The sequence below is a fragment of the Christiangramia fulva genome (genome assembly GCF_003024155.1).
Lineage (GTDB): Bacteria > Bacteroidota > Bacteroidia > Flavobacteriales > Flavobacteriaceae > Christiangramia > Christiangramia fulva.
The window spans coordinates 4,264,653-4,321,577 of sequence record NZ_CP028136.1 but is presented as its reverse complement, the minus strand read 5'-3'; the positions used below and the strand labels follow the sequence as shown (position 1 = coordinate 4,321,577).

Annotated in this window: 61 protein-coding genes (1 of these 61 cut by a window edge); 37 read left to right on the top strand and 24 right to left on the bottom strand. The window is 39.2% G+C overall.

Translation table 11 applies throughout. From position 1 onward, the window contains the following. Both C7S20_RS19190 and C7S20_RS19185 read left to right on the top strand, forming a co-directional pair. Positions 1-584, top strand: the 3' portion of a protein-coding gene (locus C7S20_RS19190) for a RagB/SusD family nutrient uptake outer membrane protein (protein WP_107013966.1). The gene continues 823 nt to the left of window position 1, outside the view; the window shows 584 of its 1,407 coding nt (coding positions 824-1,407); the start codon falls outside the window, past its left edge; its stop codon occupies positions 582-584. Between the two features lie 11 nt (positions 585-595). Continuing rightward, positions 596-3,400: a M16 family metallopeptidase gene (locus C7S20_RS19185; RefSeq protein ID WP_107013965.1), complete on the top strand. Its 2,805-nt coding sequence runs from the start codon at positions 596-598 to the stop codon at positions 3,398-3,400. A gap of 49 nt (positions 3,401-3,449) precedes the next feature. Here the strand turns inward: C7S20_RS19185 and C7S20_RS19180 are convergent, their stop codons facing one another. The 4 genes from C7S20_RS19180 to C7S20_RS19165 all read right to left on the bottom strand — a co-directional run bounded on the left by C7S20_RS19180 (position 3,450) and on the right by C7S20_RS19165 (position 5,619). Beyond that, positions 3,450-3,722: a DUF6520 family protein gene (locus C7S20_RS19180; RefSeq protein ID WP_107013964.1), complete on the bottom strand. Its 273-nt coding sequence runs from the start codon at positions 3,720-3,722 to the stop codon at positions 3,450-3,452. A 77-nt stretch (positions 3,723-3,799) separates the two neighbouring features. Beyond that, positions 3,800-4,231, bottom strand: a complete 432-nt coding sequence (locus C7S20_RS19930) for a MauE/DoxX family redox-associated membrane protein (protein ID WP_107014335.1) — start codon at positions 4,229-4,231, stop codon at positions 3,800-3,802. Between the two features lie 104 nt (positions 4,232-4,335). Next, a complete protein-coding gene (locus C7S20_RS19170) occupies positions 4,336-5,223 on the bottom strand; it encodes a helix-turn-helix domain-containing protein (RefSeq protein WP_107013963.1) in 888 nt (295 codons plus the stop codon). A 6-nt stretch (positions 5,224-5,229) separates the two neighbouring features. After that, on the bottom strand, positions 5,230-5,619 hold the full coding sequence (locus C7S20_RS19165) for a DUF7793 family protein (protein ID WP_107013962.1): 390 nt from the start codon (positions 5,617-5,619) through the stop codon (positions 5,230-5,232). Between the two features lie 192 nt (positions 5,620-5,811). Here C7S20_RS19165 and C7S20_RS19160 point away from each other — a divergent pair, with 192 nt between their 5' ends. From C7S20_RS19160 to C7S20_RS19130, 7 genes are all read left to right on the top strand, one after another. Then, positions 5,812-8,235 (top strand): bifunctional aminotransferase class I/II-fold pyridoxal phosphate-dependent enzyme/GNAT family N-acetyltransferase, encoded by a 2,424-nt coding sequence (locus C7S20_RS19160; protein ID WP_107013961.1) that lies wholly within the window; start codon positions 5,812-5,814, stop codon positions 8,233-8,235. Between the two features lie 31 nt (positions 8,236-8,266). Continuing rightward, a complete protein-coding gene (locus C7S20_RS19155) occupies positions 8,267-9,148 on the top strand; it encodes an RteC domain-containing protein (RefSeq protein ID WP_341476511.1) in 882 nt (293 codons plus the stop codon). 262 nt (positions 9,149-9,410) lie between these two features. After that, positions 9,411-9,689 carry a helix-turn-helix domain-containing protein gene (locus C7S20_RS19150; RefSeq protein ID WP_107013959.1) on the top strand — a complete coding sequence of 93 codons (279 nt, stop codon included), beginning with the start codon at positions 9,411-9,413 and terminating at the stop codon, positions 9,687-9,689. A gap of 5 nt (positions 9,690-9,694) precedes the next feature. Beyond that, the gene (locus C7S20_RS19145; protein ID WP_107013958.1) at positions 9,695-10,339 is read left to right on the top strand and encodes a hypothetical protein; all 645 of its coding nucleotides are present in this window, start codon (positions 9,695-9,697) and stop codon (positions 10,337-10,339) included. Then, positions 10,323-10,979, top strand: a complete 657-nt coding sequence (locus tag C7S20_RS19845; protein ID WP_107013957.1) for a P-loop NTPase family protein — start codon at positions 10,323-10,325, stop codon at positions 10,977-10,979. The genes C7S20_RS19145 and C7S20_RS19845 overlap by 17 nt, the downstream gene beginning before the upstream one ends. Before the next feature lies 1 nt (position 10,980). Then, the gene (locus C7S20_RS19135; protein ID WP_107013956.1) at positions 10,981-12,099 is read left to right on the top strand and encodes a hypothetical protein; all 1,119 of its coding nucleotides are present in this window, start codon (positions 10,981-10,983) and stop codon (positions 12,097-12,099) included. Between the two features lie 454 nt (positions 12,100-12,553). Next, a complete protein-coding gene (locus tag C7S20_RS19130) occupies positions 12,554-12,841 on the top strand; it encodes a hypothetical protein (protein WP_107013955.1) in 288 nt (95 codons plus the stop codon). A gap of 7 nt (positions 12,842-12,848) precedes the next feature. On the opposite strand, the gene C7S20_RS19905 is transcribed toward C7S20_RS19130, so the two are convergent. Further along, entirely contained in the window at positions 12,849-12,983 is a 135-nt protein-coding gene (locus tag C7S20_RS19905) for a hypothetical protein (RefSeq protein ID WP_257791343.1), read from the bottom strand. Positions 12,984-13,108: 125 nt separating this feature from the next. On the opposite strand from C7S20_RS19905, the gene C7S20_RS19120 reads away from it, so the two are divergent. From C7S20_RS19120 to C7S20_RS19095, 6 genes are read left to right on the top strand one after another with little or no spacing between them, the layout of a single operon-like run. Beyond that, complete coding sequence (locus tag C7S20_RS19120; protein ID WP_107013953.1) at positions 13,109-15,511, top strand: TraG family conjugative transposon ATPase; 2,403 nt, start codon at positions 13,109-13,111, stop codon at positions 15,509-15,511. Further along, on the top strand, positions 15,508-16,077 hold the full coding sequence (locus C7S20_RS19115) for a conjugal transfer protein (protein ID WP_107013952.1): 570 nt from the start codon (positions 15,508-15,510) through the stop codon (positions 16,075-16,077). The genes C7S20_RS19120 and C7S20_RS19115 overlap by 4 nt, the downstream gene beginning before the upstream one ends. 5 nt (positions 16,078-16,082) lie before the next feature. Further along, a complete protein-coding gene (locus C7S20_RS19110) occupies positions 16,083-16,907 on the top strand; it encodes a hypothetical protein (RefSeq protein WP_107013951.1) in 825 nt (274 codons plus the stop codon). A gap of 10 nt (positions 16,908-16,917) precedes the next feature. Then, entirely contained in the window at positions 16,918-17,535 is a 618-nt protein-coding gene (locus C7S20_RS19105; protein ID WP_107013950.1) for a conjugal transfer protein TraK, read from the top strand. Beyond that, the gene (gene traM, locus C7S20_RS19100; protein ID WP_107013949.1) at positions 17,522-18,421 is read left to right on the top strand and encodes a conjugative transposon protein TraM; all 900 of its coding nucleotides are present in this window, start codon (positions 17,522-17,524) and stop codon (positions 18,419-18,421) included. The genes C7S20_RS19105 and traM overlap by 14 nt, the downstream gene beginning before the upstream one ends. After that, entirely contained in the window at positions 18,418-19,254 is an 837-nt protein-coding gene (locus C7S20_RS19095) for a DUF4138 domain-containing protein (protein WP_107013948.1), read from the top strand. The genes traM and C7S20_RS19095 overlap by 4 nt, the downstream gene beginning before the upstream one ends. A 4-nt stretch (positions 19,255-19,258) precedes the next feature. Here the strand turns inward: C7S20_RS19095 and C7S20_RS19090 are convergent, their stop codons facing one another. The 7 genes from C7S20_RS19090 to C7S20_RS19060 form a co-directional block, all read right to left on the bottom strand. Beyond that, positions 19,259-20,830, bottom strand: a complete 1,572-nt coding sequence (locus tag C7S20_RS19090; protein ID WP_107013947.1) for a type IV secretory system conjugative DNA transfer family protein — start codon at positions 20,828-20,830, stop codon at positions 19,259-19,261. An 11-nt stretch (positions 20,831-20,841) separates the two neighbouring features. Continuing rightward, positions 20,842-21,861, bottom strand: coding sequence for a MobB family relaxase (mobB, locus tag C7S20_RS19085; RefSeq protein WP_107013946.1), 1,020 nt, complete (start codon positions 21,859-21,861; stop codon positions 20,842-20,844). Then, positions 21,845-22,378 (bottom strand): BfmA/BtgA family mobilization protein, encoded by a 534-nt coding sequence (locus C7S20_RS19080; RefSeq protein ID WP_107013945.1) that lies wholly within the window; start codon positions 22,376-22,378, stop codon positions 21,845-21,847. Before C7S20_RS19080 ends, mobB begins: the two co-directional genes overlap by 17 nt. Positions 22,379-22,735: 357 nt before the next feature. Further along, positions 22,736-23,185 (bottom strand): JAB domain-containing protein, encoded by a 450-nt coding sequence (locus C7S20_RS19075; RefSeq protein WP_107013944.1) that lies wholly within the window; start codon positions 23,183-23,185, stop codon positions 22,736-22,738. 68 nt (positions 23,186-23,253) lie between these two features. Beyond that, positions 23,254-23,601: a single-stranded DNA-binding protein gene (locus C7S20_RS19070; RefSeq protein ID WP_083642963.1), complete on the bottom strand. Its 348-nt coding sequence runs from the start codon at positions 23,599-23,601 to the stop codon at positions 23,254-23,256. Between the two features lie 476 nt (positions 23,602-24,077). Beyond that, a complete protein-coding gene (locus C7S20_RS19065; protein ID WP_107013943.1) occupies positions 24,078-25,013 on the bottom strand; it encodes a ketopantoate reductase family protein in 936 nt (311 codons plus the stop codon). Between the two features lie 50 nt (positions 25,014-25,063). Then, positions 25,064-25,423, bottom strand: coding sequence for a DUF488 domain-containing protein (locus tag C7S20_RS19060; RefSeq protein WP_107013942.1), 360 nt, complete (start codon positions 25,421-25,423; stop codon positions 25,064-25,066). Positions 25,424-25,618: 195 nt separating this feature from the next. Between C7S20_RS19060 and C7S20_RS19055 the strand changes: the two genes are divergently transcribed. From C7S20_RS19055 to C7S20_RS19015, 9 genes are all read left to right on the top strand, one after another. Beyond that, on the top strand, positions 25,619-26,890 hold the full coding sequence (locus tag C7S20_RS19055; RefSeq protein ID WP_107013941.1) for a chloride channel protein: 1,272 nt from the start codon (positions 25,619-25,621) through the stop codon (positions 26,888-26,890). A gap of 118 nt (positions 26,891-27,008) precedes the next feature. Further along, the gene (locus C7S20_RS19050; protein ID WP_107013940.1) at positions 27,009-27,581 is read left to right on the top strand and encodes a Crp/Fnr family transcriptional regulator; all 573 of its coding nucleotides are present in this window, start codon (positions 27,009-27,011) and stop codon (positions 27,579-27,581) included. A 153-nt stretch (positions 27,582-27,734) separates the two neighbouring features. Continuing rightward, positions 27,735-28,262 (top strand): YceI family protein, encoded by a 528-nt coding sequence (locus C7S20_RS19045; protein ID WP_107013939.1) that lies wholly within the window; start codon positions 27,735-27,737, stop codon positions 28,260-28,262. 66 nt (positions 28,263-28,328) lie between these two features. Beyond that, complete coding sequence (locus C7S20_RS19040) at positions 28,329-28,805, top strand: hypothetical protein (protein ID WP_107013938.1); 477 nt, start codon at positions 28,329-28,331, stop codon at positions 28,803-28,805. 6 nt (positions 28,806-28,811) lie between these two features. After that, complete coding sequence (locus C7S20_RS19035) at positions 28,812-29,504, top strand: DsbA family oxidoreductase (RefSeq protein WP_083642949.1); 693 nt, start codon at positions 28,812-28,814, stop codon at positions 29,502-29,504. A gap of 12 nt (positions 29,505-29,516) precedes the next feature. Next, positions 29,517-30,170 (top strand): NAD(P)-dependent oxidoreductase, encoded by a 654-nt coding sequence (locus C7S20_RS19030; RefSeq protein ID WP_107013937.1) that lies wholly within the window; start codon positions 29,517-29,519, stop codon positions 30,168-30,170. A gap of 32 nt (positions 30,171-30,202) precedes the next feature. Beyond that, complete coding sequence (locus C7S20_RS19025; RefSeq protein ID WP_107013936.1) at positions 30,203-30,775, top strand: YceI family protein; 573 nt, start codon at positions 30,203-30,205, stop codon at positions 30,773-30,775. Positions 30,776-30,859: 84 nt separating this feature from the next. Beyond that, positions 30,860-31,690 (top strand): 4,5-DOPA-extradiol-dioxygenase, encoded by an 831-nt coding sequence (ygiD, locus tag C7S20_RS19020; protein ID WP_227009060.1) that lies wholly within the window; start codon positions 30,860-30,862, stop codon positions 31,688-31,690. A gap of 12 nt (positions 31,691-31,702) precedes the next feature. Then, positions 31,703-32,116 carry a DoxX family protein gene (locus C7S20_RS19015; RefSeq protein ID WP_107013934.1) on the top strand — a complete coding sequence of 138 codons (414 nt, stop codon included), beginning with the start codon at positions 31,703-31,705 and terminating at the stop codon, positions 32,114-32,116. Between the two features lie 331 nt (positions 32,117-32,447). Here the strand turns inward: C7S20_RS19015 and C7S20_RS19010 are convergent, their stop codons facing one another. From C7S20_RS19010 to C7S20_RS18995, 4 genes are all read right to left on the bottom strand, one after another. Continuing rightward, positions 32,448-34,688 carry a nitric-oxide reductase large subunit gene (locus C7S20_RS19010; RefSeq protein WP_107013933.1) on the bottom strand — a complete coding sequence of 747 codons (2,241 nt, stop codon included), beginning with the start codon at positions 34,686-34,688 and terminating at the stop codon, positions 32,448-32,450. Between the two features lie 409 nt (positions 34,689-35,097). Then, on the bottom strand, positions 35,098-35,823 hold the full coding sequence (ric, locus tag C7S20_RS19005) for an iron-sulfur cluster repair di-iron protein (RefSeq protein WP_083642941.1): 726 nt from the start codon (positions 35,821-35,823) through the stop codon (positions 35,098-35,100). A 12-nt stretch (positions 35,824-35,835) separates the two neighbouring features. Then, entirely contained in the window at positions 35,836-36,069 is a 234-nt protein-coding gene (locus C7S20_RS19000) for a hypothetical protein (protein WP_227009059.1), read from the bottom strand. A 271-nt stretch (positions 36,070-36,340) separates the two neighbouring features. After that, complete coding sequence (locus C7S20_RS18995; RefSeq protein ID WP_107014334.1) at positions 36,341-36,937, bottom strand: Crp/Fnr family transcriptional regulator; 597 nt, start codon at positions 36,935-36,937, stop codon at positions 36,341-36,343. 314 nt (positions 36,938-37,251) lie between these two features. Here C7S20_RS18995 and C7S20_RS18990 point away from each other — a divergent pair, with 314 nt between their 5' ends. Further along, positions 37,252-39,198, top strand: coding sequence for an FTR1 family protein (locus tag C7S20_RS18990; protein ID WP_107013932.1), 1,947 nt, complete (start codon positions 37,252-37,254; stop codon positions 39,196-39,198). 201 nt (positions 39,199-39,399) lie between these two features. Here the strand turns inward: C7S20_RS18990 and C7S20_RS18985 are convergent, their stop codons facing one another. The 8 genes from C7S20_RS18985 to C7S20_RS18950 all read right to left on the bottom strand — a co-directional run bounded on the left by C7S20_RS18985 (position 39,400) and on the right by C7S20_RS18950 (position 45,417). Continuing rightward, positions 39,400-40,026, bottom strand: coding sequence for an SCO family protein (locus C7S20_RS18985; protein WP_107013931.1), 627 nt, complete (start codon positions 40,024-40,026; stop codon positions 39,400-39,402). Then, the gene (locus C7S20_RS18980) at positions 40,026-40,829 is read right to left on the bottom strand and encodes a formylglycine-generating enzyme family protein (protein WP_107013930.1); all 804 of its coding nucleotides are present in this window, start codon (positions 40,827-40,829) and stop codon (positions 40,026-40,028) included. The genes C7S20_RS18985 and C7S20_RS18980 overlap by 1 nt, the downstream gene beginning before the upstream one ends. 7 nt (positions 40,830-40,836) lie before the next feature. Then, positions 40,837-42,300 (bottom strand): copper-containing nitrite reductase, encoded by a 1,464-nt coding sequence (gene nirK / locus C7S20_RS18975; RefSeq protein WP_107013929.1) that lies wholly within the window; start codon positions 42,298-42,300, stop codon positions 40,837-40,839. 491 nt (positions 42,301-42,791) lie between these two features. Then, positions 42,792-43,139 (bottom strand): cupin domain-containing protein, encoded by a 348-nt coding sequence (locus C7S20_RS18970; protein ID WP_107013928.1) that lies wholly within the window; start codon positions 43,137-43,139, stop codon positions 42,792-42,794. A gap of 84 nt (positions 43,140-43,223) precedes the next feature. Then, complete coding sequence (locus tag C7S20_RS18965; RefSeq protein ID WP_159039994.1) at positions 43,224-43,661, bottom strand: hypothetical protein; 438 nt, start codon at positions 43,659-43,661, stop codon at positions 43,224-43,226. 17 nt (positions 43,662-43,678) lie between these two features. After that, positions 43,679-44,143, bottom strand: coding sequence for a hemerythrin domain-containing protein (locus C7S20_RS18960; RefSeq protein ID WP_107014333.1), 465 nt, complete (start codon positions 44,141-44,143; stop codon positions 43,679-43,681). A gap of 81 nt (positions 44,144-44,224) precedes the next feature. Then, positions 44,225-44,704, bottom strand: coding sequence for an azurin (gene azu, locus C7S20_RS18955; RefSeq protein ID WP_107013926.1), 480 nt, complete (start codon positions 44,702-44,704; stop codon positions 44,225-44,227). Between the two features lie 278 nt (positions 44,705-44,982). Continuing rightward, the gene (locus tag C7S20_RS18950; RefSeq protein ID WP_107013925.1) at positions 44,983-45,417 is read right to left on the bottom strand and encodes an RrF2 family transcriptional regulator; all 435 of its coding nucleotides are present in this window, start codon (positions 45,415-45,417) and stop codon (positions 44,983-44,985) included. Positions 45,418-46,101: 684 nt separating this feature from the next. On the opposite strand from C7S20_RS18950, the gene C7S20_RS18945 reads away from it, so the two are divergent. The 12 genes from C7S20_RS18945 (at position 46,102) to C7S20_RS18890 (ending at position 56,745) form a co-directional block, all read left to right on the top strand. After that, positions 46,102-47,919, top strand: a complete 1,818-nt coding sequence (locus C7S20_RS18945) for a cbb3-type cytochrome c oxidase subunit I (protein ID WP_107014332.1) — start codon at positions 46,102-46,104, stop codon at positions 47,917-47,919. A gap of 10 nt (positions 47,920-47,929) precedes the next feature. Further along, on the top strand, positions 47,930-48,955 hold the full coding sequence (locus C7S20_RS18940; protein ID WP_107013924.1) for a cbb3-type cytochrome c oxidase subunit II: 1,026 nt from the start codon (positions 47,930-47,932) through the stop codon (positions 48,953-48,955). After that, complete coding sequence (locus C7S20_RS18935; RefSeq protein ID WP_107013923.1) at positions 48,952-49,209, top strand: hypothetical protein; 258 nt, start codon at positions 48,952-48,954, stop codon at positions 49,207-49,209. Before C7S20_RS18940 ends, C7S20_RS18935 begins: the two co-directional genes overlap by 4 nt. Further along, entirely contained in the window at positions 49,196-49,636 is a 441-nt protein-coding gene (locus C7S20_RS18930) for a cytochrome C (protein WP_107013922.1), read from the top strand. The genes C7S20_RS18935 and C7S20_RS18930 overlap by 14 nt, the downstream gene beginning before the upstream one ends. 2 nt (positions 49,637-49,638) lie before the next feature. Continuing rightward, positions 49,639-50,022 (top strand): group III truncated hemoglobin, encoded by a 384-nt coding sequence (locus tag C7S20_RS18925; RefSeq protein ID WP_107013921.1) that lies wholly within the window; start codon positions 49,639-49,641, stop codon positions 50,020-50,022. Continuing rightward, positions 50,019-50,450, top strand: a complete 432-nt coding sequence (locus C7S20_RS18920; RefSeq protein WP_107013920.1) for a hypothetical protein — start codon at positions 50,019-50,021, stop codon at positions 50,448-50,450. The genes C7S20_RS18925 and C7S20_RS18920 overlap by 4 nt, the downstream gene beginning before the upstream one ends. A gap of 280 nt (positions 50,451-50,730) precedes the next feature. Then, positions 50,731-53,523, top strand: coding sequence for an aconitate hydratase AcnA (gene acnA / locus C7S20_RS18915; protein WP_107013919.1), 2,793 nt, complete (start codon positions 50,731-50,733; stop codon positions 53,521-53,523). A 37-nt stretch (positions 53,524-53,560) separates the two neighbouring features. Then, positions 53,561-53,902: a cupin domain-containing protein gene (locus tag C7S20_RS18910; RefSeq protein WP_107013918.1), complete on the top strand. Its 342-nt coding sequence runs from the start codon at positions 53,561-53,563 to the stop codon at positions 53,900-53,902. A 105-nt stretch (positions 53,903-54,007) separates the two neighbouring features. Then, entirely contained in the window at positions 54,008-54,364 is a 357-nt protein-coding gene (locus tag C7S20_RS18905) for a carboxymuconolactone decarboxylase family protein (RefSeq protein WP_227009058.1), read from the top strand. A gap of 125 nt (positions 54,365-54,489) precedes the next feature. Continuing rightward, positions 54,490-55,200 (top strand): SDR family oxidoreductase, encoded by a 711-nt coding sequence (locus C7S20_RS18900; protein ID WP_107013917.1) that lies wholly within the window; start codon positions 54,490-54,492, stop codon positions 55,198-55,200. A gap of 25 nt (positions 55,201-55,225) precedes the next feature. Further along, positions 55,226-55,537 (top strand): hypothetical protein, encoded by a 312-nt coding sequence (locus C7S20_RS18895; RefSeq protein WP_107013916.1) that lies wholly within the window; start codon positions 55,226-55,228, stop codon positions 55,535-55,537. Positions 55,538-55,947: 410 nt separating this feature from the next. Then, on the top strand, positions 55,948-56,745 hold the full coding sequence (locus C7S20_RS18890; RefSeq protein ID WP_107013915.1) for a universal stress protein: 798 nt from the start codon (positions 55,948-55,950) through the stop codon (positions 56,743-56,745). Positions 56,746-56,925 lie beyond the last annotated feature (180 nt).

Here is a 56,925-nt window from a genome sequence, read left to right as displayed (position 1 = left end):
GATATAGTTTTACCCATACCCGGGATGGGAATTTACTGGCTAAGACAACAACATCATACAATCCCGTCGTGCTATCAGGGGACTTATTGAATGCCTTTACAGAGAATGATAAGCGATATGAAAACTGGATAAGTCCTTTTGTAACTTCAAATGACACCCTTTACTATCCTTACAAATATAAAATCCAATACGATGCTTCCGGAGGTACTATAAAAGAATATTCAATGGTACTTCGGCTTGCAGAGCAGTATTTAATTCGTGCAGAAGCCCGGACAAGGCAAGGAGATATTTCCGGTGCTATAGAAGATTTGAATAAAATTAAAAATAGGGCAGGTATCGCCCTCATAGACATATCCCAGGGAAGTCCTTCTGAAGATGTGATATTGGATGAAATTTTGCTGGAAAGAAGACGAGAATTTTTTAGTGAATGGGGTCACCGTTGGTTTGATTTAAGACGGTTTAATAAAACGGATGTTTTAAAAAACAAAGTAAATTCCAACTGGACTCCTGCATCGAATTTATTCCCTATCCCAAACAGTGAAAGGATGAAAGATCCAAATCTCACTCAAAACCCGGGTTATTAATTCTACCATCTATGAGACAAACACTAAAAATATTTGTGTTAGTACTATTGACACAAGTACTTTGGGCACAAAACAGTGATAAGAATGAGAGGGATGGCTTTTCAGATCCGACATTAAAATCAGGCCGGTTAGAAAATGGTTTTCGATATTTTGTAAAAAAAATTGACGGAGTTCAACAAATCTATACTTCATTAATTGTAAATGCGGGATCTTCTCAGGAAGAAAAAGACCAAAATAATTTGGCTCATCTTCTGGAACATATGGCTTCAAATGGTACAAAGAATTTCCCGAATTTAAGAGGCGATCCAAATTTTCTTTCCCGAATGAAGATGAAGCCAATGGACATGTTAGCCTTTATAGGAGGTAACAAGACAACATATAGTTTTAGATTTCCCAAAGAGGTTTCTTTTGCACTTGATACTTCTTTAGCCTACTACCATGATATTGCTTCGGGAAAGGTACTATTTGATGATGAAGCAGTGATGGGGGAACGTAAAACGTTATATCAAGAGCATATATTGGGAGGCAATCCCGCTTGGCTTTATTCGAAATTGAAAATCGAGAATTCCTTAACCGGTCGCACGAATGGCCCAGAGCCCAAAGATTTAGAAAATACCATAATGAATTCGTCTACCAAGGATTTAAAACGTTTTTACAAGGATTGGTATCGCCCGGACCTCCTTGTTCTAACTGTGATAGGTGATATCAAAAATACGGACGAGGTAGTCAACAAAATCAGGGAAAAGTTTAAAGATTTAAAGATGCCGGACACCCTGAGAACAAAGAGGAATTACTATAAAAATTACCTCGAAAGTTCAAATAGTTTTATGGTATTAGAAAACCCCGGGCCTTTAAACGAAAAGTTAACACCTGAAACAGCTCTTCAATTTTATTACCGCAATCCTGATATCTATTTTGAGAAATTTTCTGATAAAGAAAATAAAATTTTGTGGGAGCTATTATCCTCAATGATTCATAACAGATTAAAAAGTGAAGAGTTGAATTATGGAACTAAATTTAGCTCAACTATTTATCCAAGTGAAGAGCTACCAGTCATAGAATTGGATGTAAAAACCACGGGAGAAGTTGAAAACACTATAAAAAAGGTCTTTAATATGCTCGCAGCCATTTCTTCATATGGTTTCAGAAATGAGGAATGGGAAACTGTTAAAAGAAAAAAAATCGAATATCTACAAAACCGGAATTATAATTCGATAGATGTATGGGCTGATGCGATTGAAAATCATATCGTAGAAAAAACGCCCTTGCCAGATAAAAATGACCAAAGCGATCTCACATTTCTAAAAAACTTAGACATTGGAAAAATTAATAACCTTGCAAACGAGCTCCGGTGGTTACCAAATGACATTGCCATAATACGCCCCAATGGATCAAAAAAAGACAACTTTAGTGAATTATTGATTCGGCAGTGGATCAATGAAGGTATGGCTCATCCAAAAAGATTTAATCCTTTAAAGGCACCGCAACAATTAATGTCTTCTACAGAGATATCCAAACTGGAAAAAGCTACCATAAGTAGCCGAAGTTTCGGAGACTATAATGAAGACATAATTAAACTGAATAATGGTGTGAAAATTATTTTAAAAGATCTTAAGCCAGAAAAGGGCTGGTATAAAGATAAGATTATAATCCATGGATTTAGCCTTTTTGGGGCCTCCTGTTTTGGAGAAAGGGATATGGAAAGCATGTTTTCACCAGTGATTATTCAAAATTCAGGTTTAGGTAATTATAACAAATTTGAAATTCAGAAATTATTATCCAATACCAGCATTCCTTTTGGAATTAGAAATTATATAGAGCAAAATGAAACGGGGGTTATGGCAGAAGTTTCACCCGAGGATGTAGAATTAGCATTACAGCTTATATACCTTTCTTTTACGGAACCGAGATTTGATAATGCTGCATTTGAAGATTGGAAAATGATTGAAGAAAAAAGGTTTAGGAGAACCGGAAATAGCAATAACGATTTCATTGATTTAATTAATCAGGAAAATAATAATTTCAAAATTCCACAAGGTGGAGCGCGGTATTGGCAAAGCTTATTAGTAAATAACAAGGAAGCCTTTAGGAAATATAAAGCGCTACATGCGAGTGCAAGAAACTTCACCTTCATCTTAACCGGTGACTTTAAAAAGAAAACAGTATTGCCTTTGCTTCAAAAATATCTTGGTAGTCTTCCCAATTCTAAACAACCTTTAAGGTGCGAAAAAAGTAAGAATAGCAAATTGACTAATTTTAGTGGAACTAAAAATTTTTATTTATCCGCGCCTGTAGGTGCTAAGTTTTTATCCATACAGTTTAAAAGTGAATCAGAGCAAAATAGTTTTCAGGAAGTAGTAAATCTCGAATTATTGAAAAATGCAATACATCTTATGCTAAAACGACTGCGATACGAGCAAAACCTCGGAGTTTACTCTTATTCAGTATCAGCCCTTGTAGATCGAGAAAACAATTCTAAAACAATACAGGTCTATCTTCAGACGAATGAGAAAGATTTTGCAGAGGTAATAGAATCCTGCAATGATGTTTTTGACGAATTGAGAACAGATATTATTCCTAAGGCTTTATTAAATTCGGTAAAGGATTTATTTCATATCCCAAAATTAGAAGATAATAAAAACAATACAGCAACACAGGCTAGTTTATATGATCACTACCGGTACGGGGTTCCCTTTATTAATCCAGAAGAAGTTCAGAAGTATAGAGACAATTTTAATGAGAAAAAACTACAGCAAATAGCTATAGAATATTTAAATGCCAATCGAAAATTGGTAATAATAGGCAGCTCTAAATAGTTCTTAAAACAAGCCCCGGAAAGGTTCCGGGGCATAAATCTCAGAAACCTTAATTTGAAATAATATAAGGTTCTGTTGAGCCACCAAGTTTTGGTGTTTCAAGATCTGGTCCAGTAAAAACCTGGTAAACTGTATTCAGGTCATTTTCAAACTTTACCTCGCAAGGATCTTGCGTACCTGAATTACAGGGATCATTGTTAAGTTGATGAGGACCATTCTTATCAATCCAACCATTCGACTGCACATTTGCTTTATTAGCAAAGGCAAGTCCTACTGCCATCACAAATGCCATTACCGGCATTAAAAACTTAAAATTTTTCATAATATAAAATTTTAAAGATTAAACAATTTGCCTATTCTCAGTAGAGAGTAGGCGTTCTACTCTAGCATTGCGCAATACTATTTCTTATAAGTCCTGTGCTTTTTAGATTGGAGATATAGTCCAAAAGCACCTAACAGCACAAAACAGCTATTGAATATCAGATGTTGGTTCCAGGTTAAATTGTTTATTACACCACCGCAGGAACAGGGTATTTCTTTGCTGAACAGAAGTATCCCTGCTATGTAGATAGTAAAGAGAAGAATGAGGGCGAAGGCCAAGTATAACCCAATCTTTCTATAGGAGTTGCTTATCAACAGTCCGCCTGTGGTTAGTTCAATTACCGGTACAAGACCGGAAATTAATCGTGCTTGGATTTCCCCATGAAATAGAGGGCTATTTAATAGGCTATCATAAAATTTAGGATATTCGATCAGTTTGAAAATCGCCGCATATAAAAACAGCACAATAAATGCATATCTTATTAGTTCTCGTATGTATTCCTTCCACATTATCATTTGTCGTTACTCTTATTTCTAAAAGTAAAGTTGGGGAATAATACTTAGCAAAAAAGAACAATTTGATACTAAAAATCCTAATATGTTAAAGGGAAGGTTTAGGAACGGAAATATGAGGGGGGATGTCCGTATTTTTTTTTGAAAGCTTCCGAAAATTGGGGATAACTTTTAAAATTAAGATCGGACGCAATAGTATCTAAAGTCTGAAAGGTACTGCTAATTCGTGTTTTAGCTTCTTCAAGCCGTAAGAGATTATAATATCGGAATGGAGTGCAGCCAAATAGTTCTAGAAAACCTCTGTGTAATCGATATTCGTTAAGTTTAAATTTACGAGCCAGTTCTTTATCAGTGGGTTTTGGTTTTCCTATATTTTGCAACAGATAATCATGAACTTCCTGAAGTGAAATGACATCCCATTTGGAAAGTCTTTTTCTATCTTCCGGTTCCTGTCTTATTTCTCCTCGAACCCTATTTTGGAAAAAGCTTATTGACATGTGATAATTAGGTGCACTCGACACAAGAAGATCCACCGAACATTCCTGTGCCATGACCAGTTCCTTTCCTACTTGAAATTCTAACTGGCAATGATAGGATTCGGAAGATCCATTTTTAATTTCTTTATTAACGTGTTTCCAGGTTTCGAAAGATTTTGGGGTAAGAAAATCAGCGAAAGGTTTGTTTAATATTTTTGGTAGTTTCTCTATCATGCGATCCTGCTCAGAGGAATAGGCTACAATCAAGTCTTTATCGTCCAGAATTATTACGGTATTCGTTATGAACCGGTAGGAATGATGCGGATTTACATAGGCCACATGCTTGAAGTTTCCATTTAGTTCCTGTGCCGTCATATTCAATTGTTCATAAATGGCCTCTAAAAGATCTTTATAGTTTCCCCTTGAAATTTTATAACTAAAGTTTCCTCGAGCCATTTCGGTGAGCATCTGGAATATGGGCCACGCATTTTCTCTTGTCAACTTCCGTTCCATAGGGATTTATTTTGAACCTGTGAATTTTTCCAAAAAAGATAAAGCTGCGAAACGTTGAGAAAAAACTTTCGTAGGTATCCTCGGCTTACTGTTGTTCATATAAAATGAAATTATCCGATTAGTTAATGGATCAGAGGCGAGAATTCCTACTGCTTTGACGAGAACAGAGCCTTGTTTTGCTAGGTAGTCCCGTCCTTCTTTATCTGAAGAAACCAGCCCCCTTACGTCGCAAAAGATGGGATACGCTCTATCTTTTTGTACAGCTAGGCGCTGATTTACCGCTGCGGTAGCATTTTTCAAATTCAGAATCGTATTGGGTTTATACACAAAGTGTAAAATTCCGTTATCAATATGAATATCTGCAACCTGATTATTTCCATAGCCCGTTTTACCCATAGAAATTACATTTTTATTATGAGTAGGTAGGGCTACTCAGGTTTAAAATTAAAAGGAGGATAGAAAAACTGAGTTACTAAAAATAAAAAAAGATTTACTAAAAATTTAAATTTTAGCTACAATTTGAGGTTTATTGATAGAATCTGGTTTAATAATATTTAGTTTAAGAGCATCATTTTAAATCAATTAACTATGGCAAAAATTAAACATAATAATTTCATCGACACGGTAGATGAAGTTTTTTCAGATGCTACCAATAGAGGAATACTTCATCTTTACTCCAGGGATATCAAATATTCAGGAAGTACAATAAAAGTAGGAAATAGAGATTTATATCATTTTGGAACCACTGGCTATCTTGGCTTAGAACAGGACAAACGATTAAAAGAAGCTGCGATAAGGGCCATTGAAAATTTTGGTACTCAGTTTCCCCTTTCCAGGACATACATATCTCATCCTCTTTACGAGGAACTGGAAGAAAAACTCAGAGCGATGTACAATACTCCTGTGGTAGTAACAAAAAATAGTACCCTTGGCCATTTAGCCGTGATCCCTACCGCGATAAGGGATGAAGATGCCGTCATACTGGATCATCAGGTTCACTGGAGTGTTCAAAATGCGGTACAATTATTAAAGGTCCGGGGAGTGCCCGTGGAAATGATTAGGCATAGTAATATGGAAATGCTTGAGCAGAAAATAAGAGAATTAAAAGGAAAGGTCTCCAAAATATGGTACATGGTCGATGGGGTATACTCCATGTATGGGGATTTTGCACCTGTAGAGGAATTAATGTCACTAAGTCGAAAATATCCACAATTGCATCTTTATTTTGATGATGTACATGGTATGAGCTGGAAGGGAAAGAACGGTACAGGGTATGCGTTGGAAGCTTTAGGAGGAGAACTTCCTGATAATGTTCTACTTTTTGGAACATTAAGTAAAACTTTTGGAGCAAGTGGTGCTGTCTTGTCCTGCGCTAATAAAGAGCTTCAACGAAAAATTAAAACCTATGGAGGGCCATTAACTTTTTCAGCTCAGTTAGAGCCAGCTTCAGTAGCTGCTGCCAATAGATCTGCCGATATTCATCTATCTCCCGAAATTTATAGGCTTCAGGAAGAATTGTCGGAAAAAATAAGTTATTTTAATAAACTTCTTTCGGGTACTGATCTTCCTTTGGTTGCAAAAAATGAGTCGCCCGTCTTCTATATCGGCACGGGAACTCCCCTTACTGGTTACAATTTTATTAAGCGGTTGACCAAAGAAGGGTTTTTTGTTAATCTGGGATTGTTTCCTGCTGTCCCTATAAAAAATACCGGGATTCGTATTACCATATCGCGGCATAATCAGGAAGAAGAAATGAAAAAATTGGTTGAGGCGATGATCTTCCATTATCCATTAGCCCTAAAAGAAACAGGAACGGATAACACCAGAGTCCGAAGAGCCTTTAGACTGCCTTATTTGGAGGAAGAGAAAAAAGAATCAATCACAGAAAAATACATTATTGATTTTGAGACTACTATCAATAAAATAGAAAAGGATGAATGGAACAGCTATATAGGGGCTAATTGCTTCGACTGGGACGGACAGGCTTTCCTGGAAAAGGCATTGAATGATAACGATCTTCCAGAGGAAAACTGGTCGTTTTATTATTTCATTATTAGGGAGCCTAAATCAAAAAAACCAGTATTAATAACTTATTTCACTTTCAATATTTGGAAGGAAGATATGCTTTCACCCGAATCTGTTTCTCATGCTTTGGAAGAAAAAAGAAAGGAAGATCCATATTATATGACCTCCAATGTTCTAAATATGGGTTCGATATTTACCGAGGGCAATCACCTTTATATTGACAGGGATTATCCTGAATGGAAAGAGGTGCTTGTTATTCTTTTTAGAGAGTTAGAAGCATTAGAGCAGAAATTAAAACCATCGATGATTGTTTTGAGAGACTTCGAAGAGGATAACCACCTTAATTCCATATTCCATGAGCAGGGATTTATGCAGATTAAAATGCCAGAATCCTGCATAATGAATAATCTCTCGTGGAATTCAATAGAAGAGTACCGCACGACTCTCTCTACCCGCTCCCGCCGCCATTTTTCCAAGGAGGTAGAGCCTTTCGAGGATAAATTCGAAATAGTGATAAAGTATAAAACGTCCGAGGGTGAACTGCGCCATCTTTATAGTTTATATCAAAATGTACGAAAAAACAATTATGGTTTAAACACTTTTGCCTATCCTATAAAACTTTTCTTTGAAATGTCTGAAAATCCAAATTGGGAGTTCATTGTTCTTTATTTAAAAGAGGAACATGATGATAGAGAGAAAAGGGAGGCAGTGGGAGTAATGTTTTGTTACAAAAATAAGGCAGGAACTTATGTGCCGAGTTTAGTAGGAATGGACTACAAATTTTCTCGACGTTTCCAGGTTTATAGACAATTATTATTTCAAACAATTAAAAGAGCGAGAGCTTTGGATTTTAAAAGAATTGATTTTGGGATAACGGCTTCTTTTGAAAAAAGAAAATTAGGGGCAACCGTTATACCTAAAGTGGCGTACGTCCAGGCGAAGGATAATTTCTATATGGAATCCCTGGATTGGATCCGAAAGGAATAAAAACAATGCCCCCACTGCATAAAACCCATCATTGAAAAAGGCCCAACAACGTTATTACCTGTTTTCCTTAAATGCTAAAGGGATGTGTGAGGAATTGCTAGATAATTTTACCGAAAAACTTGAGCTGATCAATAAATCGGGGAAGTCCGTTTTAGAGAGAGCAGAGGAAGGGATTGTGCTGTGCAATACTACCCTAACTAAGCTTCAAAATTTTGTGGAGAAAGAGGATTTTGAAGATAAGGCTGCAGAAATTAATTTTTTTAAAAACATCAAGCCTTACCCCATGAGCTACCTCATTTACTTTACCGAGGTAAGAAGCTGTGAACTTGATATCCCTAAAGCCGGCGTAAAGCCAAAAGTACGGTTCCTAGAAAAGGAAATTAAAAAGATCAATAAATTCTTTACCCGCAATAATGACTTTGTACATTATATGGAGCAGGATCACGTATATCTGGATCCCCAGTTTTTTACCCGTAATTTCCGGAATAATTTTCCTTTTACACCCACTATCAATTACTACCAGTATCCTGAATTTTCGACTTCCCATGATATGTTATGGGCAAAGGTACAGGCTATGTACCGGTTTATTCATTATATCCGGGAGCGTTTGCAGGAGATTCAACCCGGGCATGAATCTCTTCAGCTGCAAAAATCCCATAAGCTGCTAATGTGGTCCGGTTCCAAAACTTCCCTGGTAGAATTAATTTACGCACTTTATGCCAGTGGGGATATCAATCATGGCACCGTAGATCTTAGCAGTATCATCTCATCCTTTGAAGATTTTTTTAATATCCGTTTACAGAACTCCTATAAAACCTGGTCTGAGATAAAAGCCCGCAGAGTAGATCGAATAAAATACCTCCCTAAACTCATTCTTCACCTTGAGCAAAAAATGCAACGCGACGACGAATAAATCTTCGTACTACGAAAGATCTGGGCATTAAAATAAAAGGATAATTTCGGGTTCTAGATGACCATTTTAGGTCATTTTTGCTATCAATTGGATCCCTTTTTAGCGTCTTTTTGAAAAATGTTAAATTTTCTCGTACTCCGAACTCCCTTGTGAAAAAAGCTAATCATTGGCCTGCAAATTTGTAGAACGAAAGTCAAATCAACTTCAATCCCATCGTTTAAAATGAATCAGGCGGTGGGATTGTTTTAAAAATCGTTTTACCATGCCAACAAGTATTATTACAACCGATGACCTAAAAGCATTCAAGGAAGAAATGCTTACAGAGATCGAAGCCATGTTCAATAAACAGCATGGCGGATTCACTAAAAAATGGTTAAAGTCAACAGAAGTAATGGAGCTTCTCAAGATCTCACCAGGAACCCTTCAGAATTTCAGGGTTAACGGGACATTACCCTATACCAAAATAGGCGGGATTATTTACTATGAAGCCTCCGATATCCAGGAAGTTTTGACGGCCAATAAGATCCACAATAATTTTTAGTGGTTATGAACTATATTGCTCATCTGAACAAAGTCTTAGCACATTTTGGCCGGGATCCACGGCTTCATCCACCCCATATCAGTCTGTATATGGCTCTTTTCAAAAAATGGAATGAAGAACATTTTCCAAGATGGTTGACGATCAGCAGAAAACTTGTTATGAAGGATGCCTGTATGGGATCAAAATCCAATTATCACCGTTGTATAAAAGATATGCACCGATGGGGATATTTAAAATACAAGCCTTCGCATGCCATGGCAGGATCTCGTGTTCGGCTCCTTTTGGACCTAAAAATAGGTGTTCCGTTAGAGGGACAACCTGATGACCAGGCTTGTCTTCTATTGGGACACCGGTGTCCCCATACGGGACTACTGTCCATATATAATAAACATATAAACATTAAAAGGCTTTGGAAAGAAAAAAAAGAAGCTATTGAAGCTTTTTTTAAAAGAAAAAATCTCGAAAACGCACCTGAAGAATTCCTGAGATGGGTTTCGTTGGATTATCCTGAAAAGGAAACATTTGACAATGTGGAGGATCTTCTTGAAGAATGGTTTCAAGAAATGAAGGTGGAGCATGCTTTGAAATCCTCGACCGATGAAGATTATCTGAAGGTAAAAAAAGTCAAACGCTATGATCAACCCTTGTAAAATATCAGATGGTGGCGTGGAGTATATCCTTGGCACCTTCGATGGAGAAAAAGCAGTTTATGATTTTCCTAAGATCCTGGAGTTTTTCGAAAGGAAAGGCAAGGAATTATTCGGCGGTCATTTCAGGATCTATCCTGAGGATCATGGCATTCTTCATAAGCTAAGTAATTATGCCATTCGCGATCCTGTTAACTGCAGGAAATATGGTTTGGATCCCGATAAAGGGCTGCTATTGAGTGGCCCCGTTGGCTGTGGCAAAACTACGCTTATGAAACTGCTACGACATTTAGTGCCACACCAGCGCAAGTATGAAGTCATTCCCTGCCGGAATATAGTCTTCGGATTCAATCATGTCGGATATAAAACTATTGAAGATTACGGGGGTAATGGTTTTATCTGTTTTGACGATATGGGTGTGGAACCAGTGGGCAGGCACTACGGAAAGGATTGTAATGTAATAGGGGAGATCATGCTTTCCAGGTATGAGCTTTTCCTGAATAGCAAATTAAAAACCCACGCCACCACAAACCTTAATGCAGCCGAACTAGAGGAGCGTTATGGCAGCAGGGTAAGAAGCCGGATGCGGCATCTTTTTAATCTCATCGCTTTTGACAGCGAAACACCTGATAAAAGAAAATAACATGAAAATAGCATTCTACAATATTGAAAACCTGTTTTTCAGGCATCGGGATCTTCTTGAGAAACCGAAGAGCCATAACCTAAGTTCCTGGCGAGAGGAACTTGATACTTTATTGAACACGCGATCCGGTCGCCGCTATGAGCGCATCCGGGAACTTGTTTACCTCCTTGGGTTTGAACATAAAGATCCGTTCCGGTATGGCTATTTGAACCGGAAGGGTATGGTCATGGCTATGAAGCCGCAGCATTATGAGATCTCAACCCGTGCAGGTAATTTGAGCGACTGGCAGGGGTGGATCGAAATTGAGAACCGCCCCCTTTCTGCCACTTCGATACATCATAAAGCCCAGGTTTTAGTGGAAACCAATGCCGATGTTCTTGTATTGCAAGAGGTAGAAGGCAAATCGGCCGTTAAAATATTCCATGAAAATTATATTTCAAAATACCCTATCGAGCCTTACCAGGAACTAGTTTTTTCCCCGGGTAATGATGATCGCAATCTTGGTCAGGCACTTCTCACACGTAAAGGCGTGAAACCGGATTCGGTAGGTATTCTCAACCAGGAGCGGGATAGTTCCGGCGAATTACTTTTTGACAAGGATGTGGCGGCTTTTAGAATTACTGGAAAATCCCAGAGTTTCTGGATCCTCTCCGCTGAGTTTTCCAATGAAGGTTTAGCCAAAGAAGAATTAGAGCAGAAAAGATTCCGGCAAAGCCAGGCCGTGGCCCGGGCCTATCAAAAACTTCGGGCAACGGGGAATGAACACATCCTTGTGATGGGCACTTTTTTTGCAGTCTCTTACTGCTATTCTCTTTCTCCGCTACTCAAGGATACGGATCTAAGATCGATTACCCGGCATTCGCAGTTCCAGGGACCAAGGGATCTTGGGAGAGGTGGAGACTATTATAGCCTCGGGGCTTATGGAAGAGGACTCAATATGAAAGAGGAAGTGTATGTGCTGACCAGCCCGGAGCTGTTTTCAAAGATAGAGCGTTGTGGAATCGATCGTCGGGGAATCTGGCCGGTAAAGGAGAATCAATGGAAAATTTTGACCACTTTAAAACAAAAGGAAGATCAGGCCAGTCATTTCCCGGTTTTATGGGTAAAAGTTGATATTTAAGAGAAAAATAGGAGTTATGGTTAAAGTTGATTTAAACCTTATCAGAAATATCTCAGCCTCTAATTAAGTACATATTTTTACAAAAGAAGGAAAAGGGTTATTGAATAGTCGCAAAGGGGTGCTCCGTCAGGTGCTGAGATTATACCCTTTTACAAAATAGGTAATGCTATTTTGGATCTGCGATAAATCAAAGGGAACATTAAGACATTTAGTGTTCCCTTTGTCTATTTAGTAGCTCTCCAACAACTTTTCTCGTTTCGGTTCTATAAATTCTTCCAAACCACCTTCATTTCTATTAAACCTTCTTTTCCAATTGTATAATTCATGGTTGTTTAAATGCTTTGTTGCAAATCTTCAAAACTAGTCTCTGGAAAACCGTTAAACAATACCCTGGTTTCCAAAAGATTTGAAGTGGAAGAGTAGGTTTGAAGCATTCTTAATCAAACCTTTAGCCATGAAAATCAAACATGCATTTGCACTTTTTTTGTCCCTAATTTCAATTCCGTCGTTCGCTCAGATCGGCGGAATTGAACAATCAGTAGCGGATATTTCCGACACGATCCGAGCTGTTTTTCCAATTATCCTTGGAGTTATCTTCTTGGTTGGATTTCTTTTCAATGCCGGTCATTTTTTCGGGGAAAATGCGGATCTGAAAAAAGGAATTACCCGGGTATTGGTTTTTGTACTGATCGCCGGCGCCGTTGTGGGCATTTTCACTTATCTCATTGGAATTGTAGTCTAATGAAAAGCTACATCATCCATCGCAGTATTCGCAGCCGGGCCACCTTGTACGGGTTATCCATCGAACGGTTTGCCATCTTTATGAGTTCGGTGATCCTATCCCTGCTAATGATCATTTTCTCCTTCGGGTTTGGAATGGTCATTTTCATGATGCTCTGGAATACGCTACTGTATATTGCGCTCCTTCGTGTTAAGGCTTTCCCCACTAGCCGGATCCCGGGGCAGTACCCGGATTTTATTTCGTGTAAACAATTAGGACTAGCCAGTTATGAAGATTAACCTCCGCGCATATTATCCTGTTATAGGCATGAAGGAAAACGCCGTCTTCCTTGGCAATGGAAGTTTCTGTTTAGCTTACCGGGTCAAGCTACCGGAGATTTATTCCCTGTCTGAAGCTGATTTTGAAAAAATCCATGAGTATTGGCACCAGGCTTTTAAAACCTTACCTGCAGGAACCGTAATCCATAAGCAGGATGTTTTTTTAAAACGTTGTTTTCGCGGAGATACTCTGAAGGGAGATTCTTTCCTTTCCAGGGCCACCGCCGGTTATTTTGATGGAAGGGAATATCTTACCCATGATTCTTTCATTTTTTTCTCGTGGCCCGGAAACCGTCTTTTCAATAAAGCGGCGGTAATTAATCCCTTTACCAGGATTAAAAAGCAAGCTGTGATAGAGGAGGAAAATTCCATTCGCTTCTTCAAATCTGCCGTTCTGGATGCTGTCACCTATCTCAATACTACACGGGGTATTCAATTAGCAGCCTTGAAGGTAGAAGAAGTAGAAGCCTTGACAAATACTTATTTTAACGGCTTTCACCAGGGAGTGGATACGGATATTGAGGCCAAACAGGAGGAGCTGAAGATTGGAGAGAATGCCTATGGGTTATTGGCGGTGAATTCCGAACGCTGTTTCTCGGGCAATGTGTCCACCAGTCGAATCCATCCCCGGTTTTCTATGGGAGAGATCAGTTTTCACCAGGGATTTCTCGACAATTTTGGACTGGAATTTCCTCATGATCACGTGGTCAATCAAATTCTGTATCTCGATGACCGATCCCATTGGTTATCGATGCTTGGAAAAAGACGGGAAGAGCTTTCAAAAAGTGTCCGGTTCGGAACGCAGAACAAAGTAATCCTGGAACGGATTGAGCAAATTCTCTCTGAGATCAACCGGGATGATCAGGCAAGGATCATTCGGGGCCAATTCAATATTCTCTATTGGTCCCATAAGAAAGACCAGCTACCTGAAATCGGGGGGCAATTGAAAGGTTTTTTTAAGGATATGGATATAAAGCCCTATCAGCCAAATGGCTCCGAACTACAGCGGTATTTTCTAAGCAGCTATTTTGGATTTTCTTCCGGGTTTTCCAATGAAGATCTTTATGTGGGGGATTTGCGTCATGCGCTATGCTTATGGCTGAATAATACAGCATACCAGGATGATTCCAGCGGGATCATTTTTAATGACCGGCTGCAAAATATCCCGGTACGAAAGGATGTTTGGGATGAAGCTAAAAAAAGGATCAAGGCTCGCAACTTTGCTATTTTCGCTCCCACAGGAGAAGGAAAGTCGTTTCTTGCCAACAATATTTTGCGTCAGTTTTTTGAGGACGGAACCAGGCTGGTCATTATCGACTTGGGTGGAAGCTATTCGAAATTTGCCTTACTTTATCCCCAGGAGCAGGTGATCCTGCGATACGAAGAAGGAAAGAACCTGGGGATCAATCCCTTTTATATTACCGACACACAGGACCTGAACCCGGAGCGGATTGAAGATTTGACCGGTTTTTTACTCGAGCTCACCGCCTCCGGGCTCAAGGTCGCCAAAGAACAACAAGTTGCCCTTAAAAAGATCCTATTGAATTATTACAGGGCAACCCCCTCCGGTCATTCCCTGGAGAGTTTTTTTCTCTATACAAAAAAGATTGCCGGGAATTTAGAGGAGAAGCTTGGCGTATCGCGTGAGTTTTTTAACGCTGATCAGTTCCTTCACTTACTTTCTGAATATGTAGAAAACGGGATCTATAGTTTTTTATTCGAATCCCGGGAGGACCAAACCTACCGGCTGGAGGATAAAAAACTGATCATTTTTGAACTCGATGAAGTCAAAGATAACAGGGCGGTACTCTCTGTTATGCTGAAGCTAATCAAATCGGCCGTACAGCGTACGATATGGAAGAACCGCTCGGAGCGGGGCATTATTCTCTTCGATGAATTTGCCAAACAACTGAAGTTTGAGAATGTGCTGGAGAGCGTGGAATTCTATTACCAGGCCATCCGCAAGCAAAACGGTGCCATAGGTATCATTCTCCAATCGGTCAACCAATTGCCGGAAACAGCCGCCTCTGCCAGCATCCTGGAAAACACCCAGGTCATCTACAGCCTTCATAATGAAAAAGGCTATGAGGCACTTCGCAGGCGGCTGAACCTGACCGCCCACGATCTGAATCAACTTCATTCCATCCGTAATAATCTTACTGGCCCCAGAAAATACACTGAAATCTTTATCAAGATCGGAAAGCAAAGCAACATATTCCGTTTGGAAGTCCCGCCGGAAGTATACGCTGCTTACCTAACCGACGGAAAAGAGAACCAGGAAATCATGGCACTATACGAGCAGCATGGATCTATGGAAAAAGCAATAATTCAATTTTTAAATCAACACCTATGAAACAAATTATGATACTCAGCCTTGTTATTGTGCTGGGATTTTCCAGGCTGAGTGCCCAGGGGATGCCGGTCTACGACAACACCAACTTTTTGGCTCTTGGACAGCAGCTTATTGAATCTGCCAAACAGACTTCTCAGCTACTCCAAACGGTCAAATTTCTACAGGAACAAAAGGAGCGGATCGAACAGGTAAGTCAGATTATCCAACAACTGAAAACCGTACGGGAAATCATTTCCAATTACGAAGAACTTTACGATACGGTTCGGGGGGATTTACAGGAGATTCTTTCCTCACCCTACATTGATGGTGATGAAGTAGCGGTAATCAGCGAGTCTTTTAATTCCCTAATGGATACCGCCCTGCAGGATCTGCAATTCATGCAGGACCTGCTTACTAGTAATTATCTGGAGATGACCGATGCCGAGCGACTGGAAATCCTGGAGGCGCAGAGGAAGCGCTCCCGAGAAATGATCCAGGAGATCAGCCTTAAGAAAAAGCGCTACCTGCATATCATCGATTTTCGGAAGGTCAGGGAGTCTATTAACGGCCGGCCAGCTCAATACTAAGGAAGATGGAACTGGGACTGGAATATATTGATGCCATTTTTACAACGCTAAAGCAAACCGACATTTCAAGGTATACCCTGACCGGGGTAAAAACCCTGGCGGTCCTCTTATTCCTGGTCAATCTGCTAAAGAAATACCAGGAAGGAGCGGTCTCCAGTGATGGCTATACCTGGGGATTACAGCCTGCCGATCTGATTAAAAATTTCACCCTAACGCTGCTGGTTATCTTTTCCTCTCAAATCCTGGGATTCTTCGATGGCATTTTGGTTAGTATCGAATCCAATTTCAGAGATACGGCGCCGGCACTTATTCCCTTACAGCTTCAGGATGTGGAAATTGAGCAGGATCTGGGGCTTGTGGAAGCCGGTAGTAAGGCATTGAGTATGCTGTATGAATACCTGGTCACTCCCTTTTATCCTATGAAGGTGATCGCTTTTATTATCGGCTTATTTCTTTGGATCATGGATCTGTTCATCTATCCGCTTTTCCTAGCAGAACGTTTCTTTTTGCTGGGTCTGCTCCAGTTGTTTTTTCCGCTTGTCCTTTCCCTGGCAGTCTTCGAAAAATTCAGGGAAATGGGGTATCGTTTTTTCCGCTTGTACGCCGCGGTTTATATGGTAGTTCCGGCTTTTTTCCTGGTAAATATTTTTATCAACGAACTTTACCGGGCCCTTAACATGGATTTTTGGCCCAACCTGGTGGGAGAGGAGATGGAGAGCTCCATTTTGGCTCCCGTCATTCAGCTGGGCTCTATCTTATTTATCGTGTTTCTCAAATTCAAATTATACCAAAAGGCCATCAGTTTCACCTTCAGGCTTTTTGCCAGTTAAATTCAAATTTATGAAAACCCCTTATATGCATATTTATAAAATCTTAAGACTGAACCGGTTTGTGGTGCTTACGGTGCTTCTGATATCCTTTGGCAGCAGTGTGATCTCCATGGTGCAGGTACGCAAGGCTTATAAAGAACTATTGAACAAAGCCTTTGTGGTGAATTCTGATGGAAGTGTCGTACCTATTTCGCTGGTAGACCAGCGGGAAAACCTGGAGGTGGAAGCCCGGGCACACCTGGAACTTTTTCACCGGTATTTTTACGATCTCAGCACCAGTAACTATGAGGCCCACCTGGAGAAAGCCTTATGGCTTGGGAATAGTTCTGTAGATGAGGCCTACCGGCAGAAAAAAGCCGATGGCGTCTATAACCGCCTGCTTCAATACTCCCTGGTGCAGCGGGTAACCAGCATCCAATCCGAACTGGATTTAAGTGCAGCGCCTTTTGCTTTTCGCACGGTCGTTCATTTCGAGGTAAACCGGGGAAGTACTACCGATAGGTATGAACTCATTACTACCGGCTACCTGGTTCGGGTAGATCGCAATTTTCCTAAGAATCCGCATGGATTACTTATTACCGATTTTTTTGAGAACAGTTTAAAAAAGTTACAAGATGACAATCAATAAAAGAAAAATGGTCTTTGGCGGATGTATTTTGATCATCCTGGTTCTGATGGTGGTCTACTGGATCGCTATCTTCGGAAGCCCTGCTGAGGATCAGCCCTCCCTGGAGAAAACAAGCGTACCCCAGATGCAACAGGAGCCGGAACAGTTTAGTAGCAGGCGGGAGGCCGTGGACAAGCTGAGGGAGAAGAAACCCTCGACAGCGCCGAGTATATATGATGAGAGCCTGCTGGATTCCAGTGGAACTTATGATCCGTATTTAAAAGAAAAAGAGAAGCTGAAATTAATGGATAGTGTCCTCGCAAGTGGTCCTGAGGAATATGACTATGATCTTCCGCAGGAGATCATCCAAACGAAAGAAGTGACGCCCGTATCCATTGATACCACAGCTCCAGTAAAAACGTTGGAAAACATTCCCGGCCACGGGCATGGGGAGTTTTTTTTACCACAGCCATCTCAGCCAAAACCTTCGCAAGTTAGGATTCGAGCCGCGGTAAACGGGGACCAGGTGGTCAGGAAGGATCAGCGGCTGGAGCTTCGACTGTCAGAGTCCTATCAGGGAGAAGGTTTCTCGCTGGAAAAAAATGCTATTCTTTACGCCCAGTGTAATTTTAAAGCCAACCGGCTACTACTGACGGTATTTCCGGTAGGGGATTTAAAGAAGCCTTTGGAAGCTTATGATCTTTCGGATGGACAAAAGGGCATTTATATCGAAAACAGTTTCCGAAGTCGTGCCACCACGGAGGTTCTGGACGATGTCATCCAGGATATCAATATCTCCGGGGTTCCCCAGGTAAGGGGAATTAAAGGACTGTTCCAGAGAGACAACCGTAGTGTGAAAGTCAAAGTCCTTCACCAGTATCAATTAATCTTAAAACCAGTGTTATGAAAAATGTTTTGATCTTATTATTATTGGTTCTCGGTATCAAGGCCGGGCATTCTCAAAACCCTGCAATACTTTACTGCAATGAAAGGCAGAATGTGGCGGTTGTGTTGCCTTCACCAATTTCCAGTGCTATTACCGGCTCCGAAGATTTTTTGTTTTCTTATAACCAGAGCGCTACAGATACCCTGGGTTTACTCCAGGGTAGAAAGGGAAGACCCGGCAACCTTTTTATCAGAACTAGTGATGGACAACTGTATGCTTTTCTCTTAAAGTATAAAGATAGTCTTCCCACTTTTACCTATTTTATTCAAGCACCACTTCCAGAAACACCAAAAGAAAGTAAGGAATCTGAAATGCTTTTAGAGACATCGAAAAGATCCGAAAGGGCTGTTTCTGATTCTTTATATGGATTATTGTGCAGTTCTTTTCTGAAGATCCATAAAGAAAAAAGACCCTTGGCCACTACACGAAAATACCATGTAACTTTTCGCATGCGGGACCTGCAATACCTGCAGGATAGGGTATACGTAAGCTTTGAAATTGACAACCTATCGGGTATTGATTTTGATCTTAACCAGGTAGCAATGAATGTGGTTCAGGGGAATAAAAAGCGAAAAAGCTCCTATCAGGAAATTCATCTGGAGCCAATTTATGAATATAAAAAACCGGGACTTATTGCGGCTGGTAAGAAGCGGTATTTTATGCAGGCCTATCAGAAGTTTACCCTCGATGCGCAGCAGCATCTTGAAATTAGGATAGATGAAAAAAAGGGAAACCGATATCTGGATTTAAAGGTAAGTAGTCGCAAGCTGAATAAACCCTTTCTCCTGAAATAAAAGCTTACAAAGACGAAATAAGGGCTACGGCCTCCTGGTATATTTTTTTAAAATTTTGTTCGATATCTTCCCTACCGGGATGTCGAAATTTCGAAGGCAGTGATTTTGATAATTGCTGCCTTTTAAATTGTATCAACTTTTCTTTTCCATCCGCATAGGCTACAAACTGGCCAGGTTTTAATCGAAAAAAGAGATCCGCTCTTCTTTTGGAAACTTCCCGCTGGGAGCGGGTGATTCGCGTATCAAAGTTCATGGACCGGCTCTGGCTCACGCTGATCATTTCCTTATGGATTAGTTCGAAAAATTGCTCATAATAACGGGCAGTGGCGGGATCATTCGCTTTTCCAAAGAACTGGTAAGAGAGGTTGCTAAGGATAGCCTTACTGGCTTTTTCCCCGTAAAGCAGGTCATTCTGAATTTTATCCTGCATCACGTAAATGGTAGCAATATCATAGCTTCTTAAGGTAGCAGGGATCCGGTGCATGTTTAACAGGCGAATGGTGGGTGCTTCCTCTATAAGTAAAAAAGAGCTTTCACGGTTTCGAACGCTCATTTGTTTAATGATGGTGTGGATGATGGTGGCGATGACCGGGGAATAGGCGGAGTCCAGTTTTGGGTTATTTACTATGGAAACCACAGAAGGATTTTCCCGGTTATTGATGTCCAGGGGAATGTCATGTCCTGAAAGGGTGTAGAAGATCTTTCGGGTACTGATCTTTTTAAAGGCATTGGCAAGCGTTCCCTTCACCGCCGCGGTCTGTCTTTCCGAGTCTATTCCGCTTATAAAAGCATCGGCCATGCCCCGGGAAGTAAAATCCGAACTAAGAAAGCTGATGAGCTGTTCACTGGTCATGAGCTGGTAGGTGGCAATTAAATGCGGCAGGGTGCAGCAGGAAGGATGGTAGGTGCGAAGCTTCCAGATCAGGCCGCTAAGAATTCCTTCCACGGCATCATTAAAAAAACGGGAGGAACCGGAGGCAAACTGATCCTTTTGCTCCAGCAGGTTTTCCATGAGCACCCGGGCTACTTCATTGACACTTTCTTCATCGGGCAGGTAATGTGGAGCAATAGGATTGACCCGGTGGAAGATGGGATCGAAAGCGATGATATAAAAGGGAATGTTGGATTTTCGGTATAAAGGATAAGCTAGCTCGGTCAGTTCAAAATTTTTATAGTCGTGGATGATACCGCAGAACTGGTATTTATGGAGGTGTTTCAAAAAATTATAGATCACGCTTTCGGTCTTGCCGCTCCCGGCTGCACCTGTGATGGAAACGCCCCGCCTAAGATTTTGGATCTGAAACTGGCCGTTTTGAAGCAAAAAGGGAACCTGGTATTTAGGAGCGAGTATTTCATCAACCTGCTCCTGAATAGCATATATAATAAGTGTTTCTAACAACAGGGGCAGAGTAAAGCAAGCTGCCAGGTAAAGGTTTGCTACAATTCCCTGGTTCAGCAAATAATAGATGAACAGGCACAGGATGAGATTTACAAGAAGCGATTTGCGGTACATTTTGGAATAGGCCCAGAAGGCGGCACCTGAAATGGAATAGGCAAAGAAAATAACTACATACATACCAAAGGTTTTTAGTATCCAATAGAGCCTGAGCGCATTCCTATTTCCAGGGCTTTTTTTAGCTGTTTGATGGCCAGCCTGATTTGCGCATTGGGAATAGGAGGTAAGGTCTGGGCTGGTAGTTTAATTAGCTGCATGGCCAGTTTTCTTTCTGAAACTGGTAATTGCAAGAGTTTAGAATAATACAGCTTAGGATTATGCTGCAGGTTTTTCCGGGAGGTATAAGCTTCCACGTAATTGCGGCGATACCCGAATTGTTTATCAAAGCGTTCTTCAGCTTTTTGAAAAAACCGGTCCCGGTCAAAGCCCCTTTTCACGATGCGTCCCTGTAATTTAACTTCCGAAGCTTTGTATTTACTGCCCGGAGAGAGGCTGACACTGTTGGAGCGATCCTTTCGACTTACAATGAGGTGAACGTGGGTTTGGGAACCGGGCTTTTGCATCCCCTGCTCGATCATTTTCCCATCCAGTTTATGGGGAGCTTCTTTTTGAAGTTGCAATATTTCTTTTTCCAGTGCTTTGATAGATCCTATTAGCTCTCCGCGATCCACTTTCCGGATCTCATTACGGAGTTTGGCGATGCGGTTGGAGTAAGGAGCATTTTCATGTATTTCCCGATCGGTTCCTTTGTAGGTGCGCGCATATTCTAGTTTGCCGAAATACAGGATATCTGAGGCCTGGATAGGTCGGCCATTAATCTCCCGGTTAAAGCAGGAGGCATAGTCTTTCATCAGTGTTCTAACGTAGTTTTTTAATTTTTCAGGATCGTTTCCAATATGCTTGAGTTCCCGTTGGGAAGGATTTATTGTTAAGGAGTAATAGCGGGGTTCTGTGGTTTTGAGTTTGGCGGTATTTGCATCGATTTCGCGAACCACTTCTTTGGGAGATATAAGTTCCAGATCCTGGGAAAAGAAAAGTTCCTGGTGGTCGGAGTGAAGCTCTTTATTTTCCTTTTCCAGGTATTCGACAAAATCAGCTACACTGGTCGAGTAGGAATCGCCGAGTTTTTGGGGACTAATTGTGATATACATGGTATTTAGATTTAAGATTATTGACTTCTTTGGGGGATAGTTTGATTTTCAGGTAGGGTTTGCCAAAAGTGGGTTGGACGAGTTCAATATTTCTGAGGATATTTCGAATGTCCTTATGATCAATTTCAGGGGGCGACGGAGGTGTTGCAGAACCGCTGTTTAAGTTTTTAAAAGCTTCCTGAAAGGAGTTGATGGCTTTCTTTTGGTTTTGCCCAGGGAGTTCGGAAAATAAAGCTTCTAACATTCCTTTGGTAGGAATGGTTTGATTTTGCTCGATATCGCGGATGATGGCAATCATGGCATTAATTCTTTTTTTGATGGAGGTTTCCAGTGTTTGCATCCGCGGTCCCAGGGATTCTGTAGGTGAGATGTTGTTATAAAAAAAGAATTCCAGCATCAGGAGTAACGTTAGGGATTGAGATTTTCCCATCTCCCGGCTGTATTGCCTGAATTTTTGAGCTACCGAGACTTTAATTTTTAAGGTTGTAAAACCTTCTTTTTCAAATGTTGTATCCATTTTTTACTAAAAAATTCGCCATTTTACGGGAGGTTCGGAGCCTTATTACTAAAAAATCATTTCCCTTTCCGTTAGCATCATTTTTGTTGCTATCAAAACCGCACCTTTGAAATCGTTTCCAATGAAAAATTGACCATAACCTCGCGTAGCGGGTTATCCTCTTGCTTTTCCTTTTTTTGCCGGGGCAAAAGTCAAAGCAGCAGGAAATTAGTTACAATAATTTACCATTGACTATTACTATGAGATTTTAAGATTCTGTCATATTAAGAATTACGATTTCCTCAAGGTTTAGAGTGGATTTTTGTAAAAAAGAAAAGGGATGCAGAACATCCCTTGGTAAATTAAGTTGGATTAAGCTTATAAAATAGCTTCATCGGCAAAGGAGAAATAATCACCGTCAGGCGTAAGGATCAGGTGATCCAGAAGCTTCACATCGAGAAACTCCGAAGCGTTTTTGATCTTTTTAGTAAGCTGCTTATCGGCCTGGCTGGGATAGAGCGTGCCGGAGGGATGGTTATGGGCAATGATAATGCCTGTACTCATAGACTTTAGTGCCACTGCAAAAACGATGCGAAGATCTACTAAAGTCCCGGTAATGCCACCGGTAGATACTTCGAAGATGCCTTTAATTCGGTTGGCATTGTTAAGGAGCATTACTTTAAAAGATTCCTGTAGGCCGATCCTATCTTTGTCCCAGCTTTTATAAAATACCTCTTTCGCGTCGTAGGAGGAACTAATTTTCGGAGCCTCTGCGATTTTAAAATTCCCGAGGTATTTGAGCGATATTTCATTAACTTTGGTTTTCATAGTTTACTCTATTAAGGGTTAATAGAAAGAGGGCGCAGTGTTGAGGAAAGACCGGCCCTCTTTTGTGTTTAATTCTCAGAGGGTTTATTCCCTAAAAGGAGGATTTCCGAAACCATTATTTCGGTTACATAGCGTTTAACTCCTTCCTGATCTTCATAGGATCTTGAAGATAATTTTCCTTCTACGGCAATTTCTTTGCCTTTGCCTACATGAGTTTCGATAATCTCAGCGGCTTTTCCCCAGGCTACCAGGTTGTGCCATTGAGTTTCCTGCACTTTTTCTCCGCTTGAGGTGCGGTAGTTGTAATTAGTGGCCAGTGAAAAGGAGGCTACTTTCTTACCACTTTCAAGGTTTCGGATTTCAGGAGGGTTTCCCACGTTTCCGATAAGCTGTACTTTGTTTCTGATAGTTCTCATAATAAAAGAATTAATATTAATAAAAGGTTTTCCCGCTGTAACCCACGGGTAGGTTTAAAAATTTACTTTTTGTATCTGGAGCGTTTTTCCTTTTTTGATTTTTTGGAATTGAAGAGAAGGAATTGATATGTAGCTGAAATGATTTCATAATGTTGATGTTAGAATTTACTTCCCGTAGTGCCATCGCTGTTATCCTTTTTTGATGCAGATACGATTCAACATTCAGAATTAGTTCAAGGGCATATAAAAAGGGAGCGCGTAGCCGAGTGGTTTATGCTGCCCGGCTAACTTCTGAATGTTGGTATTTTGCGTTCTAAAAAAGGAAAGGGGATGGTAAAAGGAAGCATAAGGATAAGAATCTTATGCATTGAATTCAGAAAAAATTTTATTCTGAGTTATCAAAAATTATTGCAAACTATATAAGTATGGAAGAATTTATTCCTAAATTCTGAATAAGGTATATTTTAAGGTTAACCTTAAGAAGGTGTTTTTTCTCGTGCCATTCGTTCCATAGGCGATAGGCATTCATATATAAATGTATTCACAGGTACTGAAATATTTTCTTTTTGTGCCTCATGGACAACATAGCCGTTAAAGGTTTCTAATTCAGAAGGACGACCATTCATTAGGTCGCGTTGAGTAGAGGCAGTGCTTTCAGGATCCTGATCAGCAATGATCTTGAAAACTTTAGCGACATCATCTGTACTCAAATTTATTCCTTTAGCCTGGGCAAGAAATAAAATTTCATTTGCAGTATTTTCCATAATCTCGGATAGATAGCGGCTATCTCTCATTTTTCCAATAGGTACACGTGTAAGTCCGCCCAACCCGCTAATGGTACATATAAATAGAAATTTTTTCCATATTTCACGCTGGATATCCTCTGCGATTATATTTTTTATATCCGCCTGGTCAAATAATTTGCTTAGGGCTTTTAGCCGTTTTGTTTTCTTGTTGGTGAGTTCACCAAAAGTTATCGTTGGAACAAAGTCTGTATGGCGGATTACCCCTGGCGCCTCGATATAACTAATAAGGTTACAAAGTCCACCTAAGATTTGCTGCGAAGAAAAATACTCTATTAGTATTTCGGAATTTCTCACTCCATTTTGTAATGGAAGAAAAATAGTATCAGGTTTTACATAAGGTTTTAAATTTTTTGCGGCATCGGCCAATTGCCAGCTTTTTACCCCAAAAATAACCAAATCTGGAGCCTGTATCTCGTTAAGATCATCAGTGACCAGGTTGGGATGGGAATGAAAATCACCCAGAATGCTTTTCACGCTTATCCCATTCCGGCTAATAGCTTCCATGTGCGCTCCTCTTGCAATGAAAGTGATATGGTGTTTAGTAGTCGCCAGTTTTGCACCAAAATAGCCTCCCACGCCCCCGATTCCGTAAACTAAAATATTCATACTCTTTAATAAGTAATTCCTTTTTCAAAGATAAAATTCAGAACCGAAATTTATTTAGATTCCAGGACATCTTTGAGAACTACCGCCTGGTTATGTTCTTTGTCCTTAGCGCCATATAAGATGCAAATCCTTTTTTTCTTAGACATTTCTCTAAGGCGTTCAAGCTCCTCCTCGCAATTTTCCAGCTCCTTTCGGTAACGTTCTTTGAATTCCTGAAATTTCTCCTCCTGGTGGCCAAACCATTTTCGAAGATCATCGGATGGAGCCAGATCTTTATTCCATTCATCCAACTGGGCTTTTTCTTTGGAAATCCCTCGTGGCCAGATCCTGTCTACCAAGAGTCTATATCCATCATTATTAGCCGGGTTTTCATAAATCCGTTTAGTCTTCAATTTTAAATTTTTAGCCATTAATCTGGGTTTTAATCGGGTGGTTAAATTTATGCTCTAACTATTAATTCATCCATGATAAAATACGTAATTCAGAAGTTGGATCAGTCTTAATTAACAGATTTTTCTTTAATTAGGTAAATGTTTTTTAGAACCTGTTTCCTTAGCTGAAGTTTTACCTTTAATTTTGACCTTCAAGTTGAACGCGCGCGATCTATGAAAAAGAAAACCATTAAAAAGGGCTATTATAGCCTTATGCTGGGTTCCATACTGGTGGGGATTTTAGCGACCCTTCTGGGATACAGTCTAAAGAAAATTACCGCTTTTTCCGAGGAATTTTTAATAGGAGAATTGCGACATGTTCCTTTGCTTTACATTGTTGCGCCGGTCATAGGAATCGGTCTAATTTATTTATTTAGGAAGTATCTCTTCCGCGGAAGAAAGAACAAAGGGATCAAGGAGATCTTTCAAACCCTGAAATACCGCAAGGATGAATTGCCCTTCTACAAAGTACCTTCCCATTATATCAATGGTTTTTTTACGGTGGTCTTTGGAGGTTCTACGGGTATAGAGGTGTCTACGGTAGTGGCTACGGCAGCCTTAGGAGCTTCGATATACAGAAAAGATTCGGTTGCCAATATTTACAAAACTGAACTGGTTTCAGCCGGGGTAGCGGCAGGCATTACCGTATTGTTTGGAAGTCCAATTGCCGGATTTCTTTTTGCGGTGGAGGTAATCTCCAGAAAACTAACGAAGACCATGATCTTAAGTTGTGCGATAGCAGCTTTCCTGGCATGGATATTCGTCTTCTTTTTTGATAGTAAGCCTCTTTTTGATCTCAGCGTCACTCATTATAAAGTGGAAGCGATTCCTTTTATGATCGTCCTCAGCCTGCTGGCAGGGATGGTCGCGGTGTATTTCACCAAAAGCGTCATCTTTATTAAAGAAAGATTTTCCGGCATGAATAAGCTTCTCAGGGTACTTAGCAGTGCGCTATTGCTTGGAGTGGCCATTTTCTTTTTACCGGCCCTTTATGGTGATAGTTACCATGCCCTGGTTCCACTAATTACCACGTTCAGCAAGAATTTTTCCATGGGAAGTATCGGGTTTTTATTTTTACTGGTTCTGTTGAAACCTTTGGCAGCCTCCATTACCCTGGGTGCTGGTGGTGATGGAGGAGTGTTCGCACCGAGTATTGTCACTGGTGCTTTTCTAGGGATCATGCTTGCACTTTTTTGTAATTATTTTTTCGGTACGCACCTTATAGTGCTAAATTTTGCCCTGATAGGAGCTGCCGCAATGCTAAGCGCCGCAATTCATGCACCTCTTACGTCTTTGTTCTTAACTTGTACTATCGTTGCCCAGGGATTCATTCTTTTTCTACCTGTGTTGTTAGGAGTATTCGTAGCTAAACAAGTAGCTGTTTATCTATGTGAATATAATGTATATACCTACCGAAGAAAGAAGCCTCCAATCTCTTTCAGGTAAGATAGTTTTATACTATACGGGAAATTAATTAGAATAAATAAAATCTAATCATTGATGATTTTCTACATTTATGGGACCTTTCAGAAGTTAATTAAGGTTATTAGTTACAAAAAGTAAAATGTTTGAAGTTCTACGAAAAAAGTTAAATGAAACAATTAGCCTTTCTAGTGAAGAATTTGAATATGCAAAAACCTTATTCATTCCTAAGAAACTTAGAAAGAAGCGTTTTCTTTTAGAGGATGGAGATAGCTGTGTTTATACTTCTTTTGTAGAGAAGGGGCTGCTCAGAAGTTTCATCATAGACGATAAAGGAAATGAGCACATTTTGCAGTTTTCTATGCAGGGATGGTGGGCAGCAGATCTTTACAGTTTTTTTACCGGGGAAACATCAGACTACAATATTGAAGCTATGGAGGATAGCGAGCTACTGCTTATAACCAAAGATTCCTGGGACTTACTGCTTAAGGAGATACCTGGTTTTGAACGGTATTTTCGCATTCTTATTCAGAATAATTTAATTGTCACACAACGAAGGCTCATGGACACCATGAGTACCACGGCAGAAGAGCGTTATCTTAAGTTACTTCATGATTTTCCCGATATCTCTCAAAGGGTTCCCCAACACATGATTGCGTCCTATATAGGGGTCACCCGAGAAACATTAAGCCGATTGCGCAGTCAACTGCATTAAAATTCGGAAAGATACCTTACCTCTATTAACAAGTCATTAAGGAAAAAGTGTGACATAGATCACACCTATTTCTTATCATAGGTCATTGGTCTCAAGCCGTGTCTGGCCATACATTTGTATCATAAATAAATTATTAATCTAAAAACAAAAATTATGGCAACTACAAAATGGAAAATTGATCCAACTCACAGTGAAGCTACTTTTAAAGTAAAACACCTCATGATTTCTACAGTAACCGGAAAGTTTAAAGCTTTTGAAGGTGAAGTTGAGAGTAATGGGAATGATTTTAAAAAATTAAAAAATATAGAATTCAAAGCGGATGTAAAATCGATCGATACCAATAATAAGGACCGTGATGAGCATTTGAAATCTGACGATTTTTTTGCCGCAGAGGAGCATCCACAATTGGTCTTTAAGGCCGAAAGTTTTGATGTGAATTCTGACGAACTTCATGGAGAACTGACTATTAGAAATACTACAAAGCCTGTCACGCTTGAGGTTGAATTTGGAGGAGTAGTGGAAGACCCCTACGGCCAAACGAAAGCCGGATTGACAGTAAGTGGGAAAATCAATCGAAAAGATTTCGGATTAAAATGGAATGCTGTTACCGAGGCTGGTAGCGTAGTGGTCAGTGACCAGGTTAGATTAAACGTCGATGTTCAATTTATAAAACAGGCTTAAAACAAAGGCAGTAGCGGAAGGTGAAAATCTCACCTTCCTCATACCTGTTTTAAATTATCGATACAAATGGCAACAAAAACAATAGCGATTTTAAGTGATAGCGAGGGGCTAGCCCCGGAATTTTTTGAGGTTCTAGGCAGTTCTAACCATCGGTTGCTTTTTGTTGTTGGAAATGCTGAGACAAAGGAGCACCTAAAAAAAAGCTTGAATTTTTTAAAGTTAAGGGCTGAAATAGATTTTATAGGCTGTGAAAAGGATGGATGCTGGGAAGCCGATAAAATTTTAATCTCTATGCAGGCACCGCCTTCAAAAGATATGATTGAAAAGGTAAAAGAGGTGACTACTCAAAAGCCGGTATGGGTAATATCACCGGTGAATAGTCACGGAAGAAGGGTTGACCTACAACAACAGCTTCCTAATTCAAGGGTCGTAGAAATTAGCATACAAGAGAATTTAAAGGAAGTATCCCTTAGCAGTAAAGAAGTTGTAGCGAAACAAGAAATTCGTCAACTTTTTGAAGCATCGGGTTACACAGTAAAATAAATAGATATGGAAATAAAAATTTGGTCAGATATTAGATGTCCTTTCTGCTATATAGGAAAGAAAAAATTGGAGGCAGCACTCGAAAAATTTCCCCAACGAGATCAGGTGGAGATCGTCTGGAAAAGTTTTCAGCTTGATCCTTCCTTACACACAGATCCTAATACCAGCACTTTGGATTATTTTGTTAAGATAAAAGGGGTAACCAAAGCCCAGGCAAGGCAAATGTTCCATGGAGCCATTAGTATGGCTGAGGAAGTAGGAATAAATCTGAATATAGAAAAGGGAATTCTCGCAAATTCATTTAGGGCGCACCAACTCATTCAACTGGCAAAGACAAAAGGGTTGGGCAATGAAATCGAAGAAGCACTATTTAGAGCTCATTTTGAAGAAGCAAGGAATATTGATGATATCGAAGTTCTCGCGTTGATCAGTGAATCTATTGGGATGAAGGGCGAAGAAGTCCGAGAAAAATTGAAATCTGATGCTTTCGCTTACGAAGTGAAGCAGGATGAAATGGAAGCGCAAAATATTGGGGTGCGAGGCGTTCCTTTCTTTGTTTTCGATGATAAATATGCTATTTCCGGAGCTCAGCCTGTTGAAGCTTTTTTAGAAACGTTAGAAAAGGTTTGGGAAGAAAGAAAACCTGAATTAAAAATTTTTGAAGGTGATTCCTGTTCAAGGGATAGAAACTGTAATTAAAAAAATTATCAAATGAAAATTGCAATTATAGGCGCTACGGGATTTGTAGGATCAGAAGTCTTGAAAGAAGCTTTGAACAGGGGGCATCAAGTCACAGCAGTAGCAAGAAACATAAAAAAAATTTCTGCTAATAGTGCGCTTTTAAGAACCTCGGCAATTGACGTTAAGCAAACGGAGAAGTTAGTCGAAGTCCTGAAAGGTAATGATGTAGTGATAAGTGCCTTCAATCCTGGCTGGAATAATCTAAATATTTACCGGAACTACCTTGAAGGCGCAAAGGCCATTCAGCAGGCGGTGAAAGAGTCGGGGGTAAAGCGTCTTATTGTGGTAGGCGGGGCTGGCAGTCTTTATCTTAATGAAAGGACACGAGTGATAGATGATCCTAATTTCCCGGAAGCCATCAAGCCAGGAGCTAAGGCTGCTTGTGAGTACCTTGAGATACTAAAAGGGGAAGACAAATTAAACTGGACTTTCTTTAGTCCGGCCATTGAAATGGCGCCGGGAAAACCCCAGGAGCGCAGGAATAAATACAGAAAAGGCTTTGATAAACCTGTTTTCGATAAGGAGGGGAAAAGTGATCTTTCTGTGCAGGATACCGCGGTGGTTCTCGTGGATGAAGCCGAGAAAGCAGCACATATTAACCAGCGGTTTACTGCGGCCTATTAAAAATAACATATAAAAAAATAAAACTTAATAAAATGAAACATCTACTATCATTAATTACAATTGCTTTTTTAAGCGCGACGACTCTTGCACAAACAACCTGGAAAGCCGATCCCGCTCATACTCAAGTATCTTTCGGAATTATTCACATGGGTATTTCTGAAGTTGAAGGTAAATTCGACAAATTTGACGGTACCATCGGGGCGGCGGAAGATGATTTCAGCGACGCACAATATGAAATGGCCATAGAGGTACCTTCCATTAATACAGGAGTAGAAATGCGAGATAATCATTTAAGGAGTCCCGATTTCTTCGATGCTGAAAAATATCCGGAAATGACTTTTAAAAGTACGTCTTCAAAAAAAGTTGGAGAAGACAAATACAAAGTTACTGGAAATCTAACTTTTCATGGAATAACAAAACCTGTGACCTTGGATGTATGGTACCGCGGGCAAGTGAAAAACCCTCAGAACGGACAGGTGAGTGCAGGCTTTGCCATTTCCGGAAATGTAAAAAGGTCGGATTATAATTTAGGTCCCAATTTTCCGGAAGCTGTCCTGAGCGACAATGTTTTGCTTGATATTGATACCGAATTCAAGAAACAATAAGATTTTTTAATGAGGAAGCAGAGTCCGAAAGCTTATGAGGTTTTGGATCTCCCTACCTGCTTCCTCCCTTTATAAATTAAAATTATGTCACTTTCTGTCTTTAATAATTTCACATCTTCCCTTCCAAAACAGGATTCTCAGATGCCAGTGCTTTTCATTGGCCATGGTTCCCCGATGAATGGGATACAGGATAATGAATTTAGTAGCCGGTGGACAAAAATGGCAAAAGAGATCCACACTCCCAGGGCAGTGCTCGTAATTTCGGCCCACTGGCTATCTCATGGTACCCGTATTACCAGTATGGATTTTCCTAAGACAATACATGATTTTGGAGGTTTTCCAAAAGAGCTTTTCGAAGTGCAATATCCTGCTCCGGGGAGTCCAGGCCTGGCCAGACAAACCAAGGAATTGGTAAGATCTACACATATAGAAGAAGATCATGATTGGGGTTTAGACCATGGCACCTGGACGGTGGTAAGGCATATGTATCCTGAAGCCGATATTCCGGTATTGCAACTCAGTATTGATCTTACCAAAAGTGCGAGATATCATTTTGAGCTTTCCAAAGAATTGGCTGAGTTGAGAAAACGTGGGGTATTGATTATCGGCAGTGGCAATATGGTGCATAATCTCCGTATGGTTGCCTGGAATAAAATAGAGGAACCCGGTTACGGCTACGACTGGGCGCTGGAGATGAACCAAAGATTTAAGAAGCATATTCTGTCCGGTGACTTTTATAAGTTAATCAACTATGAAAATCTAGGTCATGAAGCTAAACTTGCCATTCCCACTCCCGAACATTATATCCCACTTTTGTATAGTCTTGGACTCAAAAAAGAAAATGATGAGGTTACCTTTTTTAACGACAAGGCGGTGGCAGGATCTTTAACAATGACTTCAGTAAAAATTGGTTAAAAATATTTAGTTATGAATAAAATCTTTAAAACGGACTATTCACCCTCACAGGTTGATGCTGTGCTATTGGTCCTTAGAGCAGCGGTAGCGGCGCTAATGCTTACGCACGGAATTCCAAAATTACAAATGCTATTGTCAGGTGGAGAAATACAATTTCCAGGAGTGATGGGCCTTAGCCCAGGATTCTCCCTGTTTCTCACAATATTTGCAGAAGTGGTTTGTTCCATATTTATTTTCTTTGGTGTGGTTACACGGTTGGCGGTTATTGCACCAATGATCACCATGTTAGTTGCGGTCTTTATGATTCATGGCAATGATCCCTTTATAAATAAGGAATTAGGACTTCTTTATCTATCACTGTATTTGCCTTTGCTGATTTTGGGAAGCGGAAAATACTCTTTTGATCTTGTTCTAAAATCCATATAACTAACTGGAGTAGCTCCAGGTTTAAACATTCAGGTCCTCAGTAACTTACCTATTTTACTATGCACCCAAATGTATATGAGAATAGTGCAGTAGGTACTAAAATAGAAATCAGATAATCCTACTGTCGAATTTATGTCATGGATGGTGAAAATATGGAAGAAGAGGAGGATAAATGTGTTAACAAATAACGTGATATGTGATCTTTATAAAAAAGCCAGATGAAACATTATATTTTTATGAATCATCTGGCTCATTGCACAAAAAGAATATATTCAATAGAATTTCAAATCATTACAAAACATCTTTTTATAGCTTCATGGAATGAAAAGGATTACTCGTTTATTTCTTCGCTCTTATTTAAAGAAAAGACAAACCATACGAAGGCTACCAATCCGATAGCGAAAATAGTATCGCCTATGACTCTGAGCCATCTAAGTGTATCCATTCCGGGCTGATGTAGGAATTCCGATGACCTGGCATACCACATTCCTTTATTTACACTGGCAACTGTTTGCAATAATCCAAGTGGAAGTAAGCTTAGTACTACCATAAGAAGTAAACCAATGTTTATAGACCAGAAGCTAAAACTCATTAATTTTTCGTTCCATATTTTTACCCTATAAATACTTCGCAGTACAAAAAGCATCAATCCAATGCCCAACATTCCGTATACACCAAAGAGAGCTGTATGAGCATGCACGGCAGTTGTATTGAGTCCCTGCATATAATACAGTGCAATCGGAGGGTTTATAATAAATCCAAAAATTCCAGCACCCAAAAAATTCCAGAATGCTACAGCGATTAAACAGTAAATTGGCCACTTATAGTCTTTGAGCCACTGTGTAGATTTGCTCAACCGGTAATTTTCATATACTTCGTACCCAATGAGTACTAAAGGTACCACTTCAAGAGCGCTGAAAGTAGCCCCTAAGGCCATTACCGCTTTAGGTGTACCGCTAAAGTATAAATGGTGAAAGGTACCAATGATTCCGCCTGATAAAAATATTATTGTAGCTAAAAGTATATTGAGTGTAGCTGTTTTAGTACGTAGTAACCCTAACCTTACAAACAAAAATGCGGATACTACTGTAGCAAATACTTCAAAAAATCCTTCTACCCAAAGATGCACAACCCACCATCTCCAATATTCAGCAATAGCAAGATTGGTTTGGCGACCCCACATCAATCCGGCAGCATAAAATAATGCAATGGCAGCGGAAGAGACTAAAAACATTAAAAGCAAATTCCTTTCGGATGTTTTACGTTTTAGAACAGGGATCAGCGGCCTTACCATTAAGGCTAACCATACAAATAATCCCACCAGCAGAAATATTTGCCAGAAGCGGCCTAAATCCACGTATTCATATCCTTGATGACCAAACCAGAAGTTTTGTGTGAGACCAAGCTTTTGCATTACTCCCATCCATTGACCTGCCATAGATCCCAGAACAATTATTAAGAGGCAAATAAATAGGAAATTAACTCCTAGTTTTTGAAATTTAGGGTCTTTACCTGATACAGCGGGTGCAATATAAAGTCCGGTGGCAAGCCAAGCCGTAGCAATCCACAGTATACCCAACTGTACATGCCAGGTCCGGGAAATTGAATAAGGGAGGATATCCGCCAGATTCAGGCCATAAAAAGCATCCCCTTCCACACCATAATGGGCGGTAATAACTCCAAAGGTTACTTGTATTAGTATAAGAAGGCTAACTACCCAGATATATTTTTTAACTGCCTTCATAGAAGGAGTAATAGTTTGTCGCATCAACGGATCCTGTACTGGTTTGTCGGGTCCTTCTTCTTCTTTCATCCGGGCATGGTAGAAAATCATTATCCCGATCCCGAAAAGTAGCAGAATAACGCTGAAACCTGTCCAAAGAAGTAGATCTCCAGTAGCTTTATTTCCTACAAGATCGTCTGCTGGCCAATTGTGCGTATAGGTCACCTCTGCGCCTGGCCTTTCCGTCACTGCTGCCCAGGAAGTCCAAAAGAAAAAACCAGTCATTTGTCGCATTCTGGTTTCGTCTTTTATGGAATTTTCGGGAATGGCATAATTATTCCTGAGCTCATCTAGTTTAGGATCGTTCATAAACAATCCTTTATAGTAGGAATTCAAATATTTTATAGCCTCTGCCCGAATGGGCGAAATGCTGATCGTTTTATTCCCCGGATCATAAGTGTTATTGCGCAGTTCTATCTGTAGCCTGCGCTCCAGTTTCGCCTGCTCTTCACTACCCAGTTTTTCATAAGAAACATCAAATTCTTTTTCCGACCAATGATTAAGAATAAAAAGAGCTTCCCGATGAAGCCAGTCAGCAGTCCAATCTGGGGCTGTATAGGCACCATGACCCCAAATGGATCCTACTTCCTGGCCTCCCAGGCTTTGCCAAACATTTTGACCGTCTTTAATATCCTGCCCGTCAAAAACAGTTTGCCCATCAGTAGTAACTATTTTGGTAGGCATTGGAGGAGCCTTCTGATAAATTTCGAAACCGTAGTAGCCCAATACGGCGAAAGAAGCTGTAATAATTAAAATGAAAGCGATCCATAGTTTTTTTTCCTTAGACATAGTAGTAAGTATTTTATTATGAAGCTATGATTGAAGCATTATTGAATTGGAGCTGGCCTGTTTTAAAAAAAATAAAGAATTACTTGGTTTTTTGCTTTATTTATACTTTAAAACTAAAATTTTAATAAAAAACACACAAATTTTTATTAGGATTAGATAAAAAGAAATACCAGTTCCAATTTTGTTTTGGAATGATTTTGGGATTTTACTAGAAGAAGGTGAAACTCAACAGAAGCTGCAAATTGGAGCAGCAACATTCAAATTTTTCACAACAAACACAAGTAGGCTCCGGAAGCAGAATCTTCGCTTGTAATTCTAATTTTTGTCGAAAAATCCTGCCTCCGGCACCTGGGTAGAGCTTGGCTTAGTTATTAGGAAAAAAAGGAAATATCTTCTTCAGTGATTTTCTTTAGTTTGCTAATTCTTTTTCTAGTTCTGCAGCTTTAGGAAAGAGTATATTATTTTCAAGGTGAATATGTTGATGGAGATCCTCTTCAAACTCGTGGAGTAAGGAGTAGGTGACCCTATAGGTATTACACGCATCCGCCGGTGGGGTATAGCCATCACTTAAGGCTTCTATTTGCCGGAACCGCTCTCCTTCTGTTTCGTGTTCATCCATCATTTTTTGAATGGGGTTTTGAACAGTGCCCATTGGGACTTTTTCAAATTTTGTGGCCGACTTTTTGGCCTGTTCCATTTTTTTAATAATGGGAAAAAGAATCAACTCTTCTTTTTTCATATGAGCACCAAGTTCTGCACCTGATTGATTGAAATTATCGGTAATTTGAAATAGTTCAGGATGACTGTCGCCATGAACCTTGCAGAGTTTCTCAAGATATGCTTTCAGAATAGGAATCTGCTCTTCGACATACCGATGATGTTTTTTTTCGATATAATCAATGAGTTGCTCCATTGGCCATTTTTGAAAATCAATCCTTTCTTCTGTTTTTATATTTTGTAAAGTTTTGATTTCATTTAATAGGACGTGCGCATCTAATTTATTTTTTTCAGCTGCTTCTCGAATACTTCTGTTGCCCTGACAACAAAAATCAATTTTATGGTTTTTAAAAATTTGTGCTGTACGATAATCTTCAGCAACGATTTGACCTACGGGTGTTTCAAGTAGATTTTCCATGGTTTTATTTTTTTAGAAGATGTAGTAAAGGATAAATGCAGTATTTAATACCAGGCTTGTCATGAGAGTATTGAACACTACTTTTGGCTTCAGGTTTGCAAGAACAGTAGTATTAAAACCCATACAGATACAGGTAATTACAAACAACTGAACCATTTGCAATAAAGCATGACCGTTCATTAATACCAACATGGCTGCTGCAGCTCCAAGGCAGCTCGATAAAATAATTCCGAGCGTTGCGTGCATATAAAAGGATTCCTGGAAGTCGGATAAAAATTTTTGATAGTATTTCATCATATAAATATTACTGAAGCAAAAATAGACATGACTTCAGGTAAATTTTATGACCTTAATCATAAGAAGGAACTGGAGGCTAATTTTATACAAAGGAATGTGAAAAAGCGAGTATATATCTTCGATGGATCAAGGAACTACCTTTTTACTTTTACAGTAATTCGGTAAATTTTATAACCGGAAAAATTGAACTACGAAGTTTAGTTTCTGATTTACCTGAAGCTTATCGGTAAACTTTACGATTTTTAATTTTTAATTCTTTTTTCTTTTCCAGCGCTTTTGTGGCTCTAATCACAGTTTCCACTCGAAGTCCCGTTAAATCTGCGATTTGTTGTCTTGTAAGGTCAACTTTAAAGGAAAAAGGTTTCTCCAATTTGTAGATCTCCTTTTTTAAGTAATCCAGGACTCTCAGAATCCTGTGTTCAGGCTCCTGAGAAGAAATTTCGGGCGCCATAACTGCCTTATAATGGAGTCGAGTGGCCAGAGCTTCTGTAATTTTAAGATGGATCAAAGGGTGGGAGGTAAGTAATTGTAAGAATGCTTTCTTTTCAAGTAAAAAAATTTCCGAATCCATTGTTGCAATGGCGTTGGCAGGATAGCGAATGTTGGCAAAAAGCGGCGGTTCCCCAAAGCTTCGGGGAGCGCTGAAAAAGCTCTGAATGAATTCTTTTCCGTTTTCTAGAAAATTATTCATTTTTACTTCGCCAGAAAATATTTGATAGTAAAAATGAGCTTTTTTGCCTTCCCTGAAAATATATTCATTTTTCTCAAATAATCTTTTTTTAGCTCCATTTTCCAACAATATATCTACAGGTATCATAACTTCCAATTAGCCCGGGGCGTTCAAAAGGTAAAAATAAGGAATGTAACCGTATTGAGCTAGTATAGGAATTTGAACCTGGCTGGTTATTTCTTTTATATTGACTTTTCCTGGTCTTTTCCATATAGAAAAGGCATTCATTATAATTTGTTTTATAACGGAATGCTATTTTAAGGAACAGAATTTCAACTCCTACGTAAAGGATCCGTTAGCTTTTTGATTACTCAGCAGAGAAGAGTATTAAGAAAATTAGGGCTTTTCTTCTTTTGGACCAACTTATTGTTTAGATTTGTTCTAAATAACGAATTCTGGAAATGAAGCTACTTCGGAGTCTATTTTTGCCTGTTTTAATCACTCTTTTTTTATCAGAAAATATTACTGCCCAAGAAAAGGAGAACATACCAGCCCGAACTTTGGTTCATCTACTGGATTATATAGCTCAGGACTATGATTCTGCGATTAATAATGGTGAAATAAAAAATGAAAATGAATACAGTGAACTGCTGGATTTTATAACCACTTTAAAAGGATTGGGGCATAACCTCCCATTTAAGACCAAAAAAGATAGTATTAATTTATTCCGTGGAATTTCCGAATTGTCTTACAGGGTAGCTAGTAAAAAAGCTTCCAACCAAATTAAGATTATAGCAGATTCTTTGAAAAAACTAGTACTTCAAACTACACCAATTCCAATTTCACCTCCCGTATGGCCTGATATATCAAAAGGTAAATCCTTGTATAGAAATTACTGCATGTCCTGTCATGGAAAAAACGGAGAAGGCGATGGCAGTCTCTCAACCGAATTGAACCCTAAGCCAACCAATTTTTGGGCATCAAAAATGCTGGAGAGCTCACCTTTCCAAATCTTTAATACCATTCGGCTAGGGGTCCCCCAAACCAGCATGAAATCATTTGACGAACTATCAGATAAGGAAGTCTGGGATCTTGCTTTTTATATAAAAGCACTGCCTTATGAACAAGGAAAGGATAAGGAGCTGGCTGAAAAATTAATTTCCAGAAAAGATTTAACTTTAAAAGACCTGGCATTTTTATCAGATCAGGATTTGGAAGCTCTTTTTCAGGATATTTCTGTTGACACCATGACATCAGTAGCCGCACTGCGAAATTATTCGCGTACTGGGAAATCCTCAAGTAGTTTATCCGTTGCAGCGCGGTTTGTAAATGAAGCCGAATTGTTTTATGAAAAGGGGGATCAAAATGCAGCCCGGGAAAAAGCTTTGCGAGCTTATCTGGAAGGTGTTGAACCAGTGGAATTACAACTTAAAGCCAGCTATCCTTCGTTCATGCGAAAGTTGGAAGTAGACATGCAGGCTTTTCGAAGCGCAATAGATCATGAGCAAAGCAAGACGAAGGTACGTACCAAGGCAAAAGTTGCCCTTTCTGGAATTGAACAAGCCAAATCAATCCTTGCCGATAATAAATTTTCATTCTGGACAACCTTTCTTTTGGCCGCTTCTGTCATACTCCGCGAAGGACTTGAAGCTTTTCTAATTTTAATTACTGTATTAGCTGTAATAAAATCCGTGAAGGCATCCTGGGCGGCAAAATGGGTACACCTGGGATGGATGCTGGCAGTAATAGTTGGGGTATTCAGCTGGTTCCTGGTAGATGACCTTATAAATATTGGTGGTAGCCAAAGAGAAATTGTGGAAGGAAGCATTTCAATCTTTGCAGCAAGTGTTCTCCTTTATTTGGGATTTTGGCTGCATCAAAAATCGGAAATCGGGAAGTGGAATTCTTTCGTAAAAACCAGGGTTCATAGCCTCCTTACTGGTAGTAATCTTTTGGGGATTTTCGCTTTTGCTTTTATTGTGGTTTTTAGAGAGGCGTTTGAGTCCGTTCTTTTTCTTTCAGCACTGAATCTCGAGGTTGAAGCTTCCAACCAATCCGCCATTGGGTTGGGTGTGGCAGGAGCTTTTGTGATTGTATTGTTCCTTTCCTGGATTCTCTTAAGGTATACGAAAAAGTTTCCGGTCATCAAGTTACTCAAAATCTCCACTGTGGTTATTGGTGGTTTAGCTATTGTTCTGATAGGAAAAGGTGTACATGCCCTTCAGGAAAGTGGTTTTGTTCCTATCACTGGTGTTAACCTCTCCTGGAGATTAGACCTTCTGGGATATTATCCTACCTGGGAAACAATAAGCGCCCAGTTGGGAGTAATTTCAATTATTCTTATAAGTTATTGGTGGGGCCATACTTTGTTTTTTATCAAGAAGCTTATTTTTAAAAGGAATCCGTAGTATAAGCAGGGGAGTTAAGATTTACTTATAGGAAAATTAATGGTTTCAAAATGAAATGATTTCGCTGAATTAAAGCCAATTCCTTAAGAAAAGAAGAAAGACTTAAAAGGATTCAATAGAAGAATGGTTCTACATATCCATCTTTTAGAATTTTTTGAGATTTCGGCTGATTGCAGGTTCACGAACCATAGACATTCCCACCTATATTTCGCTTACCGCAGCTTGAATGTTCTCTACAGTTTCATCGGAATTTACTCCCAGGCCTTCCTGTTGATAAAGCAATATACCCTGAGGGTTAAAAACGCTTATGATGTTAGAGTGAGAAAAGGTCATAGGATTAATCTGCTTATAGTTCACGGCCACAACGGCGGCAAATTCCCGCGTGTTTTCTTCAGTGGACCGAAGAAAAAGCCATGGTTCTTTATCCATATCCCTATCTTGTGCAAAGCTCTTCAACCGCTCTGGAGTATCTGTTTCAGGATCAATACTCACAAAGACCATTTTTACGTGTTTTTTAATAGCCTCGGGCAAACGCTCTTCAATATTTTTCATATCAGCAATCAGACGCGGGCAGGCGGTAGTGCAGGACGTATAGATCATCACCATGACCAATACGTCTCCCTGTAAATCTTGTAATTTGATGTCCTTCCCGTTTTGGGTAGTCCAGGTCGTTGAAAGGTTGAACAGAGACAAATCTGGAATTTCATTTTTTTCTAGAGCTTCTTTTTCATTTGAAGCGATTACTTTAGCGGTACTCTTTGAAGCATTATCATTGCAAGAAGCGAACATCATAACGCTCACAAAACCTGCTAGAACTATTTTTTTCATTATTGTAGATTTTTATCATTGATGCTTTTGGCGCATCTAAACCCTAAGTTTTTAATATCATATCTCGCTTTTATGCTCCTTCGAAAGGCATAACGCATGAAGGCAGCATAATCCATAAGGTTTGTAGCGCCTATGGCACTACTGCCACAAAAAAGATTAGAATCCCCAGTACCGTTTCCGCGAGAAGCGGGAGAAAGAAGTACACTGTTAAAATCTAAAGTCCATTCCCATACCAGGCCATGCATATCGTATACTCCCCAATAATTCTGGAAGGTGCTACCTATCGGCTTGGAAGAGGTGTTAGGTGTTTCGTACCATGAAAGAATACGCTGATTAAAATCCGGTTTAATCCGGGCATCTATGGTATTCTCGTCAGCCATAGCCACGAATTCCCACTCGTCCATTCTTGGTAATCTCTTTCCCTGGCATTCGCAATATTTTTTGGCCGCAAACCATGAAACATTTGTAACAGGGGCATTAGGCAAATTATCCTTTCCAAAGGAAAGATCACTTTCCCAGGTTGCGAGATACCTCTTATCGGCAAAAAGAGGTTTGATTGCAGATCTTACCCACTCCGGATGATTTTTCAGGAAATCCAGATATTGAGTATTGGTCACCGGAAATCTATCCATGAAGAATTCATCAACTTTCACAAGTGTTGAATCCGACCCATAAAGGGGGATATATTCTCCCCCTTTTATCAAGGCCATTTTTTGATTCTGCTGTGCAAAAGATGCTGAAGAAACAAGAATCAATAACACTATCCAAACTCCAACTTTATGATCGAATATCCTTTTGAACATTTTATTCTTATTTTGACTGCGATTTTACCATTTCAGGTGTTACTACAGTTTTGTTATTGTCAAAATTATGATAGATATAGGTAAGCACATCTGCGATCTCCTCGTCGCTCAGGCTTTGGGCAGGCATGACGCTATTGAAGGTTGTTCCATTTACCGTTACTTCGCCATTTAAGCCATGTTTCACAACACCTATCGCACGGACAACATCTTGATTAAGAAAGTCTGATTTTGCGAGAGGAGGAAAGGCTCCGGGTATTCCCTGGCCGTTGGCCTGGTGACATGCGAAACACGTTTGCATAAAGACCTTTTTTCCGTGGGCTTTTTGTTCTTCAAGTGATTTTCCCAATACTTTTGTGGTTTCAGCCAAATTTTCGCCTGCTTCAGCAGCCGGTTTAGCTTTTGCCATAGTTCCATCAGGATCAAACGTTCTTTCTGTCTGGGTGCCGGAATAGATTTTAGCATCCTTCTTGCCAGAAACCTTAAGCATCCCTAGAGCTCCTTTGTTGAAAGCTCTAAATATAGAGTGGTCCACCAACAAATATGTCCCAGGTACCTGAACTTTAAATTCAATGATCGCCGCACCACCTGATGGGATAAGAGTAGTTTGCACATTCTCGTTCATAAGGTCACCACCTTCCACATGGACCTTATCAAAAATTTCCCCAATGACATGGAAAGAAGAAACTTTATTCGGACCTCCATTTCCAACAAATAGTCGCACAGTTTCTCCGACATTGGCTGTAAGCGCATTGTCGTCATTCAGAGCTCCGACTTTTCCATTAAATACCACATAATCTGGGCGTTCGTCTATTGCTTTCTCCATATCAAATGGTTGCAAACCAGGTTCTCCATATTTACCTTTAGTATAGAAATCTCCTTGCATTACATAATATTCTTTATCTACAGGAGGAAGGCCACCTTTTGGTTCAACTAAAATAAGGCCATACATCCCATTTGCGATATGCATTCCGACCGGAGCGGTAGCACAGTGGTAAACAAAAAGTCCTTGATTAAGAGCTTTAAAGGAGAACACTTTCTCCTGCCCGGGAGCTACAAAAGTGGATTCGGCACCACCACCAGGACCTGTTACAGCGTGTAAATCTATATTATGAGGTAGCTTATTGTTGGGATGATTTTTTAGATGAAATTCTATTTCATCACCAACTCTGGTTCTTATAAAACTTCCTGGTACAGTGCCGTTGAAGGTCCAGTAAATATATTTTACTCCATCCGTCATTTCACCTTCTTTTTCAACGACCTCCATATCTACAATTAATTTGGCAGCTTTTCTTGCTCCTACTGGGGGAGGAACATTGGGAGGAGCAGTCAATTCAGCTGTCATGTTGGAAACTGTACTTATTTCGGTTGTTGAACCTTCAACATCAGAGATACAGGATTGCAGTGAAACAGAAAGGAAAAGTACCGCCATATACCATAAACTGATGCTCTGTCTATTAATTAAATTTTTCATTTTCAAATCACTTTTTTTAATTCGGTGGTAAAATTAAGGACCAGATTGTCCGAAATATATGACGACTATCAATTTTAGAAACATTTCTGCAATTCAGTGTTTTATCTTGCACTTTATATCCAAAAGATTTTAATGAAGAGATTCTCTAATTTTTTAAAATCATACGTAAATGAAGAAGGAAACTGCTATCTAGTATAAATCTTTTTGAAAGAAGGATTTTCCAATTTTAGAAAAGAGTATCAATTGCTGGCAAAAGTTAAGAAGTAGATAAGGAATTCATTCAAATTGCACAAAAAATGGAGCGCTTTTAACAGGTTATGTCTTCTTCATCGGCTCTTTCTAATCCGATTTCTGATTTCAGAAACAGTATTTTTATGATCTTTTAATTTCTTAAAATAGAAACCTGGAAAAAATGAAGTGCTTTCTTATCTCAAATAGTCAAAATCGTCAGGTCTAAGTGGAGATATTTATTATTAATTTTTTGAATAACATTAGCTTGAAGAGTTTGCAACATTTTCCACCCGTTCTACCTTATCTAGTTTAGAAAGAGATAAGCGAATAATACTATTCTCTTCCGCTAGTAGATCATGTGGCACATTCCCTTCAAGAGAAAGTATGTCTCCCTTATTTATATGGTTGATTTCTCCATTCACTCCAAAGGAAATTTTGCCTTCAAAAAGTTCTACAACGATAGGAAAAGGGGTTTGATGCTCTTTCATTACTTGACCTTTTTTCATCACTATTCGAATCTCTTTTGTGCTATCGGTTTCCATTAATACCTGCACCGCAGGCTTTTTGTCTTCAAAACTGAGGTTTTTTAATAAAGATGCGGTTTTCATAATATTTATTTTTTAAAATGTAGAATATCCTACTCCAGGTTTAGGTCGGAATTCCGGAAGGATAAAACCTGTGGAATTTGATTTTCATTCCTCCCAAAAAGGATCATTCCATTGGCAATAGAATCCTTTCGTGGTTCCGAAGGTTGCGTTATCTTTTTTAGAGTTTGAATTTTCTTCAATCTCTTTATAGACTATGTTTTCTTCAAAGTTGATATGTACCTCCAGTTCCTCTTCTAGAAGATTGAGAACTTTAAGGTCTTCGCAGCTGCAGGTCAAAAGCCTGATAATCCTCCGATGATTAGCCATAGCCCTTTTAATACGGGTATTTTTTGTTTGCTGCGTTAAGAACTTTTCTTCTTTTTGAATGTGAGGAATAAGAAAATTTTTGCTGGCCCAATCCACATAGTGCCTGATTCTTTCGGTAGCGACTCCCGTTCTTAGTCCATTTCTAATATGAAGACACATTTCTCTAAGTTTTTCATGGTCATCATTAAACAGCGATAACATCTTTTTTGACATCATAGAAAGATTTCTTTAGTTTAATTCCAAAACTCATCGTTAGTGTTTTCCTCAAATTTATCGTCCTTATGGTGCGTCTTTATCAATTCAAGTTGCTCTTGGGTCGCAGCGGCCTGTATCCTGGAAAACAACTCCCGTTCTTCAAATCGAACGTGTTGATCGAGTTCCTGTTCAATAAGACGAAGCGTTTTCTCCAGGTCCTTTTCTTTAAGGAAAAGCCTTTTTAACCGTTGATGCTCTGCCAGTGCCCTTTTTATCATCGGATCTTCCTTTCCTAGCACCGGGAAAAGGTATTTTTCTTCTATAGTAAAATGTGAAAGAATATGGTTATGAAAGAACCAATCAGAATAGGCTTTAATTCGCTCTGGTGAAACTCCTTTTGAAAAACCTTTTCTGATCTTCCAACACAGCAATAGGGTATGATGGTGGTCCCTACTAAGCGGCTGCAAATTCGGATTTCTCTTTATTGGTTTCTTCTTTTCCATAATTTCTTTTATTTCTTTTTTCAAGATTTGGTCAGAATTGCGCCCGACACTCTTTTGTCGGGCGCAATTTAAGAGTGACTTCTATTCTACGACGAATTTGCCCTTCATCATAGCATAGTGACCCGGAAAGCTGCAAAGAAAGTCATAGGTTCCTTTAGGTGGCGCGTTGAATTCTATGGTTGTAGATTCTCCGCCTCCAAGAAGCCTGGTATGTGCGATGACTCCTGTTGAAGGAATATACTCGGTATCTTTCTTGCTCATGGCTGCTTGTGCAAATTTAGCTACGTCCGTGCCTATTGTGAGCAGCACAAAATTATGTCCCATCACATTTTTAGCAAATTTTCCGGTATGATGTAGAGTGAGTTTGATGCGATCTCCAGCTTTGACCCTGATCTCATTTTTATCAAATCGCATTTGATCATTGGCATTGATCACAACGGTTCGAACCGGTTGGCTTGCTTCCGTCCTTACCGTGTTTTCTTTTTCTGAAATCACTGCTAAATTGTTTCCGCTGAATAGCATTAAAAGCACTGCAGAAACTGTAATAAATTGCGTATTCATTTTTTTAAATTTTTCCGAAGTTTTTGTTTCTCTTCGAAGGGTGGATAATTATTTTTTCTGGTTTTTTAACTACACCAGAAGTAGCTCAAAATTATATTTTCAAGATTCAAAATAGGATTCCATAAGTCTAGGCCAATGTTATGAATCTGGCATTAAAGGAGTATTAGTACCAGGGGTCACCTTTATAACTAATATCGTCTTATTTCCAACCAAAGATATAAATAAAAATTAATAAAGGATAAGTTTATCCTTTATTAATTTAAATATCTAAATTTTTTTTACGGGTTTTTTAGATATACAGCTCCTTTGGTAAGGTCTGAAGCCAGACTACCTATAGTTGTCTCTTCAAATGATTTAAAGAAGGCATTTCGAGTTTTGGCATATTTGGTATGCATAGGGCAGGGGTGATCATCAGAACATTGATGCAGTCCCATTACACATTCTTTAAATACAGATAGTCCATCTATCGCATTGACAACTTCGATTACTGGTAAATTTAGCTGGTGATTTTCGCAGTAAAAGCCTCCGTATGGACCCTTAAGGGAAGTAACGATCTTATATTTATTTAAGGTTCGAAGAATTTTTGCAGTGAAAGCTTTAGGAGCTTCAATTTCTTCAGCCACATCTTTTACACCTAATTTGACATTTTCTCTAGCACGAGAAGCAATGAAAACCGCTGCCCGGATAGCATATTTACAGGATTTAGAGATCATATTTTCCTTTTTTTATTAAACCAAAAGTACAAAATGTTTTATAAAGGATGTCTTTATCTTTTATGATTCTTCTTTCGGAGAATTAAATATTTTAACTACCCAAAAAAAGGTACTCTTCTTCCTTGGTAAATACTTACCGGCCTTTTCTTTTATCGGGATGATTATTCATATTCTTTAGGCATCTCACAATCGAATTCTCTACCCAGTCAGGATTTTACCATACATCTGCTCTTATTTTTAAATCTGTTTTTCGAAATGAACTCTTACTGAAATCTGTGGGCAAATGACCCATCATTTAGTTTTTTGATTTGCTATAACGTCGCCATGTTTAATAACCCAAAAGAACGCTCTAAAGATGGAAGGCTCTATATGATTCAAGTCATAAAATAAGCCTTAACAAAGGTGTAGTTTTGCTCAAACTTAAGACAAAGGGACGGAAATTTATCTTCAAATTCTTAATGATTTTGAAGAGTCATATTTTAAACACCTACATTCGATATATGTTATCTTTCTCGTAGCTGAGGTTGCATTGTAAGTTTTTAATACATGACTTATTGAAATCGAAATAATTCGGTTTTTGATCTGACTAGGACCCGCCTTATTAATCACTGTATTAATAATAATATCTCTTGTTTGAAAATTAATTGGAAATCATTCAAGAACCTGAAAAATTCTGAAAGTTTTATGAAACATACAATTACAGCTTTTATAGCTTTTTTGATAATATCTCCTATTCAGGCTTTTCCCCAAATTAGTGGAAATGTCTCGGATGAGTGGTTAACAAGTCCGGGAATTATTGGCACATTGATTCTATTAGCCATTGTTTTGATACTTAGCCTATTTATTCTGTTAATAAGAATGAACTTTTATTTTGATCGTTTGAAACAAAAGAAAATAGAGCAGAACAGAATAGCTTTTAATGAAGATATCGTTTCAATGGAGAGCGATGAAATTGATCAGATACTGGAGAGTCGAAAAAGCGCTTTAAAATATAAATTGAAAGGGCATGAACTGGGGAGTAAAAGCAGAGTGATCGATAAAAAAGGGCTGGTGCAGGCTGTGCAAACCGATCCAAATAACAGTTTTTTTGAAGAAAAGAAGAAGACGCTATTAAGCATTGAGACCCCGGGCGAACTTAAAAAGATCGTCATCTATTATATTGGGGCCGCTGCTTGCTGGCTGGTTTTCGGTACCCTTGTGGGAGAATATATCGGGTTGAAATTTGTTTGGCCCGAACTTGACCACCTTTCATGGCTTTCTTTTGGGAGACTTCGTCCAGTGCATACCAATACAGTATTCTGGGGATGGGGTTCTTTGGCTATGATAGGTCTTGGATATTTTGTGATTGCCCGTACTTCTAACAACAAGATCCATAGTTATAAAAAAGCCTGGATTACCTGGATATTGATAAACCTGACTGTTCTATTGGGTAATATTGCGCTTATGAGTGGAATTAATAATGGGGGAGGGGAGTACAGGGAATATATCTGGCCGATTATGATTCTTTTTATGATTGGATTGATAATCACTTTTTATAACTTTTACAAAACAGTAGCAACCCGAAAAATTTCGGAAATTTATATTTCCAATTGGTTTATTTTAGCTTCCCTAATCTGGACCGTTGTTCTTGCGATTATAGCCTATCTTCCTTTTTACCAGAACGGTTTGGGCGAAACAGTTATACAGGGTTATTATATGCATCAGGGCGTAGGGATGTGGTTCATGACTTTTACCCTGGGACTTGTCTATTATTATTTGCCGGCTACTCTTAACAAGCCTATTTATTCTTATTCATTGGGCGTACTGGCCTTCTGGACACAGATGTTATTTTATACCATGATAGGTACGCATCATTTCGTTTTCAGCCCATTACCGTGGTGGCTTCAAACCACCGCCATTGTATTTAGTGTGGGAATGGTAATCCCTGTGGTTGCGGGAACAACAAATTTTTTAATGACAATGAAAGGACGTTTTAGTCATATTTCAAAAAGCTATGTGTTACCGTTCTTTTTAGTGGGAGTAATATTTTATTTTGTTGGTTCAACCCAAGGTAGTCTACAGGCTTTCAGGTTTACCAATTTTGTCTGGCATTTCACCGATTTTAATGTTGCCCATTCCCATATGACAATGTATGGTATCATTTCTTTTATTCTGTGGGCTTGCATCTATACAATAATTCCAAAATTAACAGGAAAAGAGCCGCCTCAATTATTTGTTGGTGCTCATTTCTGGCTGGCATTTATAGGCCTTTTCGCCTATATGGTATCTCTGATGGCCGGTGGAACTTTAAAGGGCTTGAGCTGGATTGAAGGCAATCCTTTCATTGAATCCGTAATACTTATGAAACCTTACTGGGTGTGGCGTGCAGTGGGAGGAACCTTAATGTTCATATCTCATCTTTTCTTTGCTTATAACTTTTATTATATGATCAAAGGAAGAAAGAAAGCCGAAGAACTTCCAGGGAAAATCCAGGATGTAAAAGGAAAAATCGTAAACGTTTAAAAGAAAGATTATGTTCGATTTTAATAAGAACCACAAAGCACTTGTACTTACCGCATTCGGAGTATTTTTGGCCCTGAGCCTGGGGGTGGCAGTTTTTCCGGCATATCAAATGGAGGATTATACGCCTATTCCTGATCAACCTAAAATGAGCGACGCAGAAATAAAAGGTGAAGATGTTTTTATATCTGAAGGTTGCGTAGCCTGCCATACCCAGCAGGTACGTAATATAGAGATGGATAAAACCTGGGGACAAAGGCCTTCGATACCCGAAGATTATTATTACAGCAAACAACGAATGGATGTATGGAGGCAAACTCCTTCTATCCTTGGCAGTGAGCGTACCGGCCCCGATCTTACAAGTGTGGGAGAACGACAATCCAGTGCTGCCTGGCAATTACTTCACTTATACGATCCACGGGCTGTGGTGGAAGCTTCGATAATGCCGAGTTTTCCTTGGCTCTTCAAGGAGGTAGATAGCACTCAAGTTGATACATCAGATGTAATAGTGGCAGTACCTAAAGACATTTTCGATAAACCGGGAAAGAAAATAATAGCCACAGAAGATGCTATAAATCTGGTAGCATACCTGCAATCGCTTAAACAACCAAAATTACCAGAAGGATCAGCACCCAAATTTATTCCGTTTTCAGAAAAAGCTGTCAAGGGGAAGGAATCAGAAAAAGAATCTGCCATAAGTGGCCTAGATGGTGAAAAACTTTTCATGAATACCTGCGCTGCCTGTCATCAAAAGACTGGACAAGGAGTTCCAGGAGCGTTCCCTCCCTTAGCAGGTAGCAAGATTGTAAATAATGAGGATCCAACTAAAATGATCAGTATCATCCTTGAAGGATATAATGAACTTAAAGGCTACGGCCCTATGCCGGCATTAGGTGACCAACTAACCGATGCCGAAATTGCTGCAATAATGACGCACGAGCGCAGTAGCTGGGGTAATAATGCACCGCCAGTACAAGTGGAAGATGTAAGGAAAGTAAGGGATTCTATCGTCAAAAATTCAAATAGCGATGTACAATGAAAAAAATAATAACCTTTCTAGTTTGGTTCTTTTTCATTCAGAACTCGCTTTTCGCCCAGGTGACTTGTGAAAAGGTATCCCCTATAGGTACCGCTGTTGCAGATGATTCAAGAGGATTTATGGATGCGGTAATTATTAGCATTGCAGTGATTATTGTTTTATTCACCCTGATAATGAGCTTGAAATATATTTTTAAACCGGGCGAAAAGAATCCCAACCACATCAAAAATATCGTAAGAGATGAAGGATTTTGAAAAAAAAGAAGATTCAAGGATCATCAAAGTCTTTTTGGATGAAGAAGAAGAGGCTTTTGGAGAATTCACTCCACCCGTAAAATTTGTCCTGGATACCACAAAAATACCCGACGGTAAACATTCGTTGAAAATTGTGGCAAAATCTTCAGATCATCTTGAAGGGGTTAAAATAATACCATTTGAAGTACGAAATGGACCAGAAATCTCCGTAATAGGTTTAAAAGATAATGAAGTGATTGACACTCAAACGCCTATAGTTATCAATGCCTATGGAAGCGAAACAAGGGACAAATTTATTATTCGTGGTTCCGAAAATCCAAAGGCAATTCCTTCCTGGATTTGGGCCTTGATTATTGTCATATTCGCATTTAGCCTTTTTTACCTGGTAATGTATTTAAAACCCGAACTTTATAAATCATTTTTTTAATTATGCAGAAAGAGATAAGAAATATTGAGGATATAAAACTTTTAGTGGATACCTTTTACGATAAAGTCAGGAATGACAAATTGCTAAGTGATATATTTAATGATGTTATTAAAGACCGGTGGCCTCAACATCTGGAAAAAATGTATGCATTTTGGCAAACTATTCTATTACAGGAACATACCTATAATGGAAGTCCTTTTTTACCACACGCCAAATTGCCTGTATCCCGTACCCATTTCCATCGCTGGCTGGAATTATTTTTTTCCACCATTGATGAACTATTTGAGGGAGAAAAGGCTGAAGAAGCTAAATGGCGCGCCAGTAAAATGGCGGAGATGTTTCAGCTCAAAATTGCCTCCTACCAAAACTCGACTCCATTAATATGACTGTTCTTGAATACCCGGTTGCAATAGTGGCTGCTATTCTGTGGATAGGATTTGTTGGCGCTATCAGTTTTATGGAATCCTGGTTAAAGTTTAAAGCACCGGGTATCTCTGTAAAATTAGGTTTAGGTATCGGAAGGCTTGTTTTTTCTGCTCTTAATAAAATTGAGCTGATTTTAGCAATTGCCATAATGACCAATTTGGTGGTTGAAGGTGATATCTTCATTTTCCGAAACCTACTCTTTTTTGTTCCTCTTCTCCTTTTAGTGGTTCAAACACTATGGCTATTACCTGCTTTAGATATTCGAGCGAAAATTCTGATAGGGGGTGAAGAACTTTCACCTACCTATTTACATTTCTATTATGTGGGAATGGAAATAATGAAAGTAGGCTGTTTGCTTTCATTCAGTGTTAATCTTTTATATTTATAATCTTTAAGAATTGTGAAAGGCCTTTTTATTTTTCATCTTAATAGATAAATTAGTAGAAGAGTTCCCGATCCTGTAACCGAAACTGAGCTTAATTATTAATGTTACTTTTCGATAAGACACTAAAAAATTTATTTAGGACCATTTTGTCCTTTTTAAAGGAATGCCTACCTTTATAAGGTATTTATCACAATAAATGAGACTTGTAAGAAGCAGGTAGCTTTAAGAACTCCTATTTTGAGAGTGCTAAAAATCATCTTCTTTTAAATATAAAATAGCAGCTATGTCTAAAGATCCATTTAAAACTCAAAAATCTTTCAATTTTAGGGGGAAAAACCTCACCTACTTCAGTCTGCGGGAGCTTCATAAACGAGTGAATAATATAAACAAACTACCATTTTCGATCCGCATTCTATTAGAAAATACACTTCGTAATTTTGATGATTTTGCGGTTACCCAAGAACATATTGAAACCCTTTTAAATTGGACCCCCCAGGCTTCAGAAAAGGATATCCCTTTCAAACCAGCTCGTGTTTTGATGCAGGATTTTACCGGTGTGCCCGCAGTTGTAGATATTGCGGCCTTACGCGCCGAAGTAGCCAGGAAGGGCAAAAATGCAGAAAGTATAAATCCTCTTATTCCTGTAGATCTGGTGGTGGATCATTCTGTGCAGGTGGATTACTTCGGTACCAATTATTCCTATAAAAGGAATATGGAAGAGGAATATAAAAGGAATAAGGAACGCTATCAATTTTTAAAATGGGCCCAGCAAAATTTTAATAATTTTAGCGTTGTTCCTCCAGGAATGGGGATTTGCCATCAGGTAAACCTGGAATATTTAGCTAAGGGAGTAGTGGAAAGAGATGGAGTTGTTTTTCCGGATACCTTGGTAGGAACAGATAGTCATACTCCCATGGTAAACGGAATTGGGGTTGTAGGCTGGGGTGTAGGAGGTATAGAAGCCGAAGCCGCTATTTTAGGACAGCCTATTTACTTTATTATGCCAGAGGTAATTGGGCTTAAACTTACCGGAAAACTACCTTTAGGTTCCACAGCTACAGATCTTGTTCTTACTATTGCCAATTTACTTCGGAAACATGGTGTGGTAGGAAAATTTGTAGAGGTTTTTGGTCCCGGGCTCGATCATCTTTCTGTACCAGACCGCGCCACCATAGGAAATATGTCGCCAGAATTTGGCTGCACCGTGACCTACTTCCCAATTGATAATAAAACGCTGGACTATATGCGCCAAACAAACAGGGAGGAATCACAGATAGAACTCGTAGAAGGATATTGCAAAAACAATATGCTATGGCGCGAGAATGAAAATGAAATAGAATATTCCTCTGTGGTGGAGCTTGATGTATCTATGATAGAACCTTCGGTTGCCGGACCAAAACGTCCCCAGGATAAAATTCTTCTGAAGGAATTCAAGAACAAATTCATCGAATTATTAAATGCGGGTTTTGGAAGAGAATACATTGACCGGGACAGCCGGGATGTGGAAAATTCCATCGCGCGATGGAAGTCGGAAGGGGGGAAACAACCCGTACCGGGGGCTCATTCGGAAAGACCTGATTCTGACATTGAAGTGGATAGTAACCGACTTAAAACAGTCTGGATCACGGAAGGAGAAGATAAATTTATGCTTTCAGATGGGTCAGTAGTTATTGCTGCCATTACTTCCTGTACCAATACTTCTAATCCTTTTGTCATGGTGGGCGCTGGCCTGGTAGCCAGGAAAGCTCGGGAGCATGGAATAGATGTTAAACCCTGGGTGAAAACTTCCCTGGCCCCAGGCTCAAAAGTGGTAACCGATTATCTGGAAAAAGCAGATTTAATGAAAGATCTGGAAGCGCTGCAATTCCATTTGGTAGGTTACGGTTGCACTTCGTGTATAGGAAATTCCGGACCTTTGCCACCTCAAATTGCGAAAGCGGTGGATTCAAACGATCTGGTGGTGGCATCGGTCCTTTCGGGAAATCGTAATTTTGAGGCTCGCGTTCATCCGCAGGTAAAAATGAACTTTTTAATGTCGCCCATGCTCGTGGTGGCGTACGCAATTGCCGGAAGAGTGGATATTGACCTTATTAACGACCCGATTAGTTACGATAGAAATCAGCAACCGGTTTATCTTAAAGATATTTGGCCCACCAACGATGAGATAAATGAAATATTAAGCAAAGTACTTTCTCAGGGCGATTTCGAAAAAAATTATGGAGAGATATTCGAAGGAAATGAAATATGGAGAAATCTGGAAGTTCCTAAGGAGAAAGTTTATAAATGGGAAGAAAGTTCCACTTACATTAAGGAAATTCCTTTTTTCAAGAATATTACAGTTAAACCTGCAGCTTTTCAGGATATCAAAAACGCTCGAGCTTTATTAGTATTGGGCGACAGCATTACCACAGACCATATTTCCCCCGCAGGAGCCTTTAGCAAAGAATCAGCAGCGGGAAAATATCTTATTGAACACGGGGTAGAGGAGAAAGCCTTTAATTCCTATGGTTCCCGCCGTGGAAATGACCGTGTAATGGTACGAGGGACATTTGCCAATGTTCGCATCAAGAATAAACTTGCTCGGAAAGAGGGGGGTTATACCCGTTATTTAATTTCTGGTGAAGAAATGAGTATTTATGATGCCGCACAAAAATATAAGGAGGATCAGACACCCTTGATCGTTTTGGCAGGTAAAGAATATGGAAGTGGTTCTTCACGGGACTGGGCGGCAAAAGGTACCTTTCTATTGGGTATAAAGGCTGTGTTAGCAGAAAGCTATGAACGCATTCACCGCAGTAACCTTGTAGGTTTAGGGGTATTGCCGCTGCAATATAAAGATGGGGAAACCGCAGAAAATTTAGGCCTGTCAGGAGAAGAAAAATTCAGTATATCAGGAATTGAGCAGGGATTAACCCCACAAAAATTATTGGATATTACTGCCACAAGTAGGGAAGGAAAATCCATTGAATTCCAGGTCATAGCAAGACTGGATTCCAACATTGAAATAAATTATTATCAAAATGGCGGAATCTTACAGTATGTTCTACGTCAGTTCCTGGAAAAGGAAGTTTCATAGTGCCGGAAGTTGTACAGAATAAATTAAATAAGAATCTATGAAAACTGCATCATTAACAAATGGGATTGAACATCACGAAAGCTTTCCGGTATTACAGGTCTTATTGGATACCGAAACCGGAAGAGAAATTAGGATCACCTTTAAAAAGGATCAGGTTATGGAAGAGCATCAAACCCCTTTTCCTATCGTGGTCGAAATTTTTGAAGGAAGTATAGCTTTTGGGGTACAGGGCAGAATTAAGATCCTTAAAAAGGGCGATTTAATCGCTCTGGGAGGTAATATTCCGCATGATCTGAAAGCTATACAACAGAGTATATTACGATTAAGCCTAAACAAAGCAAACGCTGCAGAACAGATTGAAGATCTGGTAAAGAATTGATCTTACCATAGCATCAGGAAGATCAAATTCGTATAGGGGAATGGAGGAGCTGATTCCGTATTGAAAAGGAAGGCTGTAAACCAAAACTTTAGATTCTAATCTTCAATGGAAAAAATATACAAAGAGAATATGGAAGATAAAAGAATGTATCCAAAAATGACCAAAGAGCTTGCCGATAAAAAAGCCGCGCTTGCACCACAAAACGTAGAGGCCTGGCGAAATTTTAGCAAAACAGTATTTAAAGCCGGTGCATTAGATGAAAAAACAAAACAGTTGATCGCTGTGGCTATCGCTCATGTAACCCAGTGTCCCTATTGTATAAAGGCACATACCCCTCAGGCTATCCGCAAAGGGGCGAGCAAAGAAGAAATTATGGAAGCTGTTTGGGTGGCTTCAGAAATGCGGGCGGGTGCCGCTTATGCTCATGCAAATATTGCCATGGAAGAGATGGAAAAATACTGAATCTTTCTTCTTTTTCATGGAACTGCAAAATAATTCGTGGCGATTAATGGTTGGAACAGACTTGCCATAAGTTTCCGAAAAGAACCGGGAACTTATAAACCTGACAAATAGAATTAATATCAAAATTGCAGATAGATAAAAAAATAGCGGTTGTTACAGGCGCCAGTAGTGGATTAGGTGCTGCCATTTCTACAGCTTTAGTTGAAAACGGAGCAAGAGTTTATGGCCTGGCCAGAAATAAGAATGCTCTGGATGAACTAAAGAAAATCCTTGGTGAAAATTTTATTTCCGTAGAGGTGGATATTTCAGAAGAAAAAGCTGTTACAAAATGGATTTCCAAAACTTTTTCAGAACAATGTTGTCCGGATATCCTTATTAACAATGCTGGTATTGGCTCTTTTGGTAAAATAGATGAAATTCCTACTACTGAATGGCTTTCAATGGTAAACACCAACATAAATGGGATGTATTATTTGACTTCGCGAATGGTTCCATTTATGAAACAAAAAATAGACAGTTCGCATGTTATAAACATAGGTTCTATTTTAGGAACTATGGCTAGAGCAGAAAGTGCGGCTTATAGTACTACAAAATTTGGGGTGCGGGGGTTTAGCGAAGCCTTGTTTAAAGAACTTCGTGATTTCAACATCAAGGTTACCTGTCTTAACCCTGGTTCCATTGACAGCGAATTTTTTAAAAGTTCCGGTATAGAAGCACATCAGAATATGTTGCAGCCCCAAGATCTTGCTGCAACCGTTATTCATATTTTACACACGCCGGATAATATGCTGATCAATGAACTTACCATTCGACCACTAAATCCAAGAAAACCCTAAAATTGACGTAAAAATCTCTATAGTAATGGATGTATTAGGTTATTTTAAAAAAAAGTCAAAAATGGAGAAAACTTCTCCTCCTGTTGATTGTCCAGTGTGCTGGGGGTACCAACAATACGATAACGAGATACGCAATGTCTTCCAGGATAAACATATAGATGTGAAAAATCACAAGGACAAGTACATGAAGGTTCAAAAGTTCATGGTAGAGCATCTTAATGGTATTGAGTATAAAAATGGAAAAATTAAGGAAGGCCTCAGTAAAATAAAGAAAGACAAAAAATTAAAATTACGAAAAGTAATATCTGGAAATGATTTAAAACAAAAAATCACGTAACCACCAGAGCATATATTAACACAATGGGTTTTAAATTCTTATTTGGAGAGACTAAAGCTAATACGCAGAGGATACCGTAATAGTGTTGAAATTTTTATTAATCCGGGTTAAGAGGGTGTAAAATAAACTCTGTCTGAATAAAATTAATTTAAATTTCTCTTCAGACAGAGTTTAATTTACAGACCCCGGGTTAAGGAAAATTGATATTGATGCTCATCCTCCTACCGTTGCAACCATTTAAAAATTTTTTCTTTCTAAACCTTATCCTTAATCACTTTGGGTTCATCTTCAAATGATTTCTCCCTCATAAAAGATTCCATAGTATTATCAGTAAAAGAAACGAAAGGTGATAATCATCATTTTGTGTTATTAAGATTTAATCTAATTATGCTTTTTCATTAATAAGTTTTATGAACGTTCTCTTATTATCAGATTTTTCAGAAGTTGCAATAAATGCAACCCATTATGCCATGGATCTATTGCAGTATGAAGAGGTGAATTTCACATTGCTGAATATTTATGATCCTAAACCTGATGCTCCAGAAGCAGAAATGGAGCAAGAGCGAAATGCGATTAAATCAATAATGCAGGAGCGCTTACAAAAATTGAGAGAACGTTCTTCATCTGGAATGCAAAAATTTAGTGAATATTATACTGAGGATCCGTTGGTGAAAGCAACCCGTAAATATATGGAGGTAAACCATGTAGATCTTTTAGTAATGGGAGCAGTAGGAAAAGAATTCCGTCATTCAACAATTTTGGGAAAACACACTTATGAAATCATTACCAAAATAAAATGTAATATTCTTGCTATACCGGAAGATGTACAATTTGATTTACTTGACAGCATCTTGATGCCGCTAGACTATGGCATTTCTTTACATAATCAGAACTTACAATTTTTGGGCAATAATAGATTGTTTCAAAAGGCAAAATTGAATGTTTGGGAAATGACCCCCGAATCAAGTGAATCCAAACTGATTAGGGCATATATTTCTCAACATTTTAATGAATCCGAATTAATTTTCTCTCAACTAAAGGATATTGAGAACTTCCAGAAACTTACCTGGATCGAAGTTCAAAAAAAATTTAATCTCATAATAATTCATGGTAAAAATTTAAAAATATGTGATCAACTCATGCATAATGAACACGGACTCTTTACTTCTCATCCCAATCGAATTCCAATTTTAGTGTTGCATGATTAATTTTGGTGAATGAAATGAGTTACCATTCAGGGATAATAAAATAGAGGGTCTTAATAACTGAGATAATCGGGTAGGTGTGAAACATCAATTTCGGTTTAGCCGATAATTATTGGAACGGTATTTTCCAATTTACGAACATTGCCCGGCCCATTATAACGTATTAGATTTTCATTGCCTTAT

Excerpts from the sequence above, each read along its gene's own strand:
- ygiD (WP_227009060.1), top strand. The coding sequence starts at position 30,860 with ATGTCACTTTCTGTCTTTAATAATTTCACATCTTCCCTTCCAAAACAG.
- C7S20_RS19930 (WP_107014335.1), bottom strand. The coding sequence starts at position 4,231 with ATGTGGAAGGAATACATACGAGAACTAATAAGATATGCATTTATTGTG.
- C7S20_RS18940 (WP_107013924.1), top strand. The coding sequence starts at position 47,930 with ATGTTCGATTTTAATAAGAACCACAAAGCACTTGTACTTACCGCATTC.
- azu (WP_107013926.1), bottom strand. The coding sequence starts at position 44,704 with ATGAATACGCAATTTATTACAGTTTCTGCAGTGCTTTTAATGCTATTC.
- C7S20_RS18895 (WP_107013916.1), top strand. The coding sequence starts at position 55,226 with ATGGATGTATTAGGTTATTTTAAAAAAAAGTCAAAAATGGAGAAAACT.
- mobB (WP_107013946.1), bottom strand. The coding sequence starts at position 21,861 with ATGTATATCACAATTAGTCCCCAAAAACTCGGCGATTCCTACTCGACC.
- C7S20_RS19185 (WP_107013965.1), top strand. The coding sequence starts at position 596 with ATGAGACAAACACTAAAAATATTTGTGTTAGTACTATTGACACAAGTA.
- C7S20_RS18910 (WP_107013918.1), top strand. The coding sequence starts at position 53,561 with ATGAAAACTGCATCATTAACAAATGGGATTGAACATCACGAAAGCTTT.
- C7S20_RS19015 (WP_107013934.1), top strand. The coding sequence starts at position 31,703 with ATGAATAAAATCTTTAAAACGGACTATTCACCCTCACAGGTTGATGCT.
- nirK (WP_107013929.1), bottom strand. The coding sequence starts at position 42,300 with ATGAAAAATTTAATTAATAGACAGAGCATCAGTTTATGGTATATGGCG.
- C7S20_RS19040 (WP_107013938.1), top strand. The coding sequence starts at position 28,329 with ATGGCAACAAAAACAATAGCGATTTTAAGTGATAGCGAGGGGCTAGCC.
- C7S20_RS19010 (WP_107013933.1), bottom strand. The coding sequence starts at position 34,688 with ATGTCTAAGGAAAAAAAACTATGGATCGCTTTCATTTTAATTATTACA.
- C7S20_RS19150 (WP_107013959.1), top strand. The coding sequence starts at position 9,411 with ATGCCAACAAGTATTATTACAACCGATGACCTAAAAGCATTCAAGGAA.
- C7S20_RS19165 (WP_107013962.1), bottom strand. The coding sequence starts at position 5,619 with ATGGGTAAAACGGGCTATGGAAATAATCAGGTTGCAGATATTCATATT.
- C7S20_RS19060 (WP_107013942.1), bottom strand. The coding sequence starts at position 25,423 with ATGGCTAAAAATTTAAAATTGAAGACTAAACGGATTTATGAAAACCCG.
- C7S20_RS19105 (WP_107013950.1), top strand. The coding sequence starts at position 16,918 with ATGAAAACCCCTTATATGCATATTTATAAAATCTTAAGACTGAACCGG.
- C7S20_RS19035 (WP_083642949.1), top strand. The coding sequence starts at position 28,812 with ATGGAAATAAAAATTTGGTCAGATATTAGATGTCCTTTCTGCTATATA.
- C7S20_RS19120 (WP_107013953.1), top strand. The coding sequence starts at position 13,109 with ATGAAGATTAACCTCCGCGCATATTATCCTGTTATAGGCATGAAGGAA.
- C7S20_RS19845 (WP_107013957.1), top strand. The coding sequence starts at position 10,323 with ATGATCAACCCTTGTAAAATATCAGATGGTGGCGTGGAGTATATCCTT.
- C7S20_RS19180 (WP_107013964.1), bottom strand. The coding sequence starts at position 3,722 with ATGAAAAATTTTAAGTTTTTAATGCCGGTAATGGCATTTGTGATGGCA.
- C7S20_RS19170 (WP_107013963.1), bottom strand. The coding sequence starts at position 5,223 with ATGGAACGGAAGTTGACAAGAGAAAATGCGTGGCCCATATTCCAGATG.
- C7S20_RS18925 (WP_107013921.1), top strand. The coding sequence starts at position 49,639 with ATGCAGAAAGAGATAAGAAATATTGAGGATATAAAACTTTTAGTGGAT.
- C7S20_RS18995 (WP_107014334.1), bottom strand. The coding sequence starts at position 36,937 with ATGATACCTGTAGATATATTGTTGGAAAATGGAGCTAAAAAAAGATTA.
- C7S20_RS19000 (WP_227009059.1), bottom strand. The coding sequence starts at position 36,069 with ATGCACGCAACGCTCGGAATTATTTTATCGAGCTGCCTTGGAGCTGCA.
- C7S20_RS19025 (WP_107013936.1), top strand. The coding sequence starts at position 30,203 with ATGAAACATCTACTATCATTAATTACAATTGCTTTTTTAAGCGCGACG.
- C7S20_RS18890 (WP_107013915.1), top strand. The coding sequence starts at position 55,948 with ATGAACGTTCTCTTATTATCAGATTTTTCAGAAGTTGCAATAAATGCA.
- C7S20_RS19115 (WP_107013952.1), top strand. The coding sequence starts at position 15,508 with ATGAAACAAATTATGATACTCAGCCTTGTTATTGTGCTGGGATTTTCC.
- C7S20_RS19145 (WP_107013958.1), top strand. The coding sequence starts at position 9,695 with ATGAACTATATTGCTCATCTGAACAAAGTCTTAGCACATTTTGGCCGG.
- C7S20_RS18985 (WP_107013931.1), bottom strand. The coding sequence starts at position 40,026 with ATGAAAAAAATAGTTCTAGCAGGTTTTGTGAGCGTTATGATGTTCGCT.
- C7S20_RS19045 (WP_107013939.1), top strand. The coding sequence starts at position 27,735 with ATGGCAACTACAAAATGGAAAATTGATCCAACTCACAGTGAAGCTACT.
- C7S20_RS19130 (WP_107013955.1), top strand. The coding sequence starts at position 12,554 with ATGAAAATCAAACATGCATTTGCACTTTTTTTGTCCCTAATTTCAATT.
- traM (WP_107013949.1), top strand. The coding sequence starts at position 17,522 with ATGACAATCAATAAAAGAAAAATGGTCTTTGGCGGATGTATTTTGATC.
- C7S20_RS19160 (WP_107013961.1), top strand. The coding sequence starts at position 5,812 with ATGGCAAAAATTAAACATAATAATTTCATCGACACGGTAGATGAAGTT.
- C7S20_RS19135 (WP_107013956.1), top strand. The coding sequence starts at position 10,981 with ATGAAAATAGCATTCTACAATATTGAAAACCTGTTTTTCAGGCATCGG.
- C7S20_RS18935 (WP_107013923.1), top strand. The coding sequence starts at position 48,952 with ATGAAAAAAATAATAACCTTTCTAGTTTGGTTCTTTTTCATTCAGAAC.
- C7S20_RS18905 (WP_227009058.1), top strand. The coding sequence starts at position 54,008 with ATGGAAAAAATATACAAAGAGAATATGGAAGATAAAAGAATGTATCCA.
- C7S20_RS18960 (WP_107014333.1), bottom strand. The coding sequence starts at position 44,143 with ATGGAAAAGAAGAAACCAATAAAGAGAAATCCGAATTTGCAGCCGCTT.
- C7S20_RS18945 (WP_107014332.1), top strand. The coding sequence starts at position 46,102 with ATGAAACATACAATTACAGCTTTTATAGCTTTTTTGATAATATCTCCT.
- C7S20_RS19070 (WP_083642963.1), bottom strand. The coding sequence starts at position 23,601 with ATGAGAACTATCAGAAACAAAGTACAGCTTATCGGAAACGTGGGAAAC.
- C7S20_RS19080 (WP_107013945.1), bottom strand. The coding sequence starts at position 22,378 with ATGGATACAACATTTGAAAAAGAAGGTTTTACAACCTTAAAAATTAAA.
- C7S20_RS19095 (WP_107013948.1), top strand. The coding sequence starts at position 18,418 with ATGAAAAATGTTTTGATCTTATTATTATTGGTTCTCGGTATCAAGGCC.
- C7S20_RS19055 (WP_107013941.1), top strand. The coding sequence starts at position 25,619 with ATGAAAAAGAAAACCATTAAAAAGGGCTATTATAGCCTTATGCTGGGT.
- C7S20_RS18970 (WP_107013928.1), bottom strand. The coding sequence starts at position 43,139 with ATGAAAACCGCATCTTTATTAAAAAACCTCAGTTTTGAAGACAAAAAG.
- C7S20_RS18980 (WP_107013930.1), bottom strand. The coding sequence starts at position 40,829 with ATGTTCAAAAGGATATTCGATCATAAAGTTGGAGTTTGGATAGTGTTA.
- C7S20_RS19090 (WP_107013947.1), bottom strand. The coding sequence starts at position 20,830 with ATGTATGTAGTTATTTTCTTTGCCTATTCCATTTCAGGTGCCGCCTTC.
- C7S20_RS19065 (WP_107013943.1), bottom strand. The coding sequence starts at position 25,013 with ATGAATATTTTAGTTTACGGAATCGGGGGCGTGGGAGGCTATTTTGGT.
- acnA (WP_107013919.1), top strand. The coding sequence starts at position 50,731 with ATGTCTAAAGATCCATTTAAAACTCAAAAATCTTTCAATTTTAGGGGG.
- C7S20_RS18965 (WP_159039994.1), bottom strand. The coding sequence starts at position 43,661 with ATGATGTCAAAAAAGATGTTATCGCTGTTTAATGATGACCATGAAAAA.
- C7S20_RS19110 (WP_107013951.1), top strand. The coding sequence starts at position 16,083 with ATGGAACTGGGACTGGAATATATTGATGCCATTTTTACAACGCTAAAG.
- C7S20_RS19905 (WP_257791343.1), bottom strand. The coding sequence starts at position 12,983 with ATGACCATTCCAAACCCGAAGGAGAAAATGATCATTAGCAGGGATAGG.
- C7S20_RS18920 (WP_107013920.1), top strand. The coding sequence starts at position 50,019 with ATGACTGTTCTTGAATACCCGGTTGCAATAGTGGCTGCTATTCTGTGG.
- C7S20_RS19050 (WP_107013940.1), top strand. The coding sequence starts at position 27,009 with ATGTTTGAAGTTCTACGAAAAAAGTTAAATGAAACAATTAGCCTTTCT.
- C7S20_RS19030 (WP_107013937.1), top strand. The coding sequence starts at position 29,517 with ATGAAAATTGCAATTATAGGCGCTACGGGATTTGTAGGATCAGAAGTC.
- C7S20_RS19075 (WP_107013944.1), bottom strand. The coding sequence starts at position 23,185 with ATGAAAACCAAAGTTAATGAAATATCGCTCAAATACCTCGGGAATTTT.
- C7S20_RS18990 (WP_107013932.1), top strand. The coding sequence starts at position 37,252 with ATGAAGCTACTTCGGAGTCTATTTTTGCCTGTTTTAATCACTCTTTTT.
- ric (WP_083642941.1), bottom strand. The coding sequence starts at position 35,823 with ATGGAAAATCTACTTGAAACACCCGTAGGTCAAATCGTTGCTGAAGAT.
- C7S20_RS18950 (WP_107013925.1), bottom strand. The coding sequence starts at position 45,417 with ATGATCTCTAAATCCTGTAAATATGCTATCCGGGCAGCGGTTTTCATT.
- C7S20_RS18930 (WP_107013922.1), top strand. The coding sequence starts at position 49,196 with ATGAAGGATTTTGAAAAAAAAGAAGATTCAAGGATCATCAAAGTCTTT.